Source organism: Cobetia sp. SIMBA_158 (genome assembly GCF_046566945.1).
GTDB lineage: Bacteria > Pseudomonadota > Gammaproteobacteria > Pseudomonadales > Halomonadaceae > Cobetia > Cobetia amphilecti.
This window is the reverse complement of the sequence record NZ_JAWJYL010000019.1, coordinates 1-56,749: the sequence shown is the minus strand read 5'-3', so window position 1 is coordinate 56,749 and position 56,749 is coordinate 1. Positions and strand designations below refer to the sequence as shown.

Here is a 56,749-nt window from a genome sequence, read left to right as displayed (position 1 = left end):
CTCATCGGAGCCATTGCCGACAAAGACTTCCTCGGCGGCCACATGAAAGGTATCGGCCAGGGCGGCGCGCAGCGAGCTGGAGCTCGGGTCCGGGTAGCGGCGCAGATCAGAGGCATTGAACTCGCGCAGCGTCTGCTCCACGGCGGGCGCCGGCGGATAGGGGTTCTCGTTGGTGTTCAGCTTGATCAGCTGCTCACGCGGTTGTTCGCCGGGGACGTAGGGGGTCAGGTCGTGGACCTGGGGGCTCCAGTACTTGCTCATGATTTCTCGCCGCTGGTGACAGTGCATGACCCGTGTCATGGATGCTTTTCATGTTGCCCGCTGGATCGTCGCGGTACAAGCTCCGGCATGCGCTCTGAGTGAGTCATGAGGGGCATTGGAGCGGTGATTGAAGGCTGTTCGAAGGTCTGTTGCGAAGGACTGTCGGGAGAGAGTGTTGTGAAGGGCTATCGAGAGTGGTGTTGGAAGAAGCCCAAGAGTGGCCGCACGGCGGGCTTCGCCCATTGTTGCCATGCCAGCATTATTCTCGTGCGATGCGCGTGCTTGAAGCAGCGCGTGGTGTGCCGCATGTCACAGGCATGCTTACCCAGCTCGTGCGACCTTGCACGATGAGGACGCTGGGCGAAGACCTTCAATTCAAGGAGTCCCGATGACTGCCAACACCAGTGCCCCGTACGCTGATACCCTGCTCGATCCGGTCAAGCTCGGTGATCTGACCCTGCCCAACCGCATCCTGATGGCACCGCTGACACGTGCTCGTACCCCCGACAGCGTGCCCGGTGAGCTGCAGCAGGCCTATTACGGTCAGCGTGCCGGTGCCGGCCTGATCATCAGTGAGGCGACCAACATCTCGCCCACCGCACGTGGCTATGTCTACACGCCGGGCATCTGGACCGATGAGCAGGAAGCGGGCTGGAAGGGCGTCGTCCAGGCGGTGCACGCCAAGGGCGGACGCATGGCGCTGCAGCTGTGGCACGTCGGGCGTGTCTCGCATGAGATGGTGCAGCCGGACGGCCAGCAGCCGGTCGCGCCGAGCGCCCTGCGTGGTGAAGGCGCCCAGTGCTTCGTCGAGTTCGAGGACGGCACCAGCGGACGTCACCCCACCAGTACGCCGCGCGCCCTGGAGACGGACGAGATTCCCCAGCTGATCGAGGACTATCGCCAGGCCGCCGTGCGCGCCAAGCGTGCCGGTTTCGACATGATCGAGGTGCACGCCGCCAACGCCTATCTGCTCAACCAGTTCATGGCCACCGGCACCAATCAGCGCACTGACCAGTACGGTGGCTCGGTCGAGAACCGTGCGCGCCTGACGCTGGAAGTCGTCGATGCCGTCGCCGAAGTCTTCGGCCCTGAGCGTACCGGCATCCGCCTGACGCCCTTCATCGAGATATTCGGTCTGACCGATGACGAGCCGGAAGAGATGGCCTTCTACATGGCCGAGCAGCTCTCCAGACGTGGCATCGCCTATGTGCACGTCAACGAGCCGGACTGGGCCGGTGGCGACATCAAGTTCAGCGATGACTTCCGTCGTGCCCTGCGTGAGCGCGTCACGGGCGCGCTGATCTTCTGCGGCCATTACGACGGTGAGAGCGCGGCACGCATCATCGATGAGGGCATCGCGGATGCCGTCGCCATCGGGCGCCCGTATATCGCCAACCCGGACCTGGTCGAGCGCATTCGCCTCGGCGCTGAGCTCAACGAGCAGGACCCGGACACCTTCTACGGTGGTGGCGCCAAGGGTTACACCGACTATCCGTTTCTCGACAATGGCCATGATCGCCGCGGCTGAGGCCGACACGATTTAGCGAATGGTGTTCGATAAACGCCATCGGGGGTGGCCTCTCGGGGCGGATACCCGCTATTCTTGAGCATGGAAGCTTGTGAGCGGTCTGCCTGCCAAAGCGGGTAGACCGCTCGCCGTCGATAGCGCTGATGCTGCTATCGAGTCATCGCCTTAAGGAGGATTCAATGCAGATCAGGACTCTGATGGTGGGAGCCGCGCTGATGGTCGGTCTCGCCGGGTGCGCATCAACGGCCCAGACCAATGACGGTGCCGCTGACAACAGCGCCACCGAGACAGCCAGCGAGCAGGTTGCCGTCTACAAGGGCACCCTGCCGTGTCGTCGTTGCACGGGCATTGACCTCGATGTACGCCTCAAGGGTGCCGAAGAGGCAGCCCAGGATGAGCGTACCTTCAGTCTCGATGCCACCTATCGTGATCATCCGCAGCAGCCGGATCCAGAGCATTACGAAGGCCAGTGGGACGTGCTGTCCGGCACCGTGACGGACCCGAACGCGACCGTCTATGAGCTGACGCCGGACGGCGAAGGTCAGACCTACTACTTCCTGCGTCTGGATGCCCAGACCCTGGAGCTGGTCGACCCGCAGAAGCGTCGCTTCCAGAACGGTGAGACACTGCGCCTCAAGCGCCAGTAAGCGTGCCGTGCGCCACAAGGCGATCGTGAGCACAAGGAAGGCGGCGCAAGCCGCCTTCCTTGTGTCTGGCCGTTGGAAATCCGCGGCTGACGACACTCCGCCGCGGCGCCGAGAATCATTTCTTCCCGACAGGATTGTCTGATGGCGAAAGCAAAGAGCGCCTTCGTATGTACCGAATGCGGTAGCGAATTCTCGAAGTGGCAGGGCCAGTGCAGCGGCTGCCGCGAATGGAACACCCTGCAGGAAATCCGCGTCGGCGCCACGGTATTGCCCGGCGCCGCCCCCGCTGCGGGGGCCGTCGCCGGTGGTCCCGCGCGTAGCGCCAGCAATGGGCGGGGCGGCTACGCCGGCACGCTCAGCGACAACGTGACCGATCTTTCCAATGTCTCGCTGGCCGAAGTGCCGCGCTTCTCCTCGACCTTCGGCGAGTTCGATCGTGTGCTGGGCGGCGGGCTGGTGCCGGGTTCCGCCGTGTTGCTCGGTGGCCACCCGGGGGCCGGCAAGTCGACACTGCTGCTGCAGACCGCCTGCAAGCTCGCCCAGCACAAGCGCTCACTCTACGTCACCGGTGAGGAATCGCTGTCGCAGGTGGCGATGCGCGCCCATCGTCTGCAGCTGCCGACCCAGGGCCTCAAGATGCTGGCCGAGACCAGCGTCGAGACGATTCTGGCCACCGCCGAGCGCGAGAAGCCCGAGGTGCTGATCATCGACTCCATCCAGACCATGCATCTGGAGGATCTGTCATCCGCGCCGGGTGGTGTCTCGCAGGTGCGTGAGTCCGCCGCCGCGTTGACCCGCTTCGCCAAGCGAACCAACACCGTGCTGCTGCTGGTCGGCCACGTGACCAAGGACGGCTCGCTGGCCGGGCCCAAGGTGCTGGAGCACATGATCGACGCCTCCCTGCTGCTGGAGGGCGATGGCGATTCGCGCTTCCGCACGCTGCGTGGCCAGAAGAACCGCTTCGGCGCGGTCAACGAGCTGGGCGTGTTCGCCATGGTCGAGCTGGGCCTGAAGGAGGTGAAGAATCCCAGCGCGATCTTCCTGTCGCGCAGCGAGGAGCAGTCCTCCGGCAGCCTGGTGATGGTGGTGTGGGAGGGCACGCGACCGATCCTGATCGAAGTGCAGGCCTTGCTGGATGACTCGCCGCTGGGCAATCCCCGCCGTGTCGCCGTCGGCCTGGACGGCAATCGCCTGTCGATGCTGCTGGCAGTGCTCAACAAGCATGGCGGCCTGTTCACCGGTGATCAGGATGTCTTCCTGAACGTGGTCGGCGGGGTCAAGGTGCTCGAGACCAGTGCCGACCTCGCGGTGCTGTGTGCGGTGGTCTCCAGCCTGCAGAACCGTCCACTGCCGCGCGAGCTGGTGGTGTTCGGCGAGGTGGGACTGTCCGGTGAGATCCGTCCGGTGCCGAGTGGTCAGGAGCGCATCGTCGAGGCCGCCAAACACGGCTTTACGCGCGCCATCGTGCCCAAGGGCAATGCCCCCAAGAATCCGCCCAAGGGCATGACCATCGTGGCGGTCGACAAGCTGTCCCAGGCACTGGAAGCCCTGTGACATCTGCGACTGCCGTGTGAGCCTCCGCACGGGACATCGTGGTGTGATGTAGTATGCAACGAACAAGGCCAGCCTCGCGGCTGGCCTTGTTCGTATGGGGTTTTCTCCGAGCACGAAGCTCAGTCCTGCTTGTCAGTCCTGCTTGTCAGTCCTGCTTGTCAGTCCTGCTTGTCAGCCTGGCGGGCGGCGTGAGCACAGGCCTTGAGGCGTGAGACCAGAAGCTCGACACCGCGCTCGCGCATCAGTTCTTCATTGCGCCCCGGCACCTCTTCGACATCGCCTGCGTAGGCATTGATGGCGGCTTCGACCGAGCTTTCGCGCAGCAGGTGCAGCATCGGGTAGGGCGAGCGGTTGGTGTAGTTGGCCGCGTCGTCTTCCTCGGTATCCTCGAACACGTATTCCGGGTGGAAGCTGGCCAGCTGATAGATGCCTTCGTAGCCCTGCATCTCGAGCAGCGCCTCGGCGTAGTCGAGCAGCTCCAGGTAGGTGTCGAAGTCGCGGAAGCCGTCCTTGAAGATCACCAGCGTCGTCTCGGCGTCGCGATTGGCGTCCAGGTTCAGCAGCTCGTCGCCGAGTGCCTGCAGGCTGCGCTCGAGCCCTGCACCGGGCACCACGGCATACTGGATGCTGTTGCGTGCCAACTCGCGCGCGGCAAACGGGCAAAGATTGTCAGCGATGATGTGCGTCTCGACCCACTGGCGAGTGGCGTCGATGGCCTCGGCTTCGCTGGCATCCAGCGGCGGGGTATAGCCACCCGCCGTCTCGGGAGTCGTGGTATCGGTCGGCGTAGCGTCGGTGGTCATGGCGTCAGGGTCCGCAGCGGTGTCAGGAAAGGGTATTGTCACTGCTCGGGCGCGGCATGGCCAGCGCCGTGTCTTCTCGTCTCTCTTCGTTTCTCGTTATCGTGTCTCGTCGCCGTGTTGCTTGATCATGTCTCTTCATCGTGTCTCTTCAACATATCTCTTTCTAGGGAAAGGACCGCAGGGCCGCAGGTCGTTGTCGGGTATGTGGCGGCCCTGTTTCATTAGTGATTTCAGCGATAGACTTATCACCGCTGGTTTCAAGCCTGCCCCGAGTACGTTCAGGGACATTGCGGCTACCGGCTGACGACTTCTTTCCTGCCTCGCCACGGAGATACTTCTTGTCCGCTGATACTCCGCCTCCTTCCTCGCCGCCCCCCGAATCTCCCGAATCTACCGAGACGGCAGAGGGGCCCGAGCACACCAGTGCCGCGGCCTATCGTCTGTCGCGACTGTTGCCCTTTCTCGGCTGGATGCGTCAGCTGTCGCCCGGGGATGCGCGTTCTGATCTGATCGCGGGCCTGAGTGGCGCGGTGCTGGTGCTGCCCCAGGGGGTAGCCTATGCGTTGATCGCCGGCCTGCCTCCGGCGCATGGGCTGTATGCCGCCATCGTGGTGGCGATCATCGCCGGCCTGTTCGGCAGTTCGCGGCATATGGTCAGTGGCCCGGCCGCGGCGATCTCGATGGTGGTGTTCGGCACCGTCTCGACCCTGGCCGCGCCGGGCAGTCCCGAATACCTGCCGCTGGTGCTGGCGCTGACCTGCATGGTCGGCATCATCCAGCTGTCGTTGGGGCTGATGCGCATGGGGGCGCTGGTCAATCTCATCTCACACACGGTGGTGATCGGCTTCACCGCCGGCGCCGGGGTCTTGATCGCCACCAGTCAGCTCAAGCATCTGTTCGGCATCGCGCTTGGCGATGCCTCGAGCTTTCTCGGCACCTGGTGGGCGCTGCTCGGGCATCTGGGCGATACCTCGTGGGCCACGTTGATCACGGGACTCAGCACCTTGCTCACGGCCGTGCTGGTTCGGCGGCTGAATCGCAAGCTGCCATGGATGCTGGTGGCGATGGCCGTCGGCTGCGGTGTCGCGGCATTGCTCGGTGGCAGCGCGGCAGGTATCCCGATGGTCGGCGCTCTGTCCGGCAGTCTGCCGCCGTTTTCCCTGCCGCCGCTGGGCTTTGATACCCTGCGCTCGTTGGGCGGGGCGGCCTTCGCGCTGGCGGTGCTCGGCCTGATCGAGGCGGTCTCCATCGCGCGCGCCATCGGCGTACGCTCGCATCAGCGTATCGACGGCAACCAGGAGTTCATCGGTCAGGGCCTGTCGAATCTGGCGGGCAGTTTCTTCTCGTGCTTTGCCGGCTCCGGCTCCTTCACGCGCTCCGGCGCCAACTATGATGCCGGCGCCCGTACGCCGCTGTCGGTGGTGGTGGCGGCGCTGATCGTGCTGGCGGTGCTGTTGCTGGTGCCTGACGTGACCGCCTGGCTGCCATTGCCGGCGATGGCGGGCCTGATCATGGTGATCGCCGCCAACCTGATCGAAGTCGCTCATATCCGTCAGATTCTGGCCGTCAGCCGCGAAGAGGCGGTGGTGCTGGTGATCACCTTCCTCGCCACCCTGCTGTTGCCGCTGGAGTTCGCCATCTTCGCCGGGGTGCTGGTCTCGCTGGTGCTGTATCTGAACCGCACCTCACGGCCACGGCTGGTCGAGATGGCGCCAGATCCGGAGCACCCGGAGCTTGGAGTGCGCAATGCCGAGCGTTATCAGCTGGCCCAGTGCCGGGAAGTGGTGATTCTGCGCGTGGATGGTTCGCTGTTCTTCGGGGCGGTCGACCACGTCCAGCGCAAGCTGGCGCGCTATACCGGCAAGCACGTCATTCTGCTGGGCACCGGCTGCAACTTCATCGATATCGCGGGCGCCGAGATGCTCGAGATCGAGCAACGTCGCCTGCGCGATGCCGGCGGCAGTCTCAGCATGTGCGGCTTTCGCATGTACGCGCTGGAAGTGATGGAGCGCGGTGGCTTCCTCGAGCGCATGGGGCGTGAGAACTACTTCCATACCGCCGAGGCGGCGATTGCCTCGCTGCGCGACTCGGTCGCCGAAGCGCATCGCGCCCAGGGAGAACAACCCGCTGCCTGCCCCGATTGTCAGCTGTTCGGTCCGGCCGGGATCGGGCCGGGGCAGGGGGTGCGCCTGACGCCACCGTTGGCGTGAAAGCACAAGGCTGGGGGCGGCTGCACGCTTGCGCTAGAATATGGCCCCTTGATGATGCGGCCAGTCAGCTAGCCGCCGCCCATTGCCTCAATCCTGTTCTGTCTGCCGAGAGATGCCCATGAGTTTGCCCACCGTGGCGGCCAGCTGCGACCTGATTCGCGACGGCCGTCCGTTGATCGATGTGCGTGCGCCGGTCGAATTCGCCGCTGGTGCCTTGCCGGGTGCCGTCAATCTGCCGCTGATGGATGATGAGGAGCGTCATCGCGTCGGGGTGCAGTACAAGCAGGTCGGCCCGGAATCGGCGGTACATCTTGGCCATCAACTGGTCAGCGGCGGGATCAAGCGCGCACGTATCCGCGCCTGGGTCGAGCACGTCGAGCGGCACCCTGACGCGATTCTCTATTGCTTCCGCGGCGGCATGCGTTCCCAGCTCAGTCAGCAGTGGCTGCAGGAAGCGGGGATCGAGCGTCCGCGCATCGAGGGCGGCTGGAAGGCCATGCGTCAGCAGCTCTGTCAGCATATCGATGAGCGTGCCGAGCAGGCCCCGATGCTGTTGATCGGCGGGCTGACCGGCTGCGCCAAGACCGAGCTGATCCATGCGCTGGACAATGGCATCGACCTGGAAGGCTGTGCGCGCCACAAGGGGTCGGCCTTCGGCCGCCACCCCTTCCCGGCGCCGAGCCAGATCGACTTCGAGCACCGCATCGCCGCCGAGATGCTCACGCTTGAGGATGAAGCGCCGACCATCATGGAAGACGAGTCGCGCTTCATCGGCAGCGTCAACATTCCGCTCGCCACCTGGCGCGCGATGGAGCAGGCACCGTTGATCCGCGTCGAAATGCCGCTGGACTGGCGAGTGGTGCAGATTCAGAAGGACTATATCGAGGGGCTGTGGTCCACCTACAGTCGTCACTATGGTGACTTCCTCGGCTGGACCCTGATGCAGCGCCAGCTGCGTCAGGCGCTGCTGCGTCTGCGCAAGCGCCTGGGCAGTGCGCGCCTTGCTCGTCTGGTGCGCATGCAGGACATCGCCTTCCAGGAGCACAAGCGCGGCAACCCCATTGCCCATGAAGGCTGGCTGGCGCCGCTGCTCAGTGAGTATTACGACCCGATGTACCGCTATCAGCTCGAGAAGCACGAGCGCACCTTCCTGCACGTCGGCGACTGGGACAACAGCCTTGCCTTCGCGCGTGAGTGGAGCGCCAATCACCGCTGGCAGCGCTGACACTCCTCACGGGCGCCGGTCAGCGCTCACGCATTCAGCCAGTCCACCAGCAGGCGGTCCAGCAGGGCCGCCTGACGATCAAAGCGCTTCGGGTCTTCCAGCAACGCCTCGCGTGACTGCACGCCATTGCCCTCCAGGGGCGCGGGATGGCGGGCAAGGCGGTCCTGCGTGGCCGCCGCATCCATGTGCGGATGGAAGTTGAGCGCCACCACGCGCCCCTCATCCCAGCTGAAGCCGGCCACTGGCGTATGCTCGCTGCTGGCCAGCAGCTCGCAGTCTTCCGGCAGGCCGCAGATCTCCTCGTGCCACATCAAGGCCTCGAACTCGGCGGGTAGCCCCAGCGGGCACTCGTTGCTGCGCGTCAGCGTGGCCCAGCGACGCTGCGGCACCACGGCGGATGAGACGATCGCCCCCATCTGCTCGGCGATCAGTCGCGCCCCCAGGCCAATTCCCAGGAGCGGGCGATTGCTGTTCAGCGTGCGCCGAATCAACTTGCGCTGCAGGCGCAGCGACTGCTGTTCGGCGGGCGAGGCGGGCTGGGCGGCGCTCGACAGGCGTTGCGGTCCATCCAGTACCACCAGCGCATGAAAGTCATCGATGCCCGGCAATGCTTCGCCTGCCAGCGGGAAGCTGGTGTTGAAGCTGTGCCCCATGCCGGAAAGCCAGTCCTTGAGACGTAGCGGACTCTGCCAGTCATGCGCTAGCGTTGCGGTATCGGCGGCTGAATCTGGTTCAGTGTCAGGGAGTTGCCCCTGATGTATGAAGTAAAGATGCATGGCTTCATCATGCGTGAGCGCCATGTCAGCGTAAAGGCCCCAGTACTTGCTTCTCAGTACCTGCACCGGGCGAACCAGCCGCGACACGACAAGGAGAGAACCGCATGCGGGCCGAACTGCTCGAACAGATCTACACCGTGGTGGCGCAGATACCCGAAGGGCGCATCACCACCTACGGGCGTATCGCCAAGATGACCGATGGCGCCAGCGCGCGCATGGTCGGCTCGGCGATGCGTCACCTGCCGGATGGCCATCAGTTGCCGTGGCATCGCGTGATCAATGCCTCGCTCAAGGTCACCGAGCACGGCGGGGCAGTGCGCCAGCGGGAAAAGCTGCGCAGCGAAGGCATCCTGTTCGATGGTGCCGGCCGCGTGCCGACGGAATGCCTGTGGCCCTGAGGTAGGCGGCAGCACGGCAGCGCTCGAGCGGGAGCGTGTTCATCCGGCCACGCGCGGGCGCTACCCTTTCGCCTATCCTATCGCATACCCTATAGCGACCTCCGGTGACATCGCGGCTGGCGGAGCCAAGACGCCAGCGTGAACGCCGCATATTGAATAGTGAAGTGAGAATAGAGCCGTCATGACTCAGCCTGTATCCGGTTTCCGTGCGCGCCTTGATGCGCTGGCCCCCGTGCGCCGTACTGCCTTCATGGCGGCGCTGACCGAGCGACTCCTGCCCAATGCCGGCTTCTACGCCGAAGCCAACGGCACGGCCAGCGCGCTGGACACCACGCGTGAGCTGCGCAAGCTGCTGGACCTCGTCTGGGAGCAGCTGCGCGTGCGCGATGCCAAGATCGATTTCTCGCTGCAGGCCGAGAAGGTCACCGCCTTCGAGCCCGCCGAGGAAGATGACAGCTTCGGCGCGCGCCGCGCGCTGGAAGCCGTGATGGCGCTGACCGCCTGCATCGATGTGCTGATCAGCGAAGAGCCGGAAGCCGCGCTCAAGATCAGCCGTCTGTCCGCCGATGGCGTGCGCGCGCTGATCGACCTGCAGGCCGGTGAGGGCATTGAGCAGGAAGCGCTGGAAGCCATGATTCGCGAACATCCGTTGATGATCGATGAGCGTGATTTCCAGGACGCCGTGCTCGAGAGCGTCGAGGCCCCGCAGCTGTCACGCGATGACTGGCGCGCGCTCAAGCAGTTGGGCCGCAATGAAGATGTCAGCAATCTCGGGCTATCCTTGCAGGACTGAGCGGCCCGATTCGGGCCATCCTGGTGCCAGTGAAGACTGGCCAGCCGTTGTTGGAGAGACAGATGAGCGACACCCGTCAGCAGGATTCTTCTCCGATGAACGCAGCGCTGAATGGCGTGATTCAGGCGCGTCTGGACGCCATGCGTGAGCGTCTCGCGCAGCCGACGCTGAGCGCGGCGGATGTACACGCGCTGCGCGTCGACTGCAAGCAGCTGCGCGGCTGGTGGCAACTGCGGCGTGAGTCACTGGGCAAGTCGGCGGTGAGTGAGCATCAGGCGCGTCCGCGCGCCGTCGCCAAGGCATTGGCCGGGCCGCGCGAGGCGCACATGCTGCGCAAGACCCATGGTCGCGCCTACGCCTGGGTGGATGAGCGCAGTCAGCGCCTGCTGGATGCGCTGCGTCCGGGGCTGACCAGTGCCTCGTTGAGCGAGCCCGAAGGCGAACTGGATCACGCGCCGCTCGAGACGCTGCTGGGCGAAGAGCGGGCGGCCTGGCAGGCGGCACCGCTGACGGTGGAGGAGCTCAACACCGGGCTGGAGTTCAGTCGTCATCGCATCAGCAAGCTTGCGGCGCAGGTGGCCAGCAAGCGTGAGATCGAGACGTCTCACCGGCTGCGCAAGTGGGTCAAGTACCGCATGTTCCAGCTGGCACTGGCACACGAGGCGCTGGGTGAGGCAGCCGCGCGGGAGCTCGAGTCACCGAGTCACGGACGGCGCCGCGAGCCGGAACTGCTCGACAAGGCGGCTGCGCGGCTGGGCAATCAGCATGACCTGGCGGAGCTGGCGCTGTGGGTCGGGGAGCGCGTGATGCTGCCTGCCGCCGAGAAGCATCTGGTCGCGGACATCATGACGCTTGCCGACCAGCGACTCGCGCAGGCGCTCAAGCCGCTGAAGAAGCTGGGCTACGTCTGAGCGCTGTTCTCGCCTGAGCCGAAGTTGCGTCTCTGAAGACAAGAACGCCGCCATTCCCTGAGGAAATGGCGGCGTTCGTGTTTCTGCCTGAACTACCTGCGGCTGCGCTTACAGGCGCATCTCGATACCGCGTGCGGCCATATGCGCCTTGGCCTGGGGGATCGTGTACTCGGCGAAGTGGAAGATGCTGGCGGCCAGCACCGCATCCGCACCGCCTTCGAGCACGCCATCCACCAGGTGGTCGAGGGTGCCGACACCGCCGGAGGCGATCACCGGCACGCTGACGGCGTCGGAGATGGCGCGTGTCACGCCGAGATCGAAACCGGCCTTGGTGCCATCGCGGTCCATGCTGGTCAGCAGCAGTTCACCGGCGCCCAGCTCGACCATCTTCTTCGCCCACTCGACGGCGTCGAGTCCGGTCGGCTTGCGGCCACCATGGGTGAAGATCTCCCAGCGCGGTGTCTCGCCGTCCTGGCTGACGCGCTTGGCGTCGATGGCGACCACGATGCACTGGCTGCCGAAGCGTTCCGCGGCTTCACGCACGAAGTCCGGGTTGAACACGGCCGCGGTGTTGATCGAGACCTTGTCCGCGCCGGCATTCAGCATGGTGCGAATGTCTTCACAGGTGCGGATGCCGCCCCCCACCGTCAGCGGGATGAACACCTCACCGGCGATGCGCGAGACCATGTCGACCGTGGTGCCACGGTTGTCGACGCTGGCGGTGATGTCGAGGAAGGTGATCTCGTCGGCGCCTTGCTCGTTGTAGCGCTTGGCGACCTCGACCGGGTCACCGGCATCGCGGATACCGACGAAGTTGACGCCCTTCACGACACGACCGGCGTCGACGTCCAGACACGGAATGATGCGTTTGGCGAGTGCCATGATCGCTCCCCTCAGGCCTTGCGGCCGGTGATGGAGTCGGACAGCGCCTGCGCTTCGGCGATGTCCAGGCTGCCTTCATAGATGGCGCGGCCGGTGATGGCACCGAGGATGCCCTGATCGGCCACTTCGGCCAGGCCACGGATGTCATCCAGGTTGGTCACGCCGCCGGACGCGATCACCGGGATACCGCCTTCGCGGGCCAGTGCCACGGTGGCTTCGATGTTGACGCCCTGCATCATGCCATCGCGGGCGATGTCGGTGTAGACGATGGAGGACACGCCGTCGTTGGCGAAGCGCTTGGCCAGCTCGGTGGCCTTGATGGTGGAGACTTCGGCCCAGCCATCGGTGGCCACGAAGCCGTCACGCGCATCGAGACCGACGATGATGCGGCCCGGGAAGGCACGGCACATCTCGGCGACGAAGGCCGGTTCCTTCACGGCCTTGGTGCCGATGATGACCTGACCGACACCAGCTTCCAGGTAGTGCTCGATGGTCGCGGCATCACGGATGCCACCGCCGATCTGGATCGGCAGCTCCGGGTAGGCGCGGGCGATGCGTGTCACGGCGTCGCCATTGACCGGCTTGCCTTCGAAGGCACCGTTGAGATCGACCAGATGCAGACGACGGCCACCGGCCTCGACCCAGCGCGCGGCCATGGCCAGCGGGTCATCGCCGTAGTTGGTGGAGTCTTCCATGCGGCCTTGCTTCAGGCGTACGCACTGACCGTCCTTGAGATCGATCGCGGGGATTACCAGCATGTCGGGTGTCCTCTCGGCGTGTCTGGGCACGCCTGTATTGTCGTCGGTATATCGAAGGCGGATGTATCGGCGTCCGTCACGCGAGACAGGCGCCGAGGGTCACGCGGGCGAGCCTTCAGGGCTGCCAGCGGACGAAGTTCTCGAGCAGCTTGAGGCCGGCGGCCGCGCTCTTCTCCGGGTGGAACTGCACCGCGAACAGGCTGCCCTCACCGATGGCGACGTGCGCCTCGGCACCGGCGTAGTGCGTGGCACCGTAGACCTTGGCGCGCTCGCTGGCCGATACATAGAAGCTGTGCACGAAGTAGAAGCGCGAGTTGTCCTCGATGCCTTCCCACAGCGCGTGGCCCTGGGTGTGTGCGACATGGTTCCAGCCCATGTGCGGCACCTTGAGGCGCTGGCCGTGCTCGTCCAGCTGCTGGTCATCGAAGCGTTTCACGTCGCCCTTGAAGTAGGCGAGGCAATCGATGCCACCGTTCTCTTCGCTGCGCTCCATCAGCATCTGCTGACCGACACACACGCCCAGCAGCGGCTTGCTGTGGTTGCTCAGCAGCTCGCCGACCAGACCGCGCAGCTCGGCGCGTTCAAGCTCGCCCATGCAGTCACGGATGGCGCCCTGGCCGGGCAGCACCACGCGGGTGGCGCCGCGGATGGCGCGCGGGTCGCTGGTGATCACGACATTCTCGTCGGCCACGTGCTCAAGCGCCTTGGCGACGGAGTGCAGGTTGCCCATGCCATAGTCGATGACGGCAATCGTCATGTCTTTCTCCCGAAGGCCGGAGCAGGCTCCGGCGCTGGATGTCAGGCGTCTGGCGCCCGGATCATTCGTTTACAGCGAGCCCTTGGTGGAGGCGATACGGCCTCCCATGCGCTCATCCTCTTCCACCGCCATGCGCACGGCACGACCGAAGGCCTTGAAGATGGTCTCGGCCTGGTGGTGGGCATTGAAGCCCTTGAGGTTGTCGATATGCAGGGTGGCGCCAGCGTGATTGACGAAGCCCTGGAAGAATTCCCAGAACAGCTGGGTATCGAAGCGACCGATATTGCCGCGGGTGAACTCGCACTGCATGAACAGGCCCGGACGACCGGAGAAGTCGATCACCACGCGCGACAGGGCTTCATCCAGCGGCACGTAGGCATGGCCGTAACGGCGGATGCCGGCCTTGTTGCCCAGCGCCTGCGCGAAGGCCTGACCCAGGGTGATGCCGATGTCCTCGACGGTGTGGTGGTCATCGATATGCAGGTCGCCATCGCAGTCGACCTCGATGTCGATCACGCCGTGACGGGCGATCTGGTCCATCATGTGTTCGAGGAAGGGCACGCCAGTGTTGGCGCTCAGCTTGCCTTCACCGTCCAGATTGATGCGGACCCGGATCTTGGTTTCCGAGGTGTTGCGATGAACTTCGGCGATACGCTCTACCATGATGTCTCTCCAGCGGTCGGTGACGCCATCAGCGGCTTCGAGGCCGATGGGGTCTGGGCGCAGTCTGGGGCCTTTGGTAAGAGAGGCGTGTGTCCAGTCCGGCCGGGAAGTGCGCATCATGTGGTTATTGTCATGTGATGTCGCAATCGAAATCGTGATCAGGGCATTGACGACGGCAGAGAGCCGTCGGCGGGGCGCTTGATCGGCGGCAGGCGCGTCGTCTTTGTGCCTGCCCGACCCGTCATTATAGAGAAAGGACAATGGCATCCGCTACAATGGCGGGCATTCATATCGCGGGCGAGGATCTCACCATGCCGGTCACTCTTCAGATGATCGATCACGCACGCTGGCAAACCGATGAGCAAGTCCGTATCGATCTGTCGCGTATCTATCACGAAGCCCCCAGTGAGCGTCTCCCGCTCGCCCCGGATGACTTCATTCAGGCCAATCTCGCCGCGGGACACCGCTTCTGCAGCGCCTTCTTCAACGATCGTCATATCGGCGCGCTACTCTGCGAGGATGAAGGCGATGCCTGGAAGATCAGCCATTGCTGCGTGCGCAAGAGCACGCGCCGACGCGGTGTGGGTACGCGTCTGATGGCCCTGCTGTCGCTGGAAGCGGCCAGTGCCCAGCGTCTGCTGGTCGTGCCGAGTCAGGGATTGACTCTGGCCGACGAGCTGCTGGTATCACGTCTGGGCTATGTGCGAGACCCCGCCCGCGACGGCTTCGTGCTGGCGCAGGAGTGAACCCGGTCGTTGCCGGATGCGGAACTGACGTCAACGCGACCTGTCCACCGGCTGTGTCATCATCGATGTTGTCTTGAGGCTGTCTCGCTGTGCGGGAGGATGGCGCGCAGCGCTCGAGCTAGATGATGAGCGGGAGAAAGGGCATCGCCTGATGTCATGAGTCCCCAGCGCCATTCCATGTGCTGCCCTCTGGAGTGAGGGCACCGTAGCAATTCTCATCGTGTCAAAGGGAGGACGCAGATGAAAGCACTGTTCAGAGCCTTGCTGGCCATCGTCGGAGTACTGGCGTTGGTGGTCGTGGCAGGGGTGATCTATGTCACCACCTTCCTCGATCCGAATGATCTCAAGCCGCGACTGGTCAAGGCGGTCAAGGACCAGGCGGGGCTGGAACTGGCCCTGAACGGCCCGCTGGACTGGTCCTTCTATCCGCGTCTCGGCGTCAGCGTCGAGGACGCCGAAGCCTGGCTGCCGGAGCAGGAACGTGATCAGTCACCGTTTGCCTCCTTTACCCGCGCGGAAGTCGGCGTGTCCTTCACGCCACTGCTGAGCGGTGAAGTCGAAGTCGAAGGCGTCTTCCTCGACGGCCTCAAGCTGGCGCTCGAGCGTGATGCACAGGGGCGTGGCAACTGGGAAAGCCTGCTCGAGCATGCGGCGACGGCCGCCGACAGTGGCGCGGCGGATGAAGCGCTGCCGCCGGCCAAGAGCGCCGGTGTGGCGCTGGCGGATGACACGACCCCGTCGGTGCAGAATGGCGCCGGCAGCATGGCGGTCAATCTCGATATCGCCTCGGTGCAGGTCACCAATGGTCAGATCGCCTATCAGGACGCGGCCAGCGGGCTCGACATGACGCTCAATGACGTGGCGTTGACGTCCTCCAACGTCAGCCCCGACAAGGCCTTCCCGGTCGAGCTGTCGTTCGTGGCCGATGGGCGTGAGCCGGAACTTCAGAGCACCGTCAGCCTCGATGGCAAGGTGGCGCTGGACCTGCAGGGCGGCCGTCATGTGCTGACCGGCGTGAGCCTGGATACCACCACGCGCATGCCGTCGCTGGGTGACAAGGACCAGAGCGTGGCGCTGGACATCGACACCCTGACGCTGGATACCGACAAGCAGCTGTATCTGGCCGATGGCGCCGAGCTGGATGCGACGCTCCATCAGGCCGCGCTGGGTGACAAGGCCCTGCCGCTGAAAGCCACCTTCGGTGCCGAAGCGGACCTGGCGGCGGGCACGGCGAATCTCGAGAACCTGCTGCTGACCTCCGGCAGTGACCTTCGCCTCAGCGGGGCGCTCAAGGCCAAGGACATCACCGGCGATGCGCTCAGCTATAGCGGCCAGTTCAAGCTGGCACCGCTGTCGCCCAAGGCGTGGATGACGCGTGTCGGCATGGAAGCGCCGCAGACTGCCAAGAGCAGCGCGCTTACCTCGCTGGCCTTCTCCAGCCCGTTCAAGGGCGACATGTCGCAGGTGCAGCTGACCAACCTGGTCATGGCGCTGGATGACACCACCATCAATGGGCGCCTCGGCTCGTCCTTCGATGCCTCGCAGATCACCTTCGATCTGGATGTCGACGCGCTCAATCTCGATGACTACCTGGCACCGGCAGGCGCAGACGAGAAGACGGCAAGCCTGGGGGAAGCGCTCACGGCGGGCGTGATCGCGCCGGTCTATGCGGCCGATGGCGACGCGGAGTTGCTGCCGGTGGCATTGCTCAAGACGCTGGGCCTTCAGGGGCAGCTGGATATCGGCACGCTGATCGCCTCGGGTCTCGAGATGAGCAAGGTGACCGCCAAGCTGTCCGGTCAGCCGGGTGTGCAGCAGCTCGATAGCCTGACGGCCAGCCTCTATGGCGGCTCGCTGGCGGCCAATGCGCGCATCGATAGCCGCAAGACACCGCTGAGCATGAGCTTCGGCGAGAAGCTGACCAATCTGGATATCGCGCCATTCCTCAAGGCGCTGGCGCCGGAGCAGAAGGACATCCTGCGTGGTCGCCTGACGCTCAATGGTGACTACACCACCAGCACCAATCAGATCGACAGCATCAAGCGCAATCTGAACGGCAAGGGCAACTTCGAGATTCGCAATGGCGAGGTGCTCGACGTCAATATCTCCAGGGAGATGTGCACTGCCGTGGCGACGCTGAGTGGCAAGACCTCCTCACGTGAATGGAAGGCCAATACGCCGCTGGAGCGCGCGCAGGGCAGCTTCACGGTCACCAATGGCGTGATCAGCAATCAGGATCTCGCCCTGGCGATCCCGGGCATCGCGCTGGACGGCAAGGGCCAGCTCAACCTGCCGACCGAGGCCTTCGACTACAACGTGGCGGCGCGCTTCATCGAGGGCGCGGATGACGCGGCCTGTGAGGTCAATCCGCGTCTGATCAAGCTGCGCTTCCCGGTGCAGTGTCAGGGCAACCTGAGCGGTGAGCCGGGCGAGTGGTGTGGCTTCGATCAGAAGGGCTTCCAGAGTGCCGCAGCGGAACTGGCCAAGGATGAAGCCAAGCGTAAGGCGGGCGAGAAGGTCAGCGAGAAGCTGGATGAGAAGCTCGACGAAGATACCCGCAAGAAGATCGACGACAAGCTGGGCGAAGGCGCCAGCGACAAGCTGAAGGGCGCGATTCAGGGGCTGTTCAACTGATCACTCGCTCCCTTCGTAGCAAGACCGGCACGCCAGCTCCTCGGGGCTGGCGTGCTGCCGTTTGAGCCCAGGCCATGGCGTCGACCATGGCGCGAGCAGAGGAAGTTTTGATGGCGCGACCTGACATTGCTGCCACGCCAGACGTGACAGCTCCCGAGAGCCACGCCACACCCGGCTTCGAAGACATCGCCCTGAGCCCCGAGGCGTTTCAGGCGCGCGTGTTCGACTGGTTCGATGAGCATGGCCGCAAGCATCTGCCCTGGCAGGAGAACACCACGCCGTATCGCGTGTGGGTCTCGGAAATCATGCTCCAGCAGACCCAGGTCGCGACGGTGCTGCCGTACTACGCCCGCTTCATGGAGCGCTTCCCGGATGTCGCGGCGCTGGCGGCGGCGGGTATCGATGACGTGCTGCACCTGTGGACGGGCCTTGGCTACTACGCGCGGGCGCGCAATCTGCACAAGGCCGCGCAGCAGGTCGTGAATGAGCACGACGGCGCCTTCCCGGTCGAGAGTGTCGAGGCACTGTCGGCCTTGCCGGGTATCGGGCGTTCGACCGCCGGGGCGATCATCAGCATCAGCACCGGACAGCGGGCGCCGATTCTCGATGGCAACGTCAAGCGCGTGCTGGCACGCCTGCATGCCGTGGAAGGCTGGCCGGGACGTCCGGCGGTGGAGCGCAAGCTGTGGACGCTGGCGGAACGCTACACGCCGCAGGTGCGGCTGGCGGACTGGACCCAGGCGATGATGGATCTCGGAGCCACCCTGTGCACGCGCGGCAGCAAGCCCGATTGCGCGCGTTGCCCCTTCGAGGAAGTCTGCGTGGCGCATGCGCGTGGCGAAGAGAAGCGCTTCCCCGAGAGCAAGCCCAAGAAGACCATTCCGACGCGTCAGACGCTGATGTTGCTGGTCAGCGATGCGGCGGGAAAGATCCTGCTGGAACGCCGTCCGCCGACGGGCATCTGGGGCGGCCTGTGGGCGCCGCCACTGGTCGAGGACCGCGAGGCCGCGCGGGAATGGGTCGCTCGCGAAGCCCGCGGCGCCCATCTGGAGGCGCCACTGGCGAGTTTCGAACATGTCTTCAGTCACTTCCGGCTGACCATCACGCCGCAGCCGATACAGCTTGGGGAGGCAGGGCTTGCGCCAGCTCAAGCGGCCGGGAGCGTCAACGAGTCAGCCGCCGACCGCCGCTTCGTCGACCCTGCCGCGCCGGACGCCGTGGGCCTGCCGGCGCCGGTCAAGGCGCTGCTGGCGCGCTGCACGGATGATCTGTTCGGCCTGTGAGGCCTTGTCGGTGTCGGCATCGGCCGTACGTCTGGGGCAAAGCGGCTCAAGCGTGCGAGAATGAGGCAACAGTAAAGGCGTCTGGCGAAGGCTCGGCGCTCATCCGCACTGACATCCAGTTCTCTTACGGAGTTACCCATGCGCACCGTACATTGCCGCAAGTATGACCAGGACCTGCCGGGTCTCGATTTTCCGCCGCTGCCGGGCGATAAGGGCCAGGACATCTGGTCCAACGTCTCGAAGCAGGCATGGGAAGAGTGGCAGGCGCTGCAGACGCGTCTGATCAACGAGAAACACCTCAACATGATGGATGCCGACAGCCGTCGCTATCTGATGGAGCAGATGGATCGCTTCTTCAACAACCAGGAGACGGACCAGGCCGAAGGTTTCGTGCCGACGGACGCCGCCGCCAAGGGTGAATCGCAGGGTGGACAGGGCTACGAAGTCTGAGTGGACGGCGAGGACGGCGGAAGGCGAATTACGACGCCAAATTCTTGATAAGCAAGGGTTGACGTCGGGAAAGGTTTTCTATTTAATACGTCCTCGTTGGCAAGGGCCAGATAGCTCAGTTGGTAGAGCAGGGGATTGAAAATCCCCGTGTCGGCGGTTCGATTCCGTCTCTGGCCACCAAGTGTTGGGGTATAGCCAAGTGGTAAGGCACCGGTTTTTGGTATCGGCATTCCCAGGTTCGAGTCCTGGTACCCCAGCCAGCTGACATGCAGTAACGTAGTAAGAAGACTCATATCTTGAGTTCTTTGTGCCGGCTTAGCTCAGTTGGTAGAGCAACTGACTTGTAATCAGTAGGTCGAGGGTTCGACTCCTTTAGCCGGCACCATCTTCAGGCTTCTGTAGATGAGCGAAGAACACACGATATAGAGGTCGCCTTGGCGGCTTTTTTTGTGTCTTCAGGTTGGCCAGATAGCTCAGTTGGTAGAGCAGGGGATTGAAAATCCCCGTGTCGGCGGTTCGATTCCGTCTCTGGCCACCAAATTGGGGTATAGCCAAGTGGTAAGGCACCGGTTTTTGGTATCGGCATTCCCAGGTTCGAGTCCTGGTACCCCAGCCAATTCTGGCTAGCTGATGAAGTCGCAGGATGAATTCGGCAGCCAACAGAAAAGCCACCCTTCGGGGTGGCTTTTTTGCATCTGGAGTAAAGGTCTGGACGGCGGCTTGGTATACCGCAGGCCAGCGCTCATCTCAGTGCGAGGTGGGCTCGTCCGGGTGCATCGCCAGCCAGCTCAGGCGCTTGCGATAGATGGTAGAGGGGGCGATCTCCAGTATCGCCGCAGCGCGGGGGATACTGCCGTCACAGGCGCTGATGACGCTCTCGATCGCCTCGCGTTCGACCATCCACAGCGGGCGCAACGTGGTCTCGCTGTCCTTCTGCGCGTTGTGGCTGACTGACGTGCGATGCGCCGTGCTGGAAGGCAGGTCCAGCATGTCGGCCGTCAGCACCTCACCATCATTGAGGATGATGGCGCGCCGCAGCGTGTTTTCCAGCTCCCGCACATTGCCGGGCCAGTCATGGGCCAGCAGCTGACGCTCGGCACATGCACTGAGTCGTGTGAAGCGCTTGCCCTCGTGACCTGCCATGCGGCCCAACAGCCCGGTGGCGATCTCCAGGATATCCTGACCGCGCTCGCGCAGCGGCGGCACCTTGAGCGGGATGACGTGCAGACGATAGAAGAGGTCTTCCCGGAAGCGGTGAGTATCGACCAGTACCCGCGGGTTCTGATGCGTGGCGCACACGATGCGGCAATTGACCTCTACCGTGCGCGTGGCACCCACCGGCATGACCTGTCCTGTCTGCAGGAAGCGCAGCAGCTTGCTCTGCAAGGGCAGCGGCAGCTCCGCGATCTCATCGAGAAACAGCGTCCCCCCATCTGCCGCCACGGCGAGCCCCTGCTGGGCGCTCACGGCCCCGGTGAAAGCCCCGCGCACATGTCCGAACAATTGCGACTCCAGCAGTTCTGCCGGAATGGCGGCACAATTGACGGCGATGAACGGGCCGTCACGTACCGGGCTATGGCGGTGAATGGCAGTGGCACACAACTCCTTGCCGCTGCCGCTTTCGCCGGTGATGAAGATGGGAGCGTCCGAGTGGGCGACCTGGATGAGAGTGCGATAGAGCGTCTGCATGGCCGATGAGTCTCCGATAAACTCCCCAAAACCGCGAGGTCGCTTTACCGGTAGTTCCCTTACCCGCGAGGTAGTGGAGATATCGTCAGCCAGATTCAATGCAGTAGCCGATGATGCAGCCTGATGAGCTTTCAGTGCGGTCATGAGTGTTGTTCCCTTGCTGCTGGTCTTTCTGCATTGCCTGCGCTTCGTGCGAGCGGGCTGCGAAAGAATAATTGTCGGGCTGCTTCTGGTGACAGCCTCACCGGAGAGTCTGGATTCTCCAGCGTTGAGTGTTCGTCTTGGGGGTTTATCGAGTACCCATATAGAGGTTAATGACTTGTGCGAGATGATCATGGCGGCTTTTAGTGCGTTTTTTCCGCTCCCCCTGAGTGGCAGACTTCTCAGTCTCGACGCTTGCCTGGCTGACCAACTCTCTACTCACGCTGAAAGGGTGAGTTCTGGTATCTGACGGTCTGTCTTCCCGCGGATGACTGTCCCGAGCAGTGCATCACTGGGCGTCTTCCTCCTCATCTTCGTTGTTGTGGGTAATGGTGAAGTCAGTCGACGACGTCTGAGAGCTGCCATCCGCGGACTGATCCGCAGTGCTGTCGATGGTGCCGGTGGAACCATCACTCAGTGTCTGTTCGATCTGTTGCCAGTTGCCGATCGAGGTACTGCTGCCGGTATTGAGGGTGTATTCCCCGATATTGGTATCGGACCCTTCCCCCAGGCTGCCGGCCTTCTTGCTCTCGTAGAGAATCAGGGCGGTTTCTGCGCTACGTGCCGGAAAGTCGTAGGGGAAGGGCCCCATCAGCGAGTTGGCGCTGGCCGTCGTGGCCAGCAGGCATCCCGCGCTGACGACTCCCAGGCTGATACGTGTGAAAGCATTCATGTCTTGCTCCTTTCGCTCTGTGAAAGATGCAGTGTCTGATGCGTGAAGACTCTTATGTCGGCAGGTACTGAAACACACGCGGGTCGCCCCGCGTGTGTTGGTTGCCTGCTGAGGATTTACGGAGTAACGGGGCCGACGGAGACGGACATGTTGTTACCCACAGAGGTGGCCGTGTTGCTGATGACCGGGCCTTCGAAGCTGCCCACTGGAGGCAAGCCGAGCATGACATTGGTCACTGAAGCCGTGGAGGTCACATCGGCAAGGCTGAACTGGGTGTTGTCGGCAATCAGCGCGGTATCAAGACCAGTTGTGTCCTGGGTGACCGACAGGTTATTGCCTACCGAGGTCGCGGCATTATCCACACTCAGATTGAGGATGTTGTCCACAGTGGCCACTGAGTCGATGTTCGCTTTATGGAAATAGCCCCCTGCCAGGATCTGCTCGTTATGCAGATTGACCATGGCATCGCTCTCGATGGAGGCATTGTTGCCGACTGAGGTCGCCGCATTTTCCAGACTTTCCAGACGTGTGATCTCAGCATTCACGACTGGGTCGGTGGTGGTGGTAGTGATATAGCCAATGGCCCCTGCACCGGCGCCTGCAATGGCATCCGCATCGGCACTTACGCTAGCACCATGTCTACCGAAGTATGCGTCAGCCCCTGCACCGGCAGCTGCGCCAGCGACTGCACCCACGCCAACTCCGACTTCAGTAGTGGTTTCACCGGGGCCAGAGCCGTAACTGATGTCGCTGACGATGGCTTCCGAGCTGACGTCACCGATCTGCTTCTGGAAATTCTCGATCATCACCAGGCCGCCCGGATCGACGATTTTCGGGTCGATATCGGCTTCAACCTTGATCTTGCTCATGACCTTGCCGTGCCAGTTCCACTTCACGTTATCGAAGGCTTGCGCCTGGCTTGCCATCATCATGCCGCTTACGAGACCGATGGCGACTGCGAGCTTATTATAGGTAGTCATTGTCATGTTCCTCATGAATGTTGACTTATTGTGCTGCGCTGGATGCTGCCGGTACTTCTGATGCGGGTGTTGCTTGCAACGGTGTTGCGACTGCTTCATTGCCACTTGCTGCATTGCTGCTGGTATTGGCTGCGGCCACTTGCTGCGTGTTGCTATCGTCATCTGCAACATGCTGTCCCGGGTGCAATGCACATTCCTGTCCCGCAGGTACAGGAAGTCCCAGGCCTTCAGTCAGAAGCTGATACGCGCCCATCTCCACGACTGATCTCACCCCCAGCTGCAGTGGTTCATTGCGCACTGCGCCGGAATCAAACTCGATCAACTGATTGCCGAAGAAGCGGTAGATACCGGCTTCGACTTCGTAACCGACCACCTGCTTCTGCAGGCTGGTGACATAGACGGTGCGGAAGGTGCGGATATCGACCATGCGCAGGTCCAGACCGACGTTGATGACTGCAGTGCGCAGTCCGGCCCCGATTCCGCTGACGAACAGGCGGGCACCGCCGCTTGAAATGTTGTAATTGAGCTCTGTCAGTGCACCGAGAACCACGAAATGCGAAGGAAGTACCGCGAGGTTCCGGGGGGTATAAGCCAATGCCTTCTGCTCGAAAAGTTGCTGCTCTGCCAGCGGGACTCGCACATCGAGACGCTCGGTAAGATGTACCTTGCGAGTCTTGTAGAGGGCACTTATCAGCATCTCGGATACGCCCTGGGTCACGGCAGCGCTCTCTGTCACGGTGGAGTAGCTGCGTTGACCGGTCTTGTCCGTCACCTGGCCCACTGCAATCACAGGCAGGTTGGTGGCGCCTTGCACCCGGCTGAGTGATACGAGGCATTCACTATATGGCGTGTTGTTTGAGGTGACTGGTGGCCCTACGACCGGTTCGACATTGTCGAATTTCGGTTCGACAGCTGCGCAGCCCCCCAGCACTGTGGCCATGCAAGCGGCCATGCATATCCGTGGCTTAAACATGCTGGAAGTTCCCCTGGTGTGACGCATGATCCTGCGCCGTTATTTTTTCTCTGATATGTCTCTATCAGTTGTTCTGCCGTGTTTTCTAAGGGGCATGAAGCGTGCCAAACAATTTCACAATATTTCACAGACACTTACGCATTAATGCGCAATGTTGCGTGCGATGCGTTTTGCAAATGGCGAAGCGAAGTGAGGGGAAATACCACGGGCGTGGTGCCAGTGATGAGTCGCTGATTAAGCCGCTTGTCTCACGGAAGATGAGAGTTCGTGGCAACAGGATGAGTCGGGACTGGCGAGAGGGGATGACTGAAGGAATTTGTCATCCGCGAGGCACAGGCAGCCTCATGTTTTCTTGAGAAGGGTGATGGCGGGTGTGGTGTGAGATTGGATGGTCTTTTAACGATCTTGTGGATCAGATCTCTATGCTTATTTCATGAATCTCGGGGTTGAAGTCTGTTGTATGGCCCATAGGTGGGACAGTGCGGGCAAGCCGCATGCTAGAACGCCAGATTCCACTTTCCTCAATGCAAGACATTGATGCCTTAAGGAGAGCATGATGACAGCTTCACGCCATATGACCTCGTACAACGCCACTTCTGCTCTTTCGTCTAAGCAACGCCAACATGAGCAGACCGATGGTGGCAACGTCAGCGCCGCTGCAGAAGCCTCCAATCAGCAGCTGGACGCCCGTCAGACCAATGCCGACCGTGATCAGGCGCCGGAAGCCTATCTCGACAAGTCGGGCAGCGACCGAGGCTCCGATCACTCGAGAGACGCCTATCCGACGCGCCTGAGCCAGCCGCCGGAGCATCTGTGGCAGAAGCGCCGCGAGCCCGTCGTGCACTCGCGTGCCGATGAGGGGCCGCTGGGCGCCGAGCAGCTCAAGCGTTTCAAGAGTGACGGCTTCCTGTTCGAGCCGGAATTCCTAGCGCCGGAGGAAGTCGAGGCGCTGAAGACCGAGCTGGCAGCGCTGCTCGACAACGAAGAGTGGCAGGGGCGTGATTTCACCATCACCGAGCCCAAGAGCCGCGAGATTCGCTCAATTTTCGCCGTGCACTTCCTGTCCGAGCGCTTCCGCCAACTGGCAGAAGACCCGCGCCTGGTCGATCGCGCGCGCCAGATCCTGGGGGGCGATGTCTATCTCCACCAGTCGCGCATCAACTACAAGCCGGGCTTCGAGGGCAAGGGCTTCAACTGGCACTCGGACTTCGAGACCTGGCACGCCGAGGATGGCATGCCGGAGATGCGCGCGGTCAGCGCCTCGATCATCCTGACCGACAATCACCACTTCAATGGCCCGCTGATGCTGATCCCCGGCTCGCATGAAGTCTTCGTGCATTGCCTGGGCGAGACGCCGGATGACAACCACAAGTCATCCCTGCAGACCCAGAAGGTCGGTGTGCCCTCGCGCGAAGCACTGAGCGAGCTGATCGCCGAACGTGGTATCGAAGCACCGACCGGTGCCGCCGGTGGCCTATTGATGTTCGACTGCAATACGCTGCATGGCTCCAATGCCAACATGTCGCCGGACCCGCGCAGCAACGCCTTCTTTGTCTACAACCGCGTCGACAACGCGATGCAGGCGCCCTTTGCTGCCGCGCGTCCGCGCCCGGAGTTTCTCGCGCACCGTCTCGATGGTGGCTGGGACGAACTTGAAGACTGAGCTTGAAAACTGAAGTTGAATACCGAGCTTGAAAACTGAAGTTGAAGACCGAGCTTGAAGACTGAAGTGGAAGACCAAGCTTGAAAGCTGCGCTTTGAAGACGGAAGTGGACTGAACTGCACAACGCCGGGTTGCGCTCAGGCGGCGAAATCTCGGACGTTGGTGTGGTAGTGGCAGGCTGTCGGGGCGACGTATCATTGCGATATCTCTCATTGATCGTCTTTCATTGATCCTCCATCACGCCCCGACAGGAGTTCTGCATGCCGCTTGCTCAGCGTTTCACCCCGCGTTTCAGCGATGGTCGCGTCTTCGCTCATGACCTCGGCAAGGTGGTCTGTGTCGGCCGCAATTACGCCGCCCACGCCGCGGAGCTCGGCAATGAAGTGCCCAGCGAGCCGCTGCTGTTCATCAAGCCCGCCACCAGCGTGACGCCGATGGACAAGCCCTTGGCGATCTCGCGGCGTCGTGGCCAGTACCATTACGAGGCCGAGCTGGCGCTGCTGATCGGCAAGCCGCTGTGTGAAGCCAGCGAAGCAGAGGCGCTGGAAGCACTGGCCGGCATGGGGCTGGCACTGGACCTGACCCTGCGTGAGCGCCAGAGCAAGCTCAAGGCCAAGGGCCAGCCGTGGGAGCTGGCCAAGGCCTTCGATGGCAGCTGTCCGCTGTCTTCCTTCGTGGCGCTGGAAGGGCCGCGTTGGCGTGATGCCGATGGCGAGCTGCACAGCGTGGATTTCCAGGCGCTGCACTATCGCTTCGCCATCGACGGTGAGCAGCGCCAGCAGGCGGATACCAGCCTGATGCTGTTCCCCGTCGCGCGTCTGCTCAGTGAGATCAGCCACAGCTTCACCCTGCTGCCCGGCGATGTGGTGCTGACCGGCACGCCGGAAGGCGTCGGCGAGCTGAATCCGGATCAGGCGCTGGCACTGGCGCTGGATGCCCCGGATGGCAGCGGCGAGCTGTTGCGTGTCGAGACACGCACGCGCGGCGTGGCATGACGTCTGAGGCTGAGACAGCCCAGAGTCTGTAGACAGCAGCCCTGAGCGAGTTGAAAACAGCTCTGAGCGGGTTAAAAAAGAAAAGCCCCTGCCGGGTCACCGGCAGGGGCTTTTGCTGTCTGGGCTTTAGCTTTTGCTATCCGGGCCAATCCTTCCGAACCTGATCCTTCCAAACTCGGTTTATTGAGCTAGGGCCCGAGCCTCGCACAAGTCTCAGCTCTCCAGGTAGGTATAGCCGTCGAGACCGGCCTTCAGGTCTTCGAGCAGGTCTGCCTGTTCCAGCGCATTCAGGTTGGATGACTTGAGCTGACGCGCGAGGCGTGCGGCCAGCTGCTCCGGGTCGAAGTTCACGTAACGCAGCACCTGCGCCACGCTATCACCCTGAATCGCATGCGAAAGCTGCCACTGGCCATCATCGTCGAGGCTGGCATCCACGGAATCGGTATCGCCGAACAGGTTGTGCAGGTCGCCGAGGATTTCCTGATAGGCGCCGACCATGAAGAAGCCGAGCAGCTTCTCTTCATCGGCATGCCATTCCGGCAGCGGCAGGGTGGCGTCCAGGCCCTGGTCATCCACATAGGTATCGATGCGGCCATCGCTGTCGCAGGTGATGTCCTGAATCACGCCACGTCGTGTCGGCGCGCGATCGAGACCGGTCAACGGCAGGATCGGGAAGATCTGCTCGATGCCCCAGATGTCCGGCAGCGACTGGAACAGCGAGAAGTTGACGAACAGCTTGTCGGCCAGCTTCTCGTTGAGCTCATCGAGCACCGCGCGGTGCGAACGCTGGCGCGCATCGAGACGCCCGGCCAGGCTGCGACACACGTTGGTGTAGATGGCTTCGGCCTCGGCGCGGATGGCGATACTCGCCAGCCCCATCACGAAGCGCTCCTGCACCTGATGCTGGGCGTGCACCACTGCGTGGTAGATCTCTACCAGCTCACGCGGCTCCAACTGACCTTCCAGTCGTGCGGCCTGCGCCCACAGCGCGGCGATCTGGGCATCGTCCTCGCGGCGTGCGGGCAGCGGCAGGTTCACGCGCTCCTCGCCGATCACGTCCGTCACCAGCACCGCGTGATGGGCGGTCAGGGCGCGGCCGGATTCGGAGATGATATGCGGATGCGGCAGGTCATGGGCATCACAGATGGCGTGGAAGGCACCGACCACATAGTCGGCATATTCGCGCATCGAGTAGTTGAGCGAGCAGGCGCTTTCCGAACGCGTGCCTTCGTAGTCCACGCCCAGGCCGCCGCCGACATCGACGATTTCCACGCCGGCGCCAGCTTCGTGCAGGCCCTGATAGAAGCGCGCGCACTCGGCCAGACCGCGCTGGATGTCGCTGATGTCCGCGATCTGGGAGCCAAGATGGAAGTGGACCAGCTTGAGGCAATCCAGCGCATCCACCTCGCGCAGACGTTCGACCAGCGCGACGATCTGGCTGGCGGTCAGGCCGAACTTGGACTTCTCGCCGCCGGTGTTCTGCCAGTTGCCCTTGCCGATGGTGGCCAGGCGCGCGCGCAGGCCGATGCGCGGACGCACGCCCAGGCGCTGTGCCTCTTCCAGCACCAGTTCCAGCTCGCTGGCCTTCTCGACCACCAGATGCACGCGGTGGCCGAGCTTCTCGCCCATCAGCGCCAGACGCACGTATTCGCGGTCCTTGTAGCCATTGCAGACAATCACCGACGGGCCGCTGTCCGACAGCGCCAGTACGGCGAGCAGTTCCGGCTTGCTGCCGGCTTCCAGCCCGACACGCCCGCGTGAACGCTCGCTGGTCGCCAGCAGTTCCTCGACCACGCGACGCTGCTGATTGACCTTGATCGGGTAGACGGCGGTGTAGCTGGCGCCATAGCCGCGCGAGCTGATGGCGGCATCGAAGGCAGCGCACAGCTGCTCGACGCGGTCATGCAGGATATCGGCGAAGCGAACCAGCAGCGGCAGGCGCAGGCCCTGGGCGCGCGCCTTGTCGATCAGCGAGATCAGCGGCAGCGCAGGCGTGCCCGGCTCGCCATGCGGGCGCACCAGTGTCAGGCCATCCTGGCCCACGTCGAAATAGCCGCTGCCCCACTGGTCGATGTTGTAGGTGCGGCGTGCTTCGGCTGCAAAGGAGGTCATCGCGGTCTCCGGAGATGGACGGCGTGAAGGCAAGCCCGGCGGTGCTCAACAGGTGTGGGCAGCGTCGGAGAAGACAATGACGCCCGCAGGAATGCGGGCGCTCAGAGGGCGCATTATGCCTGCTGGGGGCCAGCAGGCAATTGCTTTGACGACTCGGTCAGTACGGAAGGTACCGATCAGGCCGGTTGCGTGGCCTCGGGCAGCGGCAGAGCGCCTTCCTCGATGCGGCGACCCAGCAGCTGGCGGTACTGTGCCGGGTCCTTCGGCGTCAGGCTATGGGCGGGCGGGTCCACGTAGACCACCAGCAGGCGTGACAGCCAATAGCGCAGCGCGGTCATGCGCAACATGCTCGGCCACAGGCGGCGCTCGTCGGCGTTCATCGGGCGCTCGGCCAGATAGGCACTGAGCAGGGCGTCATAACGCGCCTGGTCCAGACGGCCATCGTCATTGGAGCACCAGTCATTGACCAGAATCGACAGATCGAAGATCAGGTCGCCGGTGCAGCCGTTGTAGAAGTCGATGATGCCGCCGAGGCGGTCGCCGTCGAACAGGGTGTTGTCGCGGAACAGGTCACCGTGCAGCGCGCCCTGCGGCAGGTCGACACCGCTGAAGACGTCTTCGCAGACATCGATCTCGTCGGCCATCAGCGCCTGGTCTTCCGGGCTCAGATACGCCAGCACCTTGTGGTGCATCGGCTTGATCCAGTGCAGGTCACGGGTGTTGGGGCGGTGGCCGGTGAAGTGCTGCGAGACGGCATGCATGCGCCCCAGCGCCGCGCCGATCTCGCGGCACTGGGCCACGTTGGGCGAGACCGGCCAGTTGCCCGGCATACGCGGGAACAGCAGCGCCGGCTTGCCTGCCAGCACCTTGAGCGCCTGGCCGTCGCGGTCGTGCAGCGGGCCCGGCACCGGCAGCTTGTGGCTGGCGAGGAAGTCGAGCAGCTCGACGAAGAAGGGCAGTTCCGCATGCTCGCCCTGCTCGAACAGGGTCAGCACCATCTCGCGGCGATCGGTGGTGACGAAGAAGGTCGAGTTCTCGGTGCCGTGCGCGACATCCTCAAGCGATGTCAGCGTGCCTGCGTCGTACTCTGCCAGAAATTCTGCGACCTGAGCGTCGCTCAGGGGGGTAAAGACTGCCATGGGTGACTCTTCTCGCCGAAATGTGTCCGCCCCGCCAGTGGCGCGCCGCCGGAGCGAAGCGGCGGCAATGCGCTGACAGGAGTTGTTGTAGGTATGCAGGAAGGATGCCGCCACGCCCGGGGGCAAGAGGTGTGCCGCGGGCGTGACGCCTGTCGCTGCTGGCTCAGCTGTCGCGTGAACCAGATGCCGAGCTTATCACTTTTTCAGTGCCCAGCCGGGTACCTTGAGCTGGCTGGCGCTGGTGACGCTGGACTTGATGAAGTTGCCGTTGCCGTCACTGTCGAGCAGGAAGAAGGGCGCGCCGCCCTTGGGGATGATCTCGATGGCATACAGATGGCCATTGACGCGGTATTCGCGCAGCTGGCGGTCATCCTGCTGACGGCTGGTGATCTGCGGCTTGGGGGCCTCGCTCTCGGCGACGGCCAGCGGCGCACTCAGGGCGGTGACGGCCAGCAGCAGCCCGGTGGCCAGCAGCGTGGGCAGGCGCAGCAGGGAATGCGGAGCAATGGAAGCAGTCGAGCGCATGACAATCCTCCTTTACACAAGCGCAGCCTGTATCAGGTTCCGCGTGCAAAAGTTCTGTGAGCAAGGGGCCTGCAGGCAGGGTGCCTGCGAGCAAGCACCCGGTGCGTACCCGTGCAGAAGACAAGCGAATCGGCGCTGGCCTGAAACCTTGCCTGATGGGCGCAGTTTACGTCCCTTGTTGGCAGTGTGCACGACTTCCCGCCATCAATGCCGGGCGCAGAAGACACACGCGCAGAGGGTAGCGACTGTGCCTCGCCGCAGCCCTTGCGTATCATGACAGCCATAGCTGCCGAGAGGTTTTCGGCCCCGACTCTGCTTGCCCCAAGCTCACCCTTCAGCCTACGGATGCGACTGCTCATGGCCGCCACGCCGATCGTTCTCGTCGATGGATCTTCCTATCTCTATCGTGCCTTTCATGCTCTGCCGCCGCTGACCACCTCCAAGGGCCTGCCCACCGGCGCGGTGAAGGGCGTGATCAACATGCTCAAGAGCCTGATCCGCCAGTACCCGGACAGCCCCATGGCGGTGGTCTTCGATGCCAAGGGCAAGACCTTCCGCGACGACATGTACCCCGAGTACAAGGCCCAACGTCCGCCGATGCCGGATGACCTGCGTCTGCAGGTCGAGCCGCTGCATGCCTGCGTGCGCGCCCTTGGCCTGCCCCTGCTGTGCGTGGAAGGCGTCGAGGCCGATGACGTCATCGGCACCCTGGCGCGCATGGCGACCGAGGCCGGGCGTGACGCCGTCATCTCCACCGGCGACAAGGACATGGCCCAGCTGGTGAACGAGCACATCACCCTGGTCAATACCATGAAGAACGAGACGCTGGACGTGGACGGCGTTACCGAGAAGTTCGGCATTCCGCCGAACCTGATCATCGACTTCCTCGCGCTGATGGGCGACAAGGTCGACAACATTCCCGGCGTGCCGGGCGTGGGCGAGAAGACCGCGCTGGGCCTGCTGCAGGGCATGGAAGGCGGCCTCGACACCATCTACGGCGATCTCGATCGTATCAAGACGCTCAGCTTCCGTGGCGCCAAGACCCTGGCCAAGAAGATGGAAGCGCATCGTGAAGATGCCTATCTCTCCTACCGTCTCGCCACCATCAAGCTGGACTGCGAGCTGGAATATGGCCTGGATGACCTCGCGATCGCCGCACCGGACACTGCCGCGCTGGTCGAGCTCTACAAGGAGATGGAATTCCGCGCCTGGCTGAAGGAGCTGCTGGAAGGCGGCGACATGGCAGCCACGCCGCATGCCGATGAAAAGGACAGCGGAGTCGCCGGCAGTGATCTGTTCGGTGACAGCATCGCGCCTGTCGCTGAAAAGGCCTCTGGCAAGGGCAAGTCCGCCGCTGCGCCAACGCCTGATCTGGCAGCGGCGGAGGAGGGCGACGAGATGCCCGATGCGCTGCCGCCGCGTGAGGAGCGCAACTACCGCGCCATCACCGATCAGGACGAACTGGATGAGTGGCTCGAGCGCGTGCGCAAGAGTTCCTCGCTGTGCTTCGATCTCGAGACCACCAGCCTCAACTACATGGAGGCCGATATCGTCGGCATCGGCATGGCGCTGGAAGTCGGTGAGGCCGTCTACATACCGGTCGCCCACAGCTATCTGGATGCGCCAGCGCAGCTCGACCGCAAGGCCGTGCTGGCAGCGCTTACCCCGATTCTGGCCGACTCCGCCATCACCAAGATCGGCCAGAATCTCAAGTACGACATCGAGGTGCTGGCGCGCTATGACATCGCCGTGGCCGGTCCACTGGCCGACACCATGCTGATGTCCTACGTGCTCAACTCCACGGCCACCCGGCACGACATGGATTCGCTGGCGCTCAAGTATCTGGGCGAGAGCACCATCAGCTTCACCGACATCGCCGGCAAGGGTGCCAAGCAGCTGACGTTTGATCAGATCGCGCTGGAAGAGGCGGTGCCGTATGCCTGCGAGGATGTCGACATCACTCTGCGTCTCGCCGCGCTGTTGATGCCACGCATCGAGACGTTGGGGCGCCTGGATGACGTGCTGCGTCAGCTTGAATATCCGCTGATTCCGGTACTGGCGCGCATCGAGCGCAACGGCGTGGCGATCGACCCCGAGCGCCTGCACACCCAGACCCGTGAGCTGACCGAGCAGATCCACGACATCGAGAAGCAGGCCTTTGAGCTTGCGGGCCGCGAGTTCAACCTCTCTTCCCCCAAGCAGCTGGGCGAGATTCTCTTTGAAGAGCAGAAGCTGCCGGTCAAGAAGAAGACACCCAAGGGCGCGCCGTCCACCGCCGAAGCGGTGCTTGAGGAGCTGGCGCTGGACTACCCGCTGCCCAAGCTGATCATGCGTCACCGTGGCATGACCAAGCTCAAGAGCACCTACACCGACAAGCTGCCGCAGCTGGTCAACCCGGCCACGGGTCGCCTGCACACCAGCTACCATCAGGCCGTCACCGCCACGGGGCGTCTGTCGTCGTCCGATCCGAACCTGCAGAACATCCCGGTGCGCAGCGACGAAGGCCGTCGCATCCGTCAGGCCTTCATCGCGCGCCCCGGCTATCGCATCGTCGCGGCGGATTACTCGCAGATCGAACTGCGCATCATGGCGCACCTCTCTGGTGACAAGGGCCTGCTCTCGGCCTTTGCCGACAACCGCGACGTGCATGCTGCCACCGCAGCGGAAGTCTTCGGCACCGAGGAATCGCGTGTCAGCAGTGACCAGCGTCGCAGCGCCAAGGCCATCAACTTCGGGCTGATCTACGGCATGTCCGCCTGGGGCCTCTCGCGTCAGCTGGATATCGACCCCGGCCAGGCCAAGACCTATATCGAGCGCTACTTCGAGCGTTATCCGGGCGTCGCCACCTACATGGAAGACACGCGTCATCTCGCCGCGCAGCAGGGCTATGTCGAGACCATCTTCGGCCGTCGTCTCTACCTGCCGGAAATCGGCTCGCGCAATCACGCGCGTCGCAGCGCCGCCGAGCGCACCGCCATCAACGCCCCGATGCAAGGCAGCGCCGCCGATATCATCAAGCGTGCCATGATCGACGTGGACGCCTGGCTGGCGGACAGTGACTCAGGCTACGACGCCATGATGGTCATGCAGGTACACGATGAACTCGTCTTCGAAGTCGCCGAAGCGCAAGTCGACGCCTTCATGAAAGACGTTGCCCAACGCATGCAAGATGCCGCCGCCCTCGATGTCCCGCTGCTCGTCGAAGTCGAGCAAGGCGACAACTGGGAAGAAGCGCACTAAATAACGAGTAGCTGATTCCCCAAAAGTGCTTCTTCTGAATAGGAGAAGCACTTTTAAAGTTGCTTAATAAGGTTTTAGGAAGTCGATGGATTTTTTTATATTGCATAGCCCATTGATTTTTGTGAGTATATCCAGAAACTCTTCTTTTAATATGCCTCTTTCTGTTTTTTGTCTCGCGTTTAACTCTTTGATATTTGATTTGTAGTCTCTTATATAGTCTTCGCTATACTTGAGATTATATCCAAAATCATAAAGTGCTCGTAAGCCTGAAACGTATTCAACGGTAACGAGATGCTGATTATCGCGCCATGCTTTTGTCTTTAATTCATCGTGTTTTTTTAGATCATCGAGACTTGGCATGTAGATTTTAATCATTTCTGTGCTTTGTTCCGGCGTATTGCCGTAATCCATATTGATTTCTTGCCAAGAGGAATAGTACGCATCAAGTGATTCTTCAGTCACCCCTAGTAAATCAAGATCCATATCTATGTTTAATGAAAACTCATAATGCTCTTTTATGATGTTTATACACCGGATGAGTTCTCGGTTACTTATCGAGTACTCCGTTCTTAACTTTTCTTTTTGTATCGCAAAAGTATCTTCATTCCAGTTATCTATTGAAGGCAAACACATAGAGATGTGCATTATATCCTGCCTGGATAGAGTTTGCGTAAAAGATCCTTTGTCGTATTCTTCTATAAGATTTTCACTGAGCATGTTGAGCTCTTCCATTCTTTCTTCTATATAGGTGAATACATGACTAAGTCTTTCAATGTTTATTATTCTGACCTCGGTCAAGTGTCTTATTTTCTTATTGTTTTCAGGATATCGAAATGTTTGACCTTTGGCGTCAATCTTCCCTATGTCTTTGATGTATTGGTCAAGAAGGGTGATAAGCTCACAATATCTTTTGTCTATAGAAGCTGATTTTGTTTTAAATGTTTCCCATATTTTGTTGATATCGTGCCCCATTGTACTCTCTAATGGCGACCTTTGCTTTTTGAGACTGGATAGTTGTTGAAGAAGTGACAGTTCATTCTTTATTCTAAGCTCGATGGAGTGTCTCATGTTAAAGCAAATTGGGTATATCATTTCGTCTTGATGATATTTATTGCTATTATCCGATAAATATAATTCAATTAGTGCGTTAGCCGAAGTGGAATAGCCTCGTGCAAAATCCATGTAGCCTGGCATCCCGTTGTTACCTACGCAAGCATTATGAATAGTATTGGATCCATTTCTGAATACTAGATTGTCCATTATATATGTCCTTTTGTCATTAATGTCTATTAGTGATTGTACAACATAAATTATTATCAGCTTTTGTTTTCATCTACGACCACTGGCTACGTTGATCCTTGGCGGTGATAGGTCGATGCTGAAAGACAGCGTCCGGTTTTCCGGACGCTGGCTGCGTGATGGCGCAGCTCATAACAATCAGATCCGGCGGGTGTGGTGGCAGAGGGATACGGCTGCCCACGATGACCGGACACGCCAAGGGAGAGCGGTGATGGCTCAGCAGATGCCTGTGTCAGGCGCGGTGGGCGGGGAGAAAATGGCTGCCCCGCTGCGCGATGATCTACCTGCCACCTCGATTCATCTGGAGCGGGCGCGCCGCGAGTTGCTGCGTGCCGCGATGGATGCGGTGGAGGAGTGGGTCGTGGTGGTGGATGCCCAGGGTGGTATCCAGTTTCTGAATGCGCCCTATGCCGAGTTTCTCGGCGTCGAGGCCAGCGAGGTGCTGGGACGCGATGTCAGCGAGGTGATCGAGAACACCCGCATGCACGAGGTGCTGGAGAGCGGACGCGCGGAGCTTGCCCAGCTGCAGTTGATTCGTGGCCACCACATGATTGCCCACCGTTACCCCATCTTCCGCGATGGCGAGCTGATCGGTGCCATCGGCTCGGTGCTCTATCACGACACCTGGGAATGGCGGCAGGTGAATGCTCAGGTTCAGGCGCTGGAAGCGGAGGTGGACTATTACCGTCAGGCGCTGGAAACCCCCACCGGCGCCCGCTGGCAGCTGAGTGACATCATCGGCGATTCGCCCGCCATGCGGGAACTTGCCTGCAAGGTGCGCAAGATCGCCCCCGGCGGTGCCTCGGTGTTGATCCGTGGCGAGTCCGGCACCGGCAAGGAGCTGTATGCCCATGCGCTGCATCGCAGCTCGGCGCGTGCCAAGGGCCCCTTCATCAAGCTCAACTGTGCGGCGATCCCCGAAGCGCTGCTGGAAGCGGAGCTGTTCGGCTATGAAGAAGGTGCCTTCACCGGCGCCAAGCGTGGCGGCAAGCCCGGCAAGTTTCAGCTCGCGGATGGCGGCACGCTGTTTCTCGATGAGGTCGGCGACATGCCGCTGGCGATGCAGGCCAAGCTGCTGCGCGTGCTGCAGGACCGCGAGGTCGAGGCGGTCGGCGCGACCCGTCTGGTCAGTGTCGATGTGCGTGTCATCGCCGCGACTCACCGCCCGCTGGAAGCGCTGGTCGAGAGCGGCGAATTCCGCGAAGACCTCTTCTACCGCATCAATGTGGTGCCCTTGAAGGTGCCGCCACTGCGCGAGCGCTGCGACGACCTGCCGACCCTGGCCACGCACCTGCTGTCACGTCTGGCGCGACGCAGTGGCCGCCGCCCGCCGATTCTCTCCGAAGCCGCCCTCGAACGCCTGTGCGCCCACCATTGGCCCGGCAACGTGCGCGAGCTGGAAAACGTGCTCGAAGCCGCCTTCTATCTGGGCGGGAGCCATATCCAACCGACCGATCTACCGGATGCCATCGGCGCCCGGCATGGCGATGCGCGGCATGGCGATGCCCGACACGCCGCTACCCATCAAAGCGACTTGTCCACACCCGCTTCAGCGTCCGAGTCGTCCACAACCACCCGGGATTCGCACACCACGCCGGCCACGCTGCGTGAGGCGATGGCTCAGGCGGAGCGCCAGTTGATCGAGAACGCGCTGCGCGCCGCCGAGGGCAATCGCACCCGCGCCGCCCGTCAGCTCGGCATTGCCAAGTCCTCGCTCTATGAGAAGCTCAACCGGCATGGACTGTTGGCCGAAACGCCCTGATCGACCGGCATTTCACCTCCCCGCCACCAACGAGTGGCCAAAGCGTCCGGAATCTCGGTCAGGGACCGGAATTCCGGACGCTTTGCGTTTCTCGCCAGCCCACGGCCTGTATACCCGCATGGGGTCTGCATTCCTCTATCGGCATATTCGACTGGAGTCGTAGACAGAATTCATGACCGCGCGCGACCTTGGTCGCAGCCTTGGCGGCCTGAGTGTCCGGCTTTCCGGACGCTGTCGTGAGCCGATACTGCCGCGCAGGGCGCGGTGAGTCGCCTCGCGCGGGCCTTGCTCGCGTAGCTCTCTGAAATCATTGACGTTGTTGTGGCGTGGTCAGCCGCTTGCGTTGTCATCGGGTAAGTTGACGTAAGCGTCATCTTGCAACGTGGCTCATGTCCAGCAAGCCACAAGCCGTACGACCAGCGAGCAAAACAACAAATCAGGGAGCCGCACCATGTCGCAACACGCCACGCCGTATCAATCGACGCCGACCCGCCGCCTGCGCCTCGGAGCTGCCATTGCGGCGGCCGTGGCCACCACCACCTTGATGGCCGCCGCGCCAGCCCAGGCGGAAGGGCCGAAACAGCTCGACGTCGCCAGTACCTTCTCGACCAAGAACTTCCTCGGTGCCGGTGCCGTGCGCCTGTCAGAGGAACTCAAGAGCGCGACCGGCGGCGAAGTCGGCCTGCGCGTGCACGAGCCGGGGGACCTGGTACCGGCCTTCGAAGTCTTCAACTCCGTGTCTTCCGGTGCCATTCAGGCCGGTTGGGACTGGATGGGCTACTGGGCCGGCACGGTGCCGATCACCAACCTCTACGGCGCACTGCCGTTCGGCCCGAGCCCGGAAGCCTTCATGTCCTGGATGTGGGCCGGTGAGGGTACCGAGCTTGTGCAGGCCGCCTACGACCCCTACGGCGTGAAGGTGCTGCCGTGCTTCATCTCGCCGCAGGAAACCGGCGGCTGGTACAACAAGGAAATCAACTCGCCGGAGGACTTCAAGGGCCTGTCGATGCGCATCTCCGGCCTTGGCGCCAAGGTGCTCAACAAGCTGGGCGCCTCCACCCAGCTGGTGCCGGGCAGCGAGATCTACCTTGCGCTGGAGCGTGGCCGTGTCGATGCCACCGAGTTCTCGGTGCCGCAGGTCGATCAGGCGATGGGCTTCAATGAAGTCGCCAAGTACTACTACTTCCCGGGTTGGCACCAGAGCGCCAGCTGGTTCTCGCTGCTGATCAACCAGCAGGTATGGGACAGCTACAGCGATGAGCGCAAGGCGCAGTTCCAGACTGCCTGCCGCGCGACCCTGCAGTGGGCAATGGCCGAAGCGCCGCCGGCTCAGGTACGTGCGATCCATGAGCTCGAGGAGAAGGGTGTCGAGGTCAAGCGCTTCCCGGAGCCGGTGATGACCGCGCTGCAGGAAGCCTGGGGTGAAGTGCTGGCCGAAGAGAAGCAGACCAATCCTGACTTCGCCAAGGCCTACGATTCGCTGATGAAGCATGCCGCACTGATCGACGAATGGTACGAGCTGCAGGCCATGCCGCAGCCGATGGCCATGAAGCAGGCTGACAACGCTGACGAGGGTAGCGCCCAATGACCGACCCCCGCCTTGCGCCCTGGCGGGCACAGGGCGGGGCGGTGTGTGACGCCCTGGGTCGACCGCTGGTCGGCCTGGGGCTGTGGGTGGGTCGCCTGACCAGCTGGTTGGGTCTGGCGATCATCCTGGCCGTGCTCACCACCGTCACGCTCAACGCCCTGGGCATCAATGAAATCGCCAACTGGGGGTCGCCCGACGTGCTGCTGTTCGGCACCGCGATCACCATCAATTCCGTCACCGAGTTGCAGTGGCACCTGTTCGGTCTGCTGACGCTCTTCGGTGGCACCTACGCCCTGCACAGCGATACGCATGTGCGGGTCGACCTGTTCTATCAGCGCCTCTCGCCGCGCGGACGCGCCGTGGTCGATATCCTCGGCCACATCATCATGCTGATTCCCTTCTGCCTGCTGATCGCCTGGCTGTCCAAGCACTTCGTCACCATGTCCTACATGTCCGGCGAGAAATCCAACTATGGCGGTCTGGTGGACCGTTATCTGATCAAGGCGATGCTGCCGACGGGGCTGGTGTTCCTCGCCCTCGGCGCGCTGGGGCAGATCTTCGAGAATCTGGCCTGCCTGTTCGATCCGGCGCGCACCCCCGAGCGCCTGAAAGACCACGAGATTGCCAGTCTGGCCGGCCTTGCGGATCAGCAGAATGCTGCGCAAGCGACCACCGACGCCACGGCACCCCAGAATCATGCAGACGGGAGCCATGACAATGCTCGCTGAATACGCCTTGCCCATCACCATGGTGGTGGCACTTCTGATCGGTATCTTCTCCGGCTACCCGGTGGCCTTTCTGCTCGGCGGGCTGGGCATCCTGTTCGCCTTCATCGGCGACATCCCGCTGCCGTTTCTCGGCACCGTCGGCTCGCGCATCTTCGGTGGCGTGATCGAGAACTGGCTGCTGATCGCGATTCCGCTGTTCGTGTTCATGGGGCTGATGCTGGAAAGCTCCGGCGTGGCGCGCAATCTGCTGATGACACTGCAACGGCTGTTCGGTCGCGTGCATGGCGGTCTGGCCGTCTCGGTGGCATTGCTGGGCGTGGTGATGGCCGCCAGTACCGGCATCATCGGTGCCTCGGTGGTCATGCTGGGCCTGCTGGCGCTGCCGGTGATGCTGGGGCAGGGCTACAAGGCCGAGATGGCCTGCGGGGTCATCGCGGCCTCCGGCACCCTGGGCATCCTGATTCCGCCCTCGATCATGCTGGTGCTGATGGGCTCCATCCTGCAGATCTCGGTGGGGGCGCTGTTCAAGGCGGCGCTGATTCCGGGGCTGATGCTCGGCGCGCTCTACGTCGCCTATCTGCTGATCACCGCCAAGCTGCGCCCGGACTGGGCACCGCTGCCGGACCAGTCGCTGCTCGGCACCGACAAGACACCGCTGCCGCTGGCACTGCTGCGTGACCTGCTCGGTCCGATGGTGCTGATCGTCGCGGTGCTGGGGTCGATCATGACCGGTATCGCCACGCCCACCGAGGCCGCGGCCATCGGTGCGGGTGGCAGCCTGCTGCTGGCGCTGGTGATGGGCGGACTGTCCTTCTCCACCCTGCGCAACACGCTGCGCGATACCTCGCGGACCAGTGCGATGATCCTGTTCGTCGTCATCGGCGCGACCTGTTTCTCGGTGGTCTTCAAGCGCCTCGGCGGTGACTACCTGATCGAGGATGTCATCACCGGTACCGGCCTTGGCCCCTATGGCCTGCTGTTGCTGCTGATGGGGCTGATCTTCGTGCTCGGCTTCTTCCTCGAGTGGATCGAGATCAGCTTCGTGGTGCTGCCGCTGGTGGCGCCGGTGGTCGAGGCGCTGGACTTCGGGCTCGGGCTTTCCGGCCAGGGGCTGCTGGTGTGGTTCGCGATTCTGGTCGCCATCAACCTGCAGACGAGTTTCCTGACGCCACCCTTCGGCTATGCGTTGTTCTATCTCAAGGGCATCACCGCCGGACAGGTGTCCATCGGCACCATCTATCGCTCGATTCTGCCCTTCGTCGGCCTGCAGCTGGCGGGTCTGATCCTGTGCATGCTGTTCCCGGCGCTGGTGCTGTGGCTGCCGGGGCTGATGCCCTGACGCTCGCCACTTGGGACATCACAGGGAGGTGATGCCCAGGTAAGCAGAGAGCAGAGCAGAGGGCTGAGCAGAGAGCCGAGCAGCGCTATACGGCGTGAGGTCCGCAGGGGTGACCCTTCGGGGGTTCTATCAGGGAGAATGAGATGCTGCCACGACGCAGGGTATTGATCGCGGGGCAGGGGGAGTGGCTGGAGGCCATGGCGCGCACCTTTCTGGAAGATGGCGCCATCATCGCCCTGATGGGCACCGCGTCGGCGGACCTCGAACGCGTGCTGGATGCACTGGGCGGCGAGCAGTCGGACCGCTTCGGCCAGGTGGTTGGCGAGGGCTGCTTCGAGACATTGGTGGCGCGTCTCGGGCGCCTCGACGTACTGGTCTGCATGCCGCCTCAGGCCATGGCCGGGCAGTCGCTGGAAGCCTGCCTGGTCGCGCAGGTCGCCGGCCCTGGCGCCTTGCTCAAGGCGGCCTGTGCGCGCATGTTGCGCCACGGCGGACGCTTGCTGGCCGTGGCACCACCGCTGCCTTCGCAGCCGTCCTCGTCGCTGTCCTCACAGCTGTCCTCTCAGGAGCATCACGGCACTGCCATGGCACAGGCGGCGCTGAGTGAGTTGATCCAGCGGCTGGCGTCACGCGCGCCGGACAAGGTGCGCGCCAATCTGCTGTGCCCTGAGGGCAGCCGACCGGACGCCGTGGCGGAATGCGCGCGCTTCCTGGCCGGTGGCGCCGGGCGCTCCCTCAATGGTCAGGTGCTGCACCTGAGCGACTGATCTCCCGACAGACGTTTTACAACACAAGCGGCCGTGGCATTGCCACGGCCGCTTGTTGTCGTCTGCTGGTCTGACATATGGCCAATTTGATCAAATATACGTCCGATTATATCAACCCGCTCTGGCTGAAGTGATTAAGGTAGAAGGAGACTCAGCGTCGCACCAGCATCCGCGAGCAGGTACCTGACCAGTAAAACAACAGTGCCGCTCCCTCAGCCGTGGAGATCATCGAGTGCCCAGCAGCCCGCATTCCGTCAGCCTGAAAGACCATGGACAACAACTGCATCTGAGCCACGCCGAGGGCGATCTGACCTTCGAGGCGCTCTGGCTGCGTGAGCGGAGTCCCGATGAAACGACGCTCGATTCCCTCACCGGTCAGCGCCTGATCGAGGCGGCGGACCTGCCGCTGGACCTGAGCCTGACTCAGGCGCAGCTGGATGGCGACACGCTGTCGCTGGCCTTCAGTGACGGCCATGCGGCGAGCTTCTCGCTGGCGGCCCTGCTGGCGGAGTGTCAGCCGTGTGAGGCCTATCAGGGCATGACCTTCTGGCAGGGGAGTCTCGCCCAGCTGCCCGAGGCCGACTTCGCCGCGGTGCTGGAGGATGACGCGGCCTTGCTGGACATGCTCGAGCAGTTGCAGCGCTTCGGCTTCCTGCGGGTCAGCGGCGTGCCGGACACGGAGGACGGCATGCAGGGGCTGATCCACCGTATCGGGCCGCTGCGGCGCACCAACTGGGGCGGTATCGCCGACGTGAAATCCGTCGCCAATGCCTATGACCTCACGATGACCCAGCGCGGGCTGGAGCCGCATACCGACAATCCCTACCGCGACCCGATTCCGGGCTATATCTGGCTGCACTGTCTGCGCAACGCGGCCCAGGGCGGCGACAGCATGCTGGTGGATGGCTACAGCGCGGCGGAGCACCTGCGCCGTGAAGACCCCGAGGCCTTCGCCTGCCTGACAGAAGTCAGCCCCGGCTTCCGCTACCACGACGCCACCACGCGCCTGGAGAGCGAAGGCCCGCTGATCGAGCTGGACAGCCGTGGTCAGGTCGCCCGAGTACGTTTCTCCAACCGCACCGAGCGGGTGCCGGCGCTGCCCGGCGCGACCCTGCGTCGCTACTACGCTGCCCGCCAGGCGTTCTATCGCCTGATCTCCGGTGATGACTTCACGCTGCACCTCAAGCTGGCGCCGGGCCAGATGCTGATCATGGACAACTACCGGCTGTTCCATGGTCGCAGCGCCTTCCAGCTGGAGGGTGGCATCCGTCATATGCGCCAGGGCTACGTGGACCGCGACTCCACCGCCAGCCGCCGTCTGCTGCTGGCCGATCAGCTCGCCGGTCAGTTCGCCAATGAGGAGGCCAACGCATGAGCGAACAGGCCCGCTTCCGCAGTTTCCAGGAAAGCACGCATGCCGAGTGGGCGCTGATCGATGCGCGCTTCCGGGAATATCAGTCCGATGCCTGCCGGCGTGTGATTGAACATCTGGGGCGTCTCAAGGGCGATCACCACGGCTATCCGGTCGATCGCTACGAACACTGCCTGCAGACCGCCACCCGCGCGCTGCGCGCCGGCGCCGATGAGGAGATGGTGGTCTGCGCGCTGCTGCATGACATCGGCGATGACCTGGCGCCGGCCAATCATGCCGAGATCGCCGCCGGTATCCTCGAGCCGTTCATCGACCCGCTGAACACCTGGATGATTCGTCATCACGAGCTGTTCCAGGGCTATCACTACCGCGAATTCTTCGGTCAGGACCGCCACGCACGCGAGGCACATGCCGGGCATCCCGCCTATGAGCGCACTGTGCGCTTCTGTGACGAGTGGGACCAGACCAGCTTCGACCCCGAATACGACACCCTGCCGCTTGAGCATTTCATCCCGATGCTGGAGCGCGTGATGGCGCGCGCACCCTTCGGCGGCTTGCCGGACCTGGTGCCGAAGCCGGAGTCAGAACTTGAGACAGAAATTGGGCCAGAACTTGAGAAGGGCCTGGCCAGGCAGGCCAGTGCTCGCTGAAGACGCGCTCCGCCGGAGGATAAAGCTCTCTTGAATCAATCTCTTGCGACGCAGTCAGCGACGCAGCAGGGCGGAGAAGACACAAGCACCGACAACGACAGCGTCGTGAGCGACGGACACGCACGACGACCGCCATATACGAAGCCTTTCAGCCCCGACAACAACAAGGCCCGGCGCGACCGGAACCGACAAGGAAAGACACGATGACCACCACCCCGTACCCCCTGACACCTACGACGAAGCACGGCGCCCGCCGTGGCCTGCTTGCCCTCGCGACCCTGCTGCTCGGCACGGCTAGCCTGGCAGCCTCGGCCCAGGACAAGGATGACGAGCTGACGCTGATCGTGCCGCCGTGGCCCGGCGTCACCGTCAAGAGCGAGATCGTCGCCCAGATCCTCGCTCCGCTGGGTTACGACGTGGAGCGACAGGAAGTCAGCTCCACCGTCGGCTACAACACCCTGACCACCGGCGACAGCGACGCCTTCCTCGCTGGCTGGCTGCCTGCTCAGAAAGACAGTTATGACGCGGCCATGGCCGCCGGCGCGATCACCGATCTCGGCAACAACGTCACCGGCGCCCGCATGGGCTTCGCGGTGCCAGGCTATGTCTACGAGGCTGGCATCCACAGCGCCGCGGACCTTGCCGCCCACGCCGAGCAATTCGACGAGACCGTCTACTCCATCGAAAGCGGCTCCACCGTCAGCGACATGCTCAATGGCGCCATCGACAATGATGTCTATGGCCTGGGCGACTGGGATGCGATGGAGTCCTCGACGCCCGGCATGCTCAGCGAGGTACGTGCCGCCCAGCGCGAGCAACGCTGGATCGCCTTCTACGGCTGGACACCGCACTGGATGGTGCCGGAATTCGACACCCATATCCTGGCAGATCCGGAGTCGGTGTTCGGCCCCGACAATGGCGCCAGTGACGTCAAGACCGTCGTGCGCACCGCCTACGCCGAAGCCAATCCCAACCTCGCCCGCTTCCTCGATCAGCTGGTCTTCAGCTCCGAAGAGCAGAGCGGCTTCATCCTCGATTACAGCCTGAAGGAGCGTGACCTCGATGAGGTGGCGCACGACTGGCTGGCCGCCAACCCGGACCGGCTGGCGGAATTTCTCGCCGACGTGACCACGCGCGATGGCGAGGATGCCTTGCCCGCCGTGAAGGCCAGCCTGTGAGGCTGACCTAGCCTTGCTGCCGCCTTGACGGCGTGGGCGGGCGCCGAGGAATGGCTCCCGCCCACGGCCTCTTGCAGAGCGTGACCCGTCGCGGAGCGGGGCCTTTGTGTATCGCTCTCTGTTCTCTGCGCTCTGCTCTGGCTTTCGTTCAGGCCACGTCGCGTCCAGGACGCGCAATCCGTGAACCACGACCCTGCTTGCCATGCCTCTGGCGTGGAAAGTCGCAATGTGGAACGCCTCTTGCTATACAAGTGTATCAATAGTCGTTCGCTCGATTGCAGCTCGATCGCCGATTGCGCAGCCCGCAGCGGCAAGACAGGCGTCATCCGCGCATCGTCCGTCAGGCCCGGCAGCATCACGCCGCACCAGCAGGGTGCGTCACGCCGCTAGCGGCTGCACGATCGCCCATTTCACGCCAGCCACAGCCACCCACTTGTGAGTCGCTCATGACTATCTCGCCCTCGAACGTATCTCCCATGACCCGCTCGAAGAATGCAGACAGTGACGGCATCTCCCAGCCTCAGCAGGCGCGCCCGGACGGCCAGGCAAGGCCCGTGCGCGCTGCCTCGAATCGGGTCGTCGTCGAAGCCAGCAACATCGTCAAGCACTACGGTGATCTGGCGGTGCTGCACGACGTGTCCTTGCGCGTGAAGGAAGGCACCGTCACCACCATCATCGGCGCCAGTGGCTCCGGCAAGAGCACCTTGCTGCGCTGCATGAACCTGCTCGAGCGCCCCGACCGGGGCGAGCTGTCGATTGCCGATGAGCATGTGCGCTTCGACCGCGATAGCCGTGGCGGCCTCATCGGGCTGGATCGTCGGCAGATCCAGCGCCTGCGCTCCAAGGTCACCATGGTCTTCCAGCAGTTCAATCTGTGGCCGCACCTGACCGTGCTCGGCAATGTCACCGAGGCGCCGATGCGCGTGAAGGGCATGTCACGCCGCGAGGCGACGCGTATCGCGGAGCACTATCTGGAACGTGTCGGCATGCTGGAGCGCGCCGACAGCTATCCGGCCTTTCTCTCCGGCGGCCAGCAGCAACGGGTCGCGATCGCGCGAGCGCTGGCGATGGAGCCGCGCGTGCTGCTCTTCGATGAGCCGACCTCGGCGCTGGACCCGGAGCGGGTCAGTGAAGTGCTCGGCGTCATCCGCAGCCTCGCCGATGAGGGCCGCACCATGCTGATGGTGACCCACGAGATGGCCTTCGCCAGAGAAGTCTCCGATCAAATCGTGTTCCTCGATGAGGGCAGGGTTGGCGTGGCCGGAAGCTCGGCGGAGGTCTTCGAGCAGACCGAGCACGAGCGCTGCCGCCGCTTCATCGCACCGGCCGCCTGAGCTCCGCCTGTATCACCCCGGCATGGACCTCCCCGCCATGACGTAGATGGACCCACAACAACAGCCAGGAGATGGCCTGATGACCTTGATGAACGATGCTGGATTCGCTGCCAAGACACCTTCACTGACCGCGCGCGAAACGCGTTCTGCCTCTGCTTCCACTTCCACCTCTGCTCCCACCTCTGCGCTGCGCAAGCTGGCCGGCGCCCTGATGATGGGGGGACTGACACTGGGTGGACTGACGCTGGGCGCCGCTCAGGTACACGCCGCCGACACCCTCAAGATCGGTATCTCCGCGGAACCTTACCCGCCTTTCACCTACACCTCCGCCAGCGGCGAGTGGACCGGCTTCGAGGTCGAACTGGCCGAGGCGATCTGTGACGCCATGCAGCGTGAGTGCGAGATCACCCCGACCGGCTGGAGCGGCATCATCCCCTCGCTGAAGGCCGGCCGCATCGACATGATCATGAATTCGATGACCATCACCAAGGCCCGCGAGAAGGTCATCGACTTCAGCATCCCCTACTACAACTCGCCCGGTGCCTACGTGGCCGCCAAGGATCTAGAGCTCGAGATACCGGACGGCCTCGACGGCAAGATTCTCGGCACCCAGGCGGCGACCACCCACGCCAACTTCGCGCGTCGAGCGCTGCGCAGCACCGGCGTCGATGTGCGTCTCTATGACCAGCAGGAGCAGGTCAACAGTGACCTGCTGTCCGGGCGCGTGGACGTGATTCTGGCCGACGAGATCGCCATGAGCGCACTGGTCAAGCGTGACGAGGCCAGCAACTTCGAGATCAAGGCGACCACACCTCAGCACGAGGCCTACGGCATCGGTGCCGGTGTCGGGGTGCGCAAGGAAGATGGCGCGCTGAAAGAGGCGCTCGATGGCGCCATCCATCAGGTCTATGCGGACGGCACCTGCACGGTGCTCTCGAACAAGTACTTCGATACCGACGTCTGCCTGGGCTGAGCCTGCGCGTGCTGGCCAGCCGGCCGAGGTCGCCCGGTCAGCACGCCTCGCGTATCGCATCCGCCATTTCCTACTGATACGAGAAGGACGCTGTTCATGTCCCAGTTCGCCCAGGAAGGGCTCGCCGATTGGGCGGCCCCGATACTCGCCGGCGCCGTCACCACCCTGCAGATCGCCTTCGCCGCCTACGCCATCGGCTTGCTGCTCGGGCTGGTGGGGGCGGCGTCACGACTCAGCCCCTGGGCGCCGCTGCGCGTGCTGGCCACCAGCTATTCGACGGCCGTGCGTGCGGTGCCGGAACTGCTGCTGATCATCCTGCTGTATTACGGCGGCTCCCAGGCACTCACCGCCCTGATGAACGCGCTGGGTGTCGCGGGAAAGATCGAGATCAGCGGCTTCGTCACCGCCGTCGGCGTCCTGGCCTTCGTGCAGGGCGCCTACATGACCGAAGTCTTCCGTGGCGCCATCCTGGCCATTCCCAAGGGCCAGCTGGAAGCGGCCGATGCCTACGGCTTCTCGCCCATGGCGCGCTTTCGCTACATCACGTTGCCGGGCATGTTGCCCAACGCACTGCCGGGCATGTCCAACCTGTGGCTGATTCTGATCAAGGACACCGCCCTGATCAGCGTCATCGGCTTCAGCGAGCTGTTCTTCACCGTGCAGCAGGCGGCCGCCAGCTCGCGCGCCTATTTCCTGTTCTACAGCGTGGCGGGGCTGCTCTATCTGCTGATGACCCTGACCTCGAGCGCCGTGTTCAGTCGTCTGGAGCGCTACGTGCGCCGCGGCGAACCCGATATTTCAGCCCAGGAGGCGTGACATGGATTTCAGCTGGTTATCGGACCCCTACTATCAGGAATCACTGTGGACAGGACTGATCAACACCCTGGTGCTGCTGGTGGTGTCGGCCGTGCTCGGCTTCACGCTGGCGGTCGGCATGGCGATGGCGCGCATCAAGGGCCCCAGGCCTCTCGCCTGGCTGGCCAGCGGCGTTTCCATCGTGATGCGCGGCACGCCCCTGCTGGTGCAGCTGTTCTTCTTCTATTACGGCATCGGCCGGCTGCTGGAAGGCATTCCCGGCATTCGCGAGAGCATGTTCTGGGGCATCCTGCGTGATCCGTTCTTCTACGCCACCCTGACCTTCACCCTCTCGGTGGGCGCCTACTCCGGTGAAGTCCTGCGCGGGGCACTGCTCAGCGTGCCGCCGGGCGAGCGGGAAGCGGGGCGCGCCTTCGGCATGGGGCCGTTTCAGGTCTTCAGTCGCCTGTGGCTGCCGCGCGCCATCCAGCTGTGCCTGCCGACCCTGACCGGCGAGATGATCCTGCTGCTCAAGTCGGTGCCGCTGGTCTCGACGATCGCCATGATGGACCTGCTGCAGGTCGCCAACATCATCCGCGACGAGAACTTCCTCACCTACGAGCCGCTGCTGTTCATAGGCGCCATCTACCTCGTGCTGACCATCCTGCTGACCCTGTGCCTGCGCCAGGTCGAACTCAACTTCCCCGGCGTACGCGCCCAGGCACGCAGCGGCGGGTGGTTGACGCGGCTGCGCCAGCCAAGGCCCGCCTGAGGCCACTCGCCTGGCGGGCATCGCTCACTTTCTGCGGGGTGCGCTTCTGGTCATCCGCATACTTTTCGGTATAGGCAATCCACGCCGACTGCACAGCATGATAGGCATCGTCTCTGATTCCATAGGGAATCCAGTTGGCGCTTATTTGATGCGATATAGAATCACCTCTAGACCATTGGTGTAGCGACCTTGGGAGGGTGGTTGAAAATAATGTTAGTAATATCAGTAGGTTGTAAGGTGAATGGTGCTGGCATGGCGCTTGCTATCCACAGTGACAAGAGACGCGGTCAGCGGATTCATCTCGTCACTCACCAAAGGATATCGCCATGAGTATCGCCAGCTTCAAATCTGCCAATCGTCTGATCACCGGACAACAAGCCTCGACTCGTCTTGCTGAGGAGGTCATGCGACTTGGCATGCATTCGCCGATGTTGGTCACTGACCCTGGTGTACTGGGGTCCGGAACACTGGAGCCGATCAAGGCTCAATTGGATGACCTCAAGTCCAGGGGACACCTGACGGACTATCGCATCTTCAGTGATGTCAGCGCCGAACCTGAAGTGCATATCGTCGAGGACTGCATGAGCAGCTACCGCGAGGGGGGCTGCGATAGCCTGATCGCGGTAGGCGGTGGCAGTGCGATGGATATCGCCAAATGCGTGGCGGTGTATGCCACCCATGATGGTGATCTCGAGAGTCTGTTTGGCGAGAACAAGGCGCGTGTCCGCGGAGCGCCACTTATCGCCATGCCGACGACATCAGGCACCGGGTCCGAGGTGACCAACATCGGGATTCTGTCTGATACCGAAGCGAGGATGAAGAAAGGCATCGTCAATGATTACTTGCTGCCAGATGTCGCCATCGTTGCCCCGGAGCTGACGGTGAGCTGCCCCCGCCATGTCACTGCCGCCAGCGGTGTCGATGCGCTCGTCCACGCCATCGAAGCCTATCTTTCCAATTTCGCCACGCCGATCACCGATGCACTGGCCATCAAGGCCATGCGCCTGATCATCAAGGCCTTGCCCAAGGCCTATGCCAATCCTGCCGATCTCAAGGCGCGTGAAGACATGGCGACTGGCAGTCTGCTGGCCGGGATGGCGTTCGGTAATGCCGGTGTCGGGGCGGTGCACGCCCTGGCCTATCCGTTGGGAGGGCGCTACCACCTGCCACATGGCGTGACCAATGCGCTGCTGTTGCCCCACGTGATGCGCTGGAATGCATTGGCTTGTGTCGAGCGCTTCCGAGATATTGCGGAGGCCCTCGATACATCACATCGCAAGCTCAAGGATGAAGCGACTGCCGAACTGGTCGTCGAGCGACTACATAAGCTATGTCGTGATGTGGACATCCCCAGCGGCCTGCGCCATTTCGACATCCCCGAAGAGGACATCCCCTCTCTTGCGGCAGATGCCTTCAAGGTCGAACGCCTGCTGCGCAACAATCCACGTCAGCTCAGCCAGGCCGATATCGAAAGTATCTATCGCGCGGCCTACTGAAGCGCTGAATCTCCTTTCTGAACACCATCTCCACCACAGGTGAAGATGCATAACGATAACAACAGGAACGCCATCATGAGCCACTGGAAAACCCGCCAGCCCGGTGAGGAAAGCCCCTACTTCGCGCTGGGGCCCTTCAAGATTCGTCTTCCCTTCCTGCACTACCGTTTCGAGCTGCCCGACTACCTGCAAGGGCTGTTGATGTGCGCGGTGGATCTCGCCGCCATCCCGTTGATGACGGAGCTCCTGGGCATGCCGTTCGAGGCCGCACTGGCCATCGTGATGCTCAATGGTCTGCTGTATCTGGTTCACCACCTGCTGGGCGACCCGGTCATTCCCGGCTGGATCACGCCTGCCATTCCACTGTTGATGGCTTATGTGGCGACCTTCCCGGAGGGGGAGACGCGGGTGCATGCCTTGATTGCCTTCCAGCTGATGCTCGGGATACTGGCCATCGTGCTCGGGCGAACGGGGCTGGCCAGCAAGGTGGTCAACATGATCCCCTCGGCGATCAAGGCTGGCATCATCATGGGCGCGGGGTTGGCCGCAATCAGCGTGGTCTTCAAGGAAGGCGGGCGTTTCGACACTTATCCCATCACCATCAGCATCGCGGTAGGTCTGGCTTTCTACATCATCTTCTCGCGTCATTTCGCCAAGCTGAAGACCACGAATCCGTTCTGGAGCAATCTCGGCAAGCTGGGCATCTTCCCGATCATCCTGCTGGCGATCGTCGTCGCTCCGCTGGTGGGCGAGGCCGCATGGCCTGATGTGCAGTGGGGCTTCAGCCAACCTGATTTCGTGACCATGTTCAGCCAGTACACTGTCTTCGGTGTCGGCTTGCCGCCGCTATCGATGTTCCTGACGGCGCTGCCGACCGTGCTGGCTGCCTATATCGTGCTGTTCGGCGATGTTCTGCAGTCCAAGGCACTGGTCGAGGAAGCTGATGAGTCCCGCCCCGACGAGAAGATCGACTACGACGCCAACCGTGCACACATGATCTTCGGCGGGCGCAATACACTGATGAGTCTCTTCGGCCCGGACGTCACCATGTGTGGCCCGCTGTGGGCTGCCATGCAAGTGGTGGTGGTCGAACGCTACAAGGAAGGCAAGCAGGCGATGCATTCGCTGTTCGGTGGCTCGGGCTCATTCCGCTGGGGCACCAACACCGGTCTGCTGTTGCTGCCCATCGTCAGTCTGGTCCAGCCCATCCTGGGGATAGCATTGGCACTGACGCTGTTGATCCAGGGCTATGTCAGCGTGCGCTTGGGCATTCTGGAAGCGCGTAGCCAGCGCGACCTGGGCATTGCCGGGGTGATCGCCGCCGTACTGGTCATCAAGGGGGCTGCCTGGGCCTTCGGGATCGGCATTGCGCTGTGTCTGCTGATCTACGGCAAGCGCTTCTTCTCCGGCGAGATCGATGAGACCTTCAGCCGTGATATCGGCAAGTCAGATATCGCGCCGGCCGACAGCAAGACAGCAAGCCTGTCCTCGACAGGTGCCGCTTCGACAGACTCCCCGACGTCCTCGCATTGACGTATCGTGACCCCATGTCCCCCCGCCGCCTGAGCGCGCGGGGGTTTCTGCCGGGGGAGTCGTCAATGCAGAACGTGGAGCAGGATCTCAGACTTGAAGCAGCGCTGGCGTTGCTGGAGCGCCAGTCACTGGAGGCCGTCAAGGTCATCGATACACGTGGTGAGGTTATCGGTGTCTTGACGCGTCAGGAGGTGGAGTCCGCCGCGGAACTCAAGGAACGCCTCGCGCTCTCCAATCAGCGGGGCAGCTCAACCGGGAAGAATGCCACGGAGGTTGGCGCGGATCCGGCGTCTGATCTGCTGGCTCAGGTACCGACCCAGCGTTTGCTGGATGCCCTGCATGACGGTGTCTATATCACCGATGGGCGTGGCGTGACCGTCGCCATCAATCAGGCCTATGAGCGTATTACCGGGCTCAAGCGCAGTGACGTGCTGGGGCATCACATGCAGGAGCTGGTGCGCCGGGGGTATATCTCCAAGTCGGTGTCATTGGAGGTCATCCGTGACGGCAAGCCCGTCACCCTCGTGCAGAGTCTGCGCGATGGCCGCAAGATATTGGTCAGCGGTCTCCCGATGTTGGCCCACGACGGCACCTTGAGCCATGTGGTCACCAGCGTGCGCGATATCACCGAGCTGCTGCGCGCCAAGCATGCACAGGAGCAGTTGCGCCAACTGCACTCTCTGCATGACACCTACAGCGTCAGCTCCGGGACGGATGAACAGTCGCTGGAGTTGGTGACCAGTGACGCTACTGCCGACTGTTTCGCGTTGGCGGAACGCGTGGCTGCCACTGATGTGAAGGTGTTGATTCAGGGCGAGACGGGAACGGGCAAGACGCTGCTGGCCCGCTATCTTCACGAGCACAGCACGCGTGCCGAGGGGGTATTCCTTGAGCTCAACTGTGCTGCCTTGCCGGAAGGGCTGCTGGAAGCCGAGTTGTTCGGCTATGCGCCTGGCGCCTTCACCGGTGCAAACGCACGTGGCAAGCAGGGGCTTCTGGACGTCGCCAATGGTGGCACGCTCTTCCTGGATGAGATCGGTGATCTGCCGCTTTCATTGCAGGCCAAGTTGTTGAAGGTCGTCGAGGAGCAGCGTTTCATGCCTGTCGGCGGGACAGAGCTTCGGCGCACCAACGTCCGTCTGCTGACCGCCTCACATCATGATCTGGCTGCTCGGGTGAAGGAGGGGCGCTTCCGGGAAGACCTCTACTATCGCCTGAGTGTCGTGCCCATCACGCTGCCACCGCTGCGTGAGCGGCGCAGCGAAGTGATCCCGCTGCTGCAGCATTACCTCCGCCATTTCTGTCAGCGTCATGCACTGGTCCGGCGCCTTGATCCTGAAGTGCTCGAGCTACTGGGCGGCCATGCATGGCCCGGGAATATCCGTGAGTTGATCAATCTAGTGGAGCGCCTCGTGGTGACCACCACCAGCGAGTTGATCACATCCGATGTCCTGCCGGCAGAGTATCTTGCGGCGCATGCCAGTGCAGGGTGGGATGACTCGATGATGCTCGGCGCGATAACCGCCCCGGAGGATGGCACACCGGAGCGCACGCTGAAGGAACATATCGAAGCTCTGGAGCGGCGCTTGATCGAGCAAGCCCTGGAGAAGCACCGCACCACTCGCGCTGCGGCGGCATCGCTGGGGATCAACCAGTCGACGCTGGTCAAGAAGATGCAGAAGTTCACCCACACGCCCTGAAGCCGGCAGTGCTGCCCGGGCTTCTCTCATCCTCGACCCTCGCTTTTCGCCTCTTCAATCCTCCCTAGATGAGCGTGTACCCGCTTTCCTTTCACAGCTTGTCCCTCAGGCACCGAAACCTGCCAGCTCTCAACTTGCCCCGAAGCCAGCAAGCTTTCTAACTTGCTCCGAAGCCGGCAAGAAAGACGCGCACGCAGCGTCTGACATGTGGGCGGAGTTGTTCCGGGCTTGCGGTATCGGGTGGGCAGCCGAGCAGGGCGTCGACATGCAGCGGGTTGAGCAGCATGCCGGTGAGCAGGTTGGCGGCGGCCAGTGGTTCCTGGCCGAGGCCGGTGGACGGCAGGTGGCCCTGGGCGACCTGACGCGACAGGTAGCCTGCCAGGCGTTGTCGGGTCAGCTTGGGGCCGTTGTCGAGGAACAGCTTGCCGAGCTGCGGGTTGCGGCCGCTTTCGAAGGCGAGGCCACGGAACAGGCGGATCAGTTCCGGCGCGAGGGCCAGCGCCAGCATCGCCATGCCGAAGTCTTCCAGCGCTTCCTCGACACTGCGTGTCTCATTGGCTTCGTGGTCCATCACCGACCACACCGTCTGCGCCTCCTGCTGCATCACGGCCAGAAACAGGCCGTCCTTGTTGCCGAAATTACGATACAGCGTTGCCAGTGATCCGCCGGCCTGCCTGGCGATCTCATTGATGCTGGTCGCGGCGAAGCCGTGTTCGAGGAAATGTTCGCGCGCGACTTCCAGCTGGCGTTTGCGGCGTGCTTCCCCGCGCGGTGAGGCGCGAGTCGTGGTGCTTCCCGAGTCAGGGGCGGTCTCTGATGAGGGCGAATCAGTCATGTGAGTGTCCTGTCTGTGATCCGGAAACCGCCTGAAACAGGCAAGGTTGCGATATTGCGAACGAGAGACGCTGTCTGTCGAAACTGTCGGGGCTGCCTCAAGGAAGTGTAGTATTTATTACACTTTGTGGCGATGCAAGATGACAGCCGTGGCCTGAGCGCTCGCAAGCGCCGTGGCCGCCTCATCCGCAGCGTCAGACAGATTACACGCCTGTCACCGACAGGCAGCAAGAGAGAGTCGCCGAATGAACAAGGCAGGCAAGGGTGTCGTGGCACTCATCGTGGTGGCGGGCGTGATCGCTGGCGGAGTGGTGGGGGTCGAATGGTGGCAGGTCGGGCGCTTCATGCAGGAGACCGACAACGCCTATGTGCGCACCGACAGCGTCGCGGTGCGCTCCGAGATCACCGCGCGGGTGACGCGCATGCTGGTGCATGACAACCAGCCGGTGAAGAAGGGGCAGTTGCTGGTGCAGCTGGATGACGAAGATGCCAGGGCCAATCTGGACCAGGCCAGTGCCGCCCTGGACAACGCCCGTACCGGGGAAGTCCAGGCCGAGCGTCAGCTGGACCTGCAAGGCGCGAAGATCGACGAGGCCAAGGCCGCGCTGGCCTCGGCCAAGGCCGAACGCGATCAGGCGGCGCTGCACCTCAAGCGCTCCAGAAGTCTGGAGAGCCGCAGCTACGCCTCGCGTCAGTCCTATGAAGATGACCAGGTGACCATGCGCACCGCCGAGGCGAGCGTTGCCCAGAAGCAGGCCGCGCTGGTGTCTGCCCGGCAGCAGCTTGAGGTCTACAAGGCGCAGCTGGAGTCGGCGCGTGCCCAGGTGGTGTCAGCGGCGGCGGATCTCGCCTACGCGCGCCACCAGCTGGAGAAGACCTCGATCTACGCGCCGCAGGATGGCGTGGTCGGCAATCGCAGTGTCGAGGTGGGCACCATGGCCAGCGCCTCGTTGACCCTGATGCAGCTGGTGCCGGTGAAGAGCGCCTATGTGGTGGCCAACTACAAGGAAACCCAGACCGAGCGCATGCGCGTCGGCCAGCCGGTCAGTCTCGAGGTGGATGCCTACCCGGACATCGAGTTTGAGGGCGTGGTGGACAGCCTGGCGCCGGCGACCGGCACCGAGTTCAGCCTGCTGCCGACCGACAACGCCACCGGCAACTTCAACAAGATCGTCCAGCGTGTGCCGGTGCGCATTCGCCTGACCGGCCCAGCGGATGCGCTGCCGCGTCTGCGCGCCGGTCTGTCGGTCATCCCCAGCGTCGATACACGAGAGCTTTCGGACACCGGCACCTATGCCGTCGATAGCCTCTCCAGGGACGTCATCGCGCCCGATGCCGCGCAGGTCGCTAGCGCTGATCGCGGAGCGCAGTAAGCATGGCCGAGACGACTCAGTCCTCGGCCCAGACCCCGAGACAGCCTCCGAGCCAGCCCCCGGCGGGCACCGCCAGTGACATGCCGACGCGCCGCCAGCAGATCGGCTTCGTGGCCGCGGTGTTCGGCATGTTCATGGCGATTCTGGATATCCAGATCGTGTCCAGCTCGCTCAACGAGCTGCAGGCGGGCCTGGCCGCCAGTCAGGACCAGATCTCCTGGGTGCAGACCAGCTACCTGATCGCCGAGATCGTGATGATTCCGCTCTCCGGCATGCTGGCGCGCATCTTCTCGACGCGGCTGGTGCTGACCGTCTCGGCGCTGGGCTTCACGCTGGCGAGTCTGGGCTGTGCGCTCTCGACCTCGCTGGAAGCCCTGATCGTGCTGCGCGCGGTCCAGGGCTTCATGGGCGGGGCGATGATTCCGCTGACCCAGGCGGCCAGCTTCTCGATCTTCCCGCGCCGCATGATGGGCAGCATCCAGGCGGTGATCGGCCTGGTGGCGACCATGGCGCCCTCCATCGGGCCGTCCGTCGGCGGCTACATCACCGAATACATGAGCTGGCATTGGCTGTTTCTGGTCAATCTGGTGCCGGGCATCATCGTGGCGACACTGGTGTGGCGCAATCTGGAGATCGACAGCGGCGACCGCGGTCTGCTCAGTCGTCTGGATACGCTGGGCCTGGCGCTGATGGCGGTCTTTCTCGGCAGCCTCGAATTCGTGCTCGAGGAGGGGCCCGGCGATGACTGGTTCGCCAGTTCGTTGATCCTGTTCTGGAGCGTGGTGTGTACGGTGGCGGCGGTCGGCTTCTTCTGGCGCGTGCTGACGACCAGCAACCCCATCGTCGACCTGCGGGTATTCAGGGACCGCAACTTCGCGCTGGGGGCGATCATCGGCTTCTGGATCGGCGTGGTGCTCTACGGGCTGGTCTATCTGGTGCCGCTGTTTCTCGGCTCGATTTCCGGCTTCTCCAGCGTGCAGATCGGGCAGGTGATGTTCGTCAGCGGCGTGGTGATGTTCCTGATGGCGCCGGTGGCGGGCAAGCTTTCCGATCGCATCGACCTGCGCCTGATGCTGTGCATCGGCCTGGTGCTGACCGGTCTCGGCACCGGCATGAACGTGCACCTGACCTCGGACTCGGGCTTCGATGACTTCTTCTGGCCGCAGGTGATCCGCGGCGCGGGCCAGATCATGGTGCTGCTGTCGGCCTCTCGGCTGGCGATGGGGCGTCTGGCGCCCCACGAGATAGGCAACGGCAGTGGCCTGTTCAACGTCATGCGCAACCTGGGCGGCGCGGTGGGGCTGGCGCTGATCGACACCATCCGCGAGCTGCGTGAGGACTATCACTGGAACCAGATGATCGGGGCCATCGACCAGAGCCGTCAGGTGGTGATCGATCAGCTGGCAAGCTATCAGTCGACCTTCGCGGGGCTGGCTGATCCATGGCAGGCCGGTGTGCAGATGATCGCCCAGCGCATCAGCATCCAGGCCGAGGTGCTGGCCTTCGACAATATCTTCCTGTGGCTGGGCGCGGTCTATGTGGTGGGCAGTGTCGTGGTGATCGCCTTCCGTCACCCAGGAGGAGAAAGTGAGAATAATGATTGAAAGAGGTTAGAGTATAAAGTGTAGAATTATATATATGAGATTTTTATTGCATTGTCAGCTTCTTGATTATAGTTTATGTGGTCTATATTTCACAGCTTTAATATGGGGGCGGATGCAGGCTCTGAGTGCAACACCCTATTGAATTGAGGGTGGTGCTTCATTGTGCTTTGCCATCAGTTCATT

The 56,749-nt window shown here is 62.8% G+C and carries 48 protein-coding genes and 5 tRNA genes (1 of these 53 cut by a window edge); 37 read left to right on the top strand and 16 right to left on the bottom strand.

Going from position 1 to position 56,749, the window contains the following annotated elements; all coding sequences use genetic code 11:
* Nucleotides 1-261, bottom strand: partial view of a histidinol-phosphate transaminase gene (hisC, locus tag R2R70_RS18340; RefSeq protein WP_107336700.1) — the 5' end (the start) only. 795 nt of this gene lie to the left of the window's left edge; only the first 261 of its 1,056 coding nucleotides appear in the window; it begins with the start codon at nucleotides 259-261; its stop codon lies off the left edge, out of view.
* Nucleotides 262-649: 388 nt separating this feature from the next.
* Here hisC and R2R70_RS18335 point away from each other — a divergent pair, with 388 nt between their 5' ends.
* From R2R70_RS18335 to radA, 3 genes are all read left to right on the top strand, one after another.
* Nucleotides 650-1,789: an alkene reductase gene (locus R2R70_RS18335; RefSeq protein ID WP_410978679.1), complete on the top strand. Its 1,140-nt coding sequence runs from the start codon at nucleotides 650-652 to the stop codon at nucleotides 1,787-1,789.
* A gap of 179 nt (nucleotides 1,790-1,968) precedes the next feature.
* On the top strand, nucleotides 1,969-2,436 hold the full coding sequence (locus R2R70_RS18330; protein ID WP_043336742.1) for a copper resistance protein NlpE N-terminal domain-containing protein: 468 nt from the start codon (nucleotides 1,969-1,971) through the stop codon (nucleotides 2,434-2,436).
* A 141-nt stretch (nucleotides 2,437-2,577) separates the two neighbouring features.
* Nucleotides 2,578-3,990: a DNA repair protein RadA gene (radA, locus tag R2R70_RS18325; protein WP_131431156.1), complete on the top strand. Its 1,413-nt coding sequence runs from the start codon at nucleotides 2,578-2,580 to the stop codon at nucleotides 3,988-3,990.
* 158 nt (nucleotides 3,991-4,148) lie between these two features.
* On the opposite strand, the gene R2R70_RS18320 is transcribed toward radA, so the two are convergent.
* Nucleotides 4,149-4,793, bottom strand: a complete 645-nt coding sequence (locus tag R2R70_RS18320; protein ID WP_131431157.1) for a DUF1415 domain-containing protein — start codon at nucleotides 4,791-4,793, stop codon at nucleotides 4,149-4,151.
* A gap of 338 nt (nucleotides 4,794-5,131) precedes the next feature.
* Here R2R70_RS18320 and R2R70_RS18315 point away from each other — a divergent pair, with 338 nt between their 5' ends.
* A complete protein-coding gene (locus R2R70_RS18315; protein WP_410978678.1) occupies nucleotides 5,132-7,003 on the top strand; it encodes a SulP family inorganic anion transporter in 1,872 nt (623 codons plus the stop codon).
* 118 nt (nucleotides 7,004-7,121) lie between these two features.
* A complete protein-coding gene (gene mnmH / locus R2R70_RS18310) occupies nucleotides 7,122-8,228 on the top strand; it encodes a tRNA 2-selenouridine(34) synthase MnmH (RefSeq protein WP_043336739.1) in 1,107 nt (368 codons plus the stop codon).
* Nucleotides 8,229-8,254: 26 nt separating this feature from the next.
* Here the strand turns inward: mnmH and R2R70_RS18305 are convergent, their stop codons facing one another.
* Nucleotides 8,255-9,004, bottom strand: a complete 750-nt coding sequence (locus R2R70_RS18305) for a type 1 glutamine amidotransferase (RefSeq protein WP_131431159.1) — start codon at nucleotides 9,002-9,004, stop codon at nucleotides 8,255-8,257.
* 104 nt (nucleotides 9,005-9,108) lie between these two features.
* On the opposite strand from R2R70_RS18305, the gene R2R70_RS18300 reads away from it, so the two are divergent.
* From R2R70_RS18300 to R2R70_RS18290, 3 genes are all read left to right on the top strand, one after another.
* Complete coding sequence (locus tag R2R70_RS18300; protein ID WP_043336737.1) at nucleotides 9,109-9,402, top strand: MGMT family protein; 294 nt, start codon at nucleotides 9,109-9,111, stop codon at nucleotides 9,400-9,402.
* Nucleotides 9,403-9,583: 181 nt separating this feature from the next.
* On the top strand, nucleotides 9,584-10,195 hold the full coding sequence (locus R2R70_RS18295; protein ID WP_054555215.1) for a YjaG family protein: 612 nt from the start codon (nucleotides 9,584-9,586) through the stop codon (nucleotides 10,193-10,195).
* Nucleotides 10,196-10,257: 62 nt separating this feature from the next.
* Nucleotides 10,258-11,106 (top strand): CHAD domain-containing protein, encoded by an 849-nt coding sequence (locus tag R2R70_RS18290; RefSeq protein WP_410978677.1) that lies wholly within the window; start codon nucleotides 10,258-10,260, stop codon nucleotides 11,104-11,106.
* Between the two features lie 108 nt (nucleotides 11,107-11,214).
* On the opposite strand, the gene hisF is transcribed toward R2R70_RS18290, so the two are convergent.
* From hisF to hisB, 4 genes are all read right to left on the bottom strand, one after another.
* Nucleotides 11,215-11,988, bottom strand: coding sequence for an imidazole glycerol phosphate synthase subunit HisF (gene hisF, locus R2R70_RS18285; protein ID WP_043336726.1), 774 nt, complete (start codon nucleotides 11,986-11,988; stop codon nucleotides 11,215-11,217).
* Nucleotides 11,989-11,999: 11 nt separating this feature from the next.
* On the bottom strand, nucleotides 12,000-12,746 hold the full coding sequence (gene hisA / locus R2R70_RS18280) for a 1-(5-phosphoribosyl)-5-[(5-phosphoribosylamino)methylideneamino]imidazole-4-carboxamide isomerase (protein WP_043336722.1): 747 nt from the start codon (nucleotides 12,744-12,746) through the stop codon (nucleotides 12,000-12,002).
* Between the two features lie 115 nt (nucleotides 12,747-12,861).
* On the bottom strand, nucleotides 12,862-13,503 hold the full coding sequence (gene hisH, locus R2R70_RS18275) for an imidazole glycerol phosphate synthase subunit HisH (RefSeq protein WP_410978676.1): 642 nt from the start codon (nucleotides 13,501-13,503) through the stop codon (nucleotides 12,862-12,864).
* 69 nt (nucleotides 13,504-13,572) lie between these two features.
* A complete protein-coding gene (gene hisB, locus R2R70_RS18270; RefSeq protein WP_043336716.1) occupies nucleotides 13,573-14,166 on the bottom strand; it encodes an imidazoleglycerol-phosphate dehydratase HisB in 594 nt (197 codons plus the stop codon).
* A 260-nt stretch (nucleotides 14,167-14,426) separates the two neighbouring features.
* Between hisB and R2R70_RS18265 the strand changes: the two genes are divergently transcribed.
* The 9 genes from R2R70_RS18265 (at nucleotide 14,427) to R2R70_RS18225 (ending at nucleotide 19,895) form a co-directional block, all read left to right on the top strand.
* On the top strand, nucleotides 14,427-14,912 hold the full coding sequence (locus tag R2R70_RS18265) for an acetyl-CoA sensor PanZ family protein (protein WP_225347481.1): 486 nt from the start codon (nucleotides 14,427-14,429) through the stop codon (nucleotides 14,910-14,912).
* A 240-nt stretch (nucleotides 14,913-15,152) separates the two neighbouring features.
* Nucleotides 15,153-17,546, top strand: coding sequence for an AsmA family protein (locus R2R70_RS18260; protein WP_131431162.1), 2,394 nt, complete (start codon nucleotides 15,153-15,155; stop codon nucleotides 17,544-17,546).
* A gap of 110 nt (nucleotides 17,547-17,656) precedes the next feature.
* Nucleotides 17,657-18,829 (top strand): A/G-specific adenine glycosylase, encoded by a 1,173-nt coding sequence (mutY, locus tag R2R70_RS18255; RefSeq protein WP_410978675.1) that lies wholly within the window; start codon nucleotides 17,657-17,659, stop codon nucleotides 18,827-18,829.
* A 138-nt stretch (nucleotides 18,830-18,967) separates the two neighbouring features.
* Nucleotides 18,968-19,279: an oxidative damage protection protein gene (locus R2R70_RS18250; protein WP_107335675.1), complete on the top strand. Its 312-nt coding sequence runs from the start codon at nucleotides 18,968-18,970 to the stop codon at nucleotides 19,277-19,279.
* A 104-nt stretch (nucleotides 19,280-19,383) separates the two neighbouring features.
* Nucleotides 19,384-19,459: transfer RNA gene (locus R2R70_RS18245), tRNA-Phe, on the top strand.
* Nucleotides 19,460-19,464: 5 nt separating this feature from the next.
* Nucleotides 19,465-19,539: transfer RNA gene (locus R2R70_RS18240), tRNA-Gln, on the top strand.
* Nucleotides 19,540-19,588: 49 nt separating this feature from the next.
* A tRNA-Thr gene (locus R2R70_RS18235) sits at nucleotides 19,589-19,664 on the top strand.
* A 77-nt stretch (nucleotides 19,665-19,741) separates the two neighbouring features.
* A tRNA-Phe gene (locus R2R70_RS18230) sits at nucleotides 19,742-19,817 on the top strand.
* A gap of 3 nt (nucleotides 19,818-19,820) precedes the next feature.
* A tRNA-Gln gene (locus tag R2R70_RS18225) sits at nucleotides 19,821-19,895 on the top strand.
* A 131-nt stretch (nucleotides 19,896-20,026) separates the two neighbouring features.
* Here R2R70_RS18225 and R2R70_RS18220 read toward each other — a convergent pair.
* The 4 genes from R2R70_RS18220 to R2R70_RS18205 form a co-directional block, all read right to left on the bottom strand.
* Nucleotides 20,027-21,112, bottom strand: a complete 1,086-nt coding sequence (locus tag R2R70_RS18220; RefSeq protein WP_267895289.1) for a sigma-54 interaction domain-containing protein — start codon at nucleotides 21,110-21,112, stop codon at nucleotides 20,027-20,029.
* A 346-nt stretch (nucleotides 21,113-21,458) separates the two neighbouring features.
* Entirely contained in the window at nucleotides 21,459-21,842 is a 384-nt protein-coding gene (locus R2R70_RS18215; protein WP_279835155.1) for a hypothetical protein, read from the bottom strand.
* 116 nt (nucleotides 21,843-21,958) lie between these two features.
* A complete protein-coding gene (locus tag R2R70_RS18210) occupies nucleotides 21,959-22,822 on the bottom strand; it encodes a hypothetical protein (RefSeq protein WP_410978674.1) in 864 nt (287 codons plus the stop codon).
* A gap of 25 nt (nucleotides 22,823-22,847) precedes the next feature.
* Nucleotides 22,848-23,762, bottom strand: coding sequence for a CsgG/HfaB family protein (locus R2R70_RS18205; RefSeq protein ID WP_225996534.1), 915 nt, complete (start codon nucleotides 23,760-23,762; stop codon nucleotides 22,848-22,850).
* Nucleotides 23,763-24,351: 589 nt separating this feature from the next.
* On the opposite strand from R2R70_RS18205, the gene thpD reads away from it, so the two are divergent.
* Together thpD and R2R70_RS18195 are read left to right on the top strand one after the other, a co-directional pair.
* Nucleotides 24,352-25,458 carry an ectoine hydroxylase gene (gene thpD / locus R2R70_RS18200; protein ID WP_318833289.1) on the top strand — a complete coding sequence of 369 codons (1,107 nt, stop codon included), beginning with the start codon at nucleotides 24,352-24,354 and terminating at the stop codon, nucleotides 25,456-25,458.
* A gap of 260 nt (nucleotides 25,459-25,718) precedes the next feature.
* A complete protein-coding gene (locus R2R70_RS18195; protein ID WP_176675972.1) occupies nucleotides 25,719-26,453 on the top strand; it encodes a fumarylacetoacetate hydrolase family protein in 735 nt (244 codons plus the stop codon).
* Nucleotides 26,454-26,666: 213 nt separating this feature from the next.
* Here R2R70_RS18195 and speA read toward each other — a convergent pair whose 3' ends face one another.
* The 3 genes from speA to R2R70_RS18180 all read right to left on the bottom strand — a co-directional run bounded on the left by speA (nucleotide 26,667) and on the right by R2R70_RS18180 (nucleotide 30,229).
* Nucleotides 26,667-28,565: a biosynthetic arginine decarboxylase gene (gene speA, locus R2R70_RS18190; RefSeq protein ID WP_410978673.1), complete on the bottom strand. Its 1,899-nt coding sequence runs from the start codon at nucleotides 28,563-28,565 to the stop codon at nucleotides 26,667-26,669.
* Between the two features lie 176 nt (nucleotides 28,566-28,741).
* A complete protein-coding gene (locus tag R2R70_RS18185; protein ID WP_107335670.1) occupies nucleotides 28,742-29,704 on the bottom strand; it encodes a homoserine kinase in 963 nt (320 codons plus the stop codon).
* Between the two features lie 195 nt (nucleotides 29,705-29,899).
* Nucleotides 29,900-30,229 (bottom strand): DUF2782 domain-containing protein, encoded by a 330-nt coding sequence (locus R2R70_RS18180; RefSeq protein WP_082388170.1) that lies wholly within the window; start codon nucleotides 30,227-30,229, stop codon nucleotides 29,900-29,902.
* Between the two features lie 357 nt (nucleotides 30,230-30,586).
* On the opposite strand from R2R70_RS18180, the gene polA reads away from it, so the two are divergent.
* Nucleotides 30,587-33,469 carry a DNA polymerase I gene (gene polA / locus R2R70_RS18175; protein ID WP_410978672.1) on the top strand — a complete coding sequence of 961 codons (2,883 nt, stop codon included), beginning with the start codon at nucleotides 30,587-30,589 and terminating at the stop codon, nucleotides 33,467-33,469.
* A gap of 63 nt (nucleotides 33,470-33,532) precedes the next feature.
* Here the strand turns inward: polA and R2R70_RS18170 are convergent, their stop codons facing one another.
* Nucleotides 33,533-34,729, bottom strand: coding sequence for a hypothetical protein (locus R2R70_RS18170; protein ID WP_410978671.1), 1,197 nt, complete (start codon nucleotides 34,727-34,729; stop codon nucleotides 33,533-33,535).
* A gap of 295 nt (nucleotides 34,730-35,024) precedes the next feature.
* Between R2R70_RS18170 and R2R70_RS18165 the strand changes: the two genes are divergently transcribed.
* The 15 genes from R2R70_RS18165 to R2R70_RS18095 all read left to right on the top strand — a co-directional run bounded on the left by R2R70_RS18165 (nucleotide 35,025) and on the right by R2R70_RS18095 (nucleotide 52,755).
* The gene (locus tag R2R70_RS18165) at nucleotides 35,025-36,530 is read left to right on the top strand and encodes a sigma-54 interaction domain-containing protein (protein ID WP_410978670.1); all 1,506 of its coding nucleotides are present in this window, start codon (nucleotides 35,025-35,027) and stop codon (nucleotides 36,528-36,530) included.
* A 451-nt stretch (nucleotides 36,531-36,981) separates the two neighbouring features.
* On the top strand, nucleotides 36,982-38,118 hold the full coding sequence (locus tag R2R70_RS18160) for a TRAP transporter substrate-binding protein (RefSeq protein WP_082388171.1): 1,137 nt from the start codon (nucleotides 36,982-36,984) through the stop codon (nucleotides 38,116-38,118).
* Nucleotides 38,115-38,846 carry a TRAP transporter small permease subunit gene (locus tag R2R70_RS18155; RefSeq protein WP_082388172.1) on the top strand — a complete coding sequence of 244 codons (732 nt, stop codon included), beginning with the start codon at nucleotides 38,115-38,117 and terminating at the stop codon, nucleotides 38,844-38,846. The genes R2R70_RS18160 and R2R70_RS18155 overlap by 4 nt, the downstream gene beginning before the upstream one ends.
* A complete protein-coding gene (locus R2R70_RS18150) occupies nucleotides 38,836-40,185 on the top strand; it encodes a TRAP transporter large permease subunit (RefSeq protein ID WP_054555227.1) in 1,350 nt (449 codons plus the stop codon). The genes R2R70_RS18155 and R2R70_RS18150 overlap by 11 nt, the downstream gene beginning before the upstream one ends.
* A gap of 143 nt (nucleotides 40,186-40,328) precedes the next feature.
* Nucleotides 40,329-40,952, top strand: coding sequence for a hypothetical protein (locus tag R2R70_RS18145; protein WP_192838691.1), 624 nt, complete (start codon nucleotides 40,329-40,331; stop codon nucleotides 40,950-40,952).
* A gap of 232 nt (nucleotides 40,953-41,184) precedes the next feature.
* On the top strand, nucleotides 41,185-42,327 hold the full coding sequence (locus tag R2R70_RS18140; protein WP_410978669.1) for a TauD/TfdA family dioxygenase: 1,143 nt from the start codon (nucleotides 41,185-41,187) through the stop codon (nucleotides 42,325-42,327).
* Nucleotides 42,324-42,974, top strand: coding sequence for an HD domain-containing protein (locus R2R70_RS18135; RefSeq protein ID WP_410978668.1), 651 nt, complete (start codon nucleotides 42,324-42,326; stop codon nucleotides 42,972-42,974). Before R2R70_RS18140 ends, R2R70_RS18135 begins: the two co-directional genes overlap by 4 nt.
* A 203-nt stretch (nucleotides 42,975-43,177) precedes the next feature.
* Nucleotides 43,178-44,152 carry an ABC transporter substrate-binding protein gene (locus tag R2R70_RS18130; protein WP_410978667.1) on the top strand — a complete coding sequence of 325 codons (975 nt, stop codon included), beginning with the start codon at nucleotides 43,178-43,180 and terminating at the stop codon, nucleotides 44,150-44,152.
* A gap of 476 nt (nucleotides 44,153-44,628) precedes the next feature.
* Entirely contained in the window at nucleotides 44,629-45,486 is an 858-nt protein-coding gene (locus R2R70_RS18125) for an amino acid ABC transporter ATP-binding protein (protein ID WP_410978666.1), read from the top strand.
* Nucleotides 45,487-45,565: 79 nt separating this feature from the next.
* The gene (locus R2R70_RS18120) at nucleotides 45,566-46,459 is read left to right on the top strand and encodes a transporter substrate-binding domain-containing protein (protein WP_410978665.1); all 894 of its coding nucleotides are present in this window, start codon (nucleotides 45,566-45,568) and stop codon (nucleotides 46,457-46,459) included.
* 96 nt (nucleotides 46,460-46,555) lie between these two features.
* The gene (locus R2R70_RS18115; RefSeq protein WP_410978664.1) at nucleotides 46,556-47,275 is read left to right on the top strand and encodes an ABC transporter permease; all 720 of its coding nucleotides are present in this window, start codon (nucleotides 46,556-46,558) and stop codon (nucleotides 47,273-47,275) included.
* A gap of 1 nt (nucleotide 47,276) precedes the next feature.
* On the top strand, nucleotides 47,277-48,026 hold the full coding sequence (locus tag R2R70_RS18110; protein WP_410978663.1) for an ABC transporter permease: 750 nt from the start codon (nucleotides 47,277-47,279) through the stop codon (nucleotides 48,024-48,026).
* A 326-nt stretch (nucleotides 48,027-48,352) separates the two neighbouring features.
* Entirely contained in the window at nucleotides 48,353-49,522 is a 1,170-nt protein-coding gene (locus R2R70_RS18105) for an iron-containing alcohol dehydrogenase (protein ID WP_324691166.1), read from the top strand.
* 75 nt (nucleotides 49,523-49,597) lie between these two features.
* Complete coding sequence (locus R2R70_RS18100) at nucleotides 49,598-51,055, top strand: hypothetical protein (protein WP_166019638.1); 1,458 nt, start codon at nucleotides 49,598-49,600, stop codon at nucleotides 51,053-51,055.
* A 65-nt stretch (nucleotides 51,056-51,120) separates the two neighbouring features.
* Nucleotides 51,121-52,755 carry a sigma-54 interaction domain-containing protein gene (locus R2R70_RS18095; RefSeq protein ID WP_410978662.1) on the top strand — a complete coding sequence of 545 codons (1,635 nt, stop codon included), beginning with the start codon at nucleotides 51,121-51,123 and terminating at the stop codon, nucleotides 52,753-52,755.
* A 157-nt stretch (nucleotides 52,756-52,912) separates the two neighbouring features.
* On the opposite strand, the gene R2R70_RS18090 is transcribed toward R2R70_RS18095, so the two are convergent.
* Nucleotides 52,913-53,590, bottom strand: coding sequence for a TetR/AcrR family transcriptional regulator (locus R2R70_RS18090; RefSeq protein WP_107335663.1), 678 nt, complete (start codon nucleotides 53,588-53,590; stop codon nucleotides 52,913-52,915).
* 244 nt (nucleotides 53,591-53,834) lie between these two features.
* Between R2R70_RS18090 and R2R70_RS18085 the strand changes: the two genes are divergently transcribed.
* Both R2R70_RS18085 and R2R70_RS18080 read left to right on the top strand, forming a co-directional pair.
* Nucleotides 53,835-54,962 carry an HlyD family secretion protein gene (locus tag R2R70_RS18085; RefSeq protein ID WP_107335662.1) on the top strand — a complete coding sequence of 376 codons (1,128 nt, stop codon included), beginning with the start codon at nucleotides 53,835-53,837 and terminating at the stop codon, nucleotides 54,960-54,962.
* Between the two features lie 2 nt (nucleotides 54,963-54,964).
* Nucleotides 54,965-56,566 (top strand): DHA2 family efflux MFS transporter permease subunit, encoded by a 1,602-nt coding sequence (locus tag R2R70_RS18080; RefSeq protein ID WP_410978661.1) that lies wholly within the window; start codon nucleotides 54,965-54,967, stop codon nucleotides 56,564-56,566.
* Nucleotides 56,567-56,749: the final 183 nt, after the last annotated feature.

Excerpts from the sequence above, each read along its gene's own strand:
- R2R70_RS18335 (WP_410978679.1), top strand. The coding sequence starts at position 650 with ATGACTGCCAACACCAGTGCCCCGTACGCTGATACCCTGCTCGATCCG.
- R2R70_RS18330 (WP_043336742.1), top strand. The coding sequence starts at position 1,969 with ATGCAGATCAGGACTCTGATGGTGGGAGCCGCGCTGATGGTCGGTCTC.
- radA (WP_131431156.1), top strand. The coding sequence starts at position 2,578 with ATGGCGAAAGCAAAGAGCGCCTTCGTATGTACCGAATGCGGTAGCGAA.
- R2R70_RS18320 (WP_131431157.1), bottom strand. The coding sequence starts at position 4,793 with ATGACCACCGACGCTACGCCGACCGATACCACGACTCCCGAGACGGCG.
- mnmH (WP_043336739.1), top strand. The coding sequence starts at position 7,122 with ATGAGTTTGCCCACCGTGGCGGCCAGCTGCGACCTGATTCGCGACGGC.
- R2R70_RS18305 (WP_131431159.1), bottom strand. The coding sequence starts at position 9,004 with ATGCATCTTTACTTCATACATCAGGGGCAACTCCCTGACACTGAACCA.
- R2R70_RS18300 (WP_043336737.1), top strand. The coding sequence starts at position 9,109 with ATGCGGGCCGAACTGCTCGAACAGATCTACACCGTGGTGGCGCAGATA.
- R2R70_RS18295 (WP_054555215.1), top strand. The coding sequence starts at position 9,584 with ATGACTCAGCCTGTATCCGGTTTCCGTGCGCGCCTTGATGCGCTGGCC.
- R2R70_RS18290 (WP_410978677.1), top strand. The coding sequence starts at position 10,258 with ATGAGCGACACCCGTCAGCAGGATTCTTCTCCGATGAACGCAGCGCTG.
- hisF (WP_043336726.1), bottom strand. The coding sequence starts at position 11,988 with ATGGCACTCGCCAAACGCATCATTCCGTGTCTGGACGTCGACGCCGGT.
- hisA (WP_043336722.1), bottom strand. The coding sequence starts at position 12,746 with ATGCTGGTAATCCCCGCGATCGATCTCAAGGACGGTCAGTGCGTACGC.
- hisH (WP_410978676.1), bottom strand. The coding sequence starts at position 13,503 with ATGACGATTGCCGTCATCGACTATGGCATGGGCAACCTGCACTCCGTC.
- hisB (WP_043336716.1), bottom strand. The coding sequence starts at position 14,166 with ATGGTAGAGCGTATCGCCGAAGTTCATCGCAACACCTCGGAAACCAAG.
- R2R70_RS18265 (WP_225347481.1), top strand. The coding sequence starts at position 14,427 with ATGGCATCCGCTACAATGGCGGGCATTCATATCGCGGGCGAGGATCTC.
- R2R70_RS18260 (WP_131431162.1), top strand. The coding sequence starts at position 15,153 with ATGAAAGCACTGTTCAGAGCCTTGCTGGCCATCGTCGGAGTACTGGCG.
- mutY (WP_410978675.1), top strand. The coding sequence starts at position 17,657 with ATGGCGCGACCTGACATTGCTGCCACGCCAGACGTGACAGCTCCCGAG.
- R2R70_RS18250 (WP_107335675.1), top strand. The coding sequence starts at position 18,968 with ATGCGCACCGTACATTGCCGCAAGTATGACCAGGACCTGCCGGGTCTC.
- R2R70_RS18220 (WP_267895289.1), bottom strand. The coding sequence starts at position 21,112 with ATGACCGCACTGAAAGCTCATCAGGCTGCATCATCGGCTACTGCATTG.
- R2R70_RS18215 (WP_279835155.1), bottom strand. The coding sequence starts at position 21,842 with ATGAATGCTTTCACACGTATCAGCCTGGGAGTCGTCAGCGCGGGATGC.
- R2R70_RS18210 (WP_410978674.1), bottom strand. The coding sequence starts at position 22,822 with ATGACTACCTATAATAAGCTCGCAGTCGCCATCGGTCTCGTAAGCGGC.
- R2R70_RS18205 (WP_225996534.1), bottom strand. The coding sequence starts at position 23,762 with ATGGCCACAGTGCTGGGGGGCTGCGCAGCTGTCGAACCGAAATTCGAC.
- thpD (WP_318833289.1), top strand. The coding sequence starts at position 24,352 with ATGACAGCTTCACGCCATATGACCTCGTACAACGCCACTTCTGCTCTT.
- R2R70_RS18195 (WP_176675972.1), top strand. The coding sequence starts at position 25,719 with ATGCCGCTTGCTCAGCGTTTCACCCCGCGTTTCAGCGATGGTCGCGTC.
- speA (WP_410978673.1), bottom strand. The coding sequence starts at position 28,565 with ATGACCTCCTTTGCAGCCGAAGCACGCCGCACCTACAACATCGACCAG.
- R2R70_RS18185 (WP_107335670.1), bottom strand. The coding sequence starts at position 29,704 with ATGGCAGTCTTTACCCCCCTGAGCGACGCTCAGGTCGCAGAATTTCTG.
- R2R70_RS18180 (WP_082388170.1), bottom strand. The coding sequence starts at position 30,229 with ATGCGCTCGACTGCTTCCATTGCTCCGCATTCCCTGCTGCGCCTGCCC.
- polA (WP_410978672.1), top strand. The coding sequence starts at position 30,587 with ATGGCCGCCACGCCGATCGTTCTCGTCGATGGATCTTCCTATCTCTAT.
- R2R70_RS18170 (WP_410978671.1), bottom strand. The coding sequence starts at position 34,729 with ATGGACAATCTAGTATTCAGAAATGGATCCAATACTATTCATAATGCT.
- R2R70_RS18165 (WP_410978670.1), top strand. The coding sequence starts at position 35,025 with ATGGCTGCCCCGCTGCGCGATGATCTACCTGCCACCTCGATTCATCTG.
- R2R70_RS18160 (WP_082388171.1), top strand. The coding sequence starts at position 36,982 with ATGTCGCAACACGCCACGCCGTATCAATCGACGCCGACCCGCCGCCTG.
- R2R70_RS18155 (WP_082388172.1), top strand. The coding sequence starts at position 38,115 with ATGACCGACCCCCGCCTTGCGCCCTGGCGGGCACAGGGCGGGGCGGTG.
- R2R70_RS18150 (WP_054555227.1), top strand. The coding sequence starts at position 38,836 with ATGCTCGCTGAATACGCCTTGCCCATCACCATGGTGGTGGCACTTCTG.
- R2R70_RS18145 (WP_192838691.1), top strand. The coding sequence starts at position 40,329 with ATGCTGCCACGACGCAGGGTATTGATCGCGGGGCAGGGGGAGTGGCTG.
- R2R70_RS18135 (WP_410978668.1), top strand. The coding sequence starts at position 42,324 with ATGAGCGAACAGGCCCGCTTCCGCAGTTTCCAGGAAAGCACGCATGCC.
- R2R70_RS18130 (WP_410978667.1), top strand. The coding sequence starts at position 43,178 with ATGACCACCACCCCGTACCCCCTGACACCTACGACGAAGCACGGCGCC.
- R2R70_RS18125 (WP_410978666.1), top strand. The coding sequence starts at position 44,629 with ATGACCCGCTCGAAGAATGCAGACAGTGACGGCATCTCCCAGCCTCAG.
- R2R70_RS18120 (WP_410978665.1), top strand. The coding sequence starts at position 45,566 with ATGACCTTGATGAACGATGCTGGATTCGCTGCCAAGACACCTTCACTG.
- R2R70_RS18115 (WP_410978664.1), top strand. The coding sequence starts at position 46,556 with ATGTCCCAGTTCGCCCAGGAAGGGCTCGCCGATTGGGCGGCCCCGATA.
- R2R70_RS18110 (WP_410978663.1), top strand. The coding sequence starts at position 47,277 with ATGGATTTCAGCTGGTTATCGGACCCCTACTATCAGGAATCACTGTGG.
- R2R70_RS18105 (WP_324691166.1), top strand. The coding sequence starts at position 48,353 with ATGAGTATCGCCAGCTTCAAATCTGCCAATCGTCTGATCACCGGACAA.
- R2R70_RS18100 (WP_166019638.1), top strand. The coding sequence starts at position 49,598 with ATGAGCCACTGGAAAACCCGCCAGCCCGGTGAGGAAAGCCCCTACTTC.
- R2R70_RS18095 (WP_410978662.1), top strand. The coding sequence starts at position 51,121 with ATGCAGAACGTGGAGCAGGATCTCAGACTTGAAGCAGCGCTGGCGTTG.
- R2R70_RS18090 (WP_107335663.1), bottom strand. The coding sequence starts at position 53,590 with ATGACTGATTCGCCCTCATCAGAGACCGCCCCTGACTCGGGAAGCACC.
- R2R70_RS18085 (WP_107335662.1), top strand. The coding sequence starts at position 53,835 with ATGAACAAGGCAGGCAAGGGTGTCGTGGCACTCATCGTGGTGGCGGGC.
- R2R70_RS18080 (WP_410978661.1), top strand. The coding sequence starts at position 54,965 with ATGGCCGAGACGACTCAGTCCTCGGCCCAGACCCCGAGACAGCCTCCG.